Genomic DNA, 57,671 nt, shown 5'->3' with positions numbered 1-57,671 from the left:
AGGCTAACGGCTTAACGTTTATTTAATTACAATTAACGAAAACAACCTGTAACACTTAAAAAGTTACAGGTTGTTTAAGTTTTGATAGATTGTTTTTTTGTACATTTATGAAAACAGTAATTTAATTTAAAAAACTCAAATAAAAATGTCAGGAATATTAGACTTATTAAACAGTGATATGGGACGTCAATTAATTGGTGGCCTTAGTCAAGAAACAAATCAACCAGCAGATAAAACTGCTTCCGCATTAACAGCAGCTTTACCATTATTAATGGGAGCAATGAAAAGAAATGCAAGTAGTCCTGATGGTGCCGCAGGTTTAATGAGTGCACTTAGCGGTGGAAAACACGATGGAAGTATACTAGACAACCTTGGAGGTCTTTTTGGTGGTGGAGTTAATGAAGAAGTAAAAAGAGACGGCTTAGGTATCTTAGGTCACGTATTAGGTGGATCTCAAGATAATGTGGTTGGTGCAGTTTCTAAAAAATCAGGTATTGATACAAACGGTGTCATGCAAATTTTACAAGTTGCAGCTCCAGTATTACTTGGGTATTTAGGAAAACAGACAAAAGAACAAAACGTAGCTGACCAAAATGGTATTGGAAACTTACTTGGTGGTTTACTTGGTGGTGGAAATGATGCACAACCAAAACAACAAAGCTTAATCGAGTCTATTTTAGATGGTGACAATGACGGAAGCGTTATTGATGATATCGCTGGAATGGTACTTGGTGGCGGAAACAGTAATTCTGGTGGAATTGGTGGTCTTTTAGGAGGTCTTTTCGGAAAATAAAAATTCCAAAAACAATAGCTTAATATCATTAAAGCCATTTCTTAATAGAAGTGGCTTTTTTTTGTTAAAGCACGTTAAAAATGTTAGACTCTTAATTTAATTGTATAATTTTATTTTTTATTTACTATGAAGCTTCTTCCACTCTATCTTGTACTGTGTATTTCACTAATAAATTGTAAACCTAGCAAAGAGATGCCTGGTGGAACTAAAGATGCAAATAATGTCATTACAGACACTATAACAATTGCAAATGAATCTCTTGATTATGAAATAATAATTTTAGAACAAGGATTTGAAAGGTATTTAAGCACACAGCCAAATGAGGAATATTACAGTGAAACTTTTTTAGAAAGTAAAAACTTGTTTTACTCTCAAGAATACAACAGACGAGTAAGAGATATATCACGTTCTCGAGATTTATATCCACAAGAAATAAATTATGACCGAAATGTTCACTACGGAAAAGAAGTAAACTATTTACTCTTTAATTATTTCCAATTTTTTGAGCAAAAATACAATCAACGTCTTAAATGAAACGATTAAAAGAAAAGTGGAATATTACCACTAACTGGCAATTAACAGTCATTTTTATAGTCTTTGCAATTACAGGAAGTACGGCAGCTAAAATAGCTGGGCCAGTAACTGAAGCTGTTGGCATTTCTAACAATCTAGCGTGGTATATATATTGGCCTATTAGAATTTTAATGGTTTTCCCACTCTATCAAGTATTTTTAGTTTTCTTCGGATGGCTTTTTGGTGAGTTTCAATTTTTCTGGAATTTTGAAAAGAAAATGATTCGCAGTATGCGACTTGGATTTCTTCTGAAAGATGACAACTAAAAGATTTTACTTCCTTTTTTTATAATTTCAGAAATTAACATAACTAGTTAAAAACAAAAATGCCCAAGGTTTAAATCTTGGGCATTTCTTATAAAAAGGATATTAATTAATCGTCTATTCTAATTTCAATAGGTTGCATTGTTCTAGAATCTTCTTTTTTCCAAACAAATGTATACAACCACATTAAGGTGAATGTTGGTATAAAATCGGTCATAGGTATAATCTCTTCAATAAAGACAATTACTGAGGCTATTTTACCTTCTCTTCCTTTATACATTTCACTCATTTGTTTAGCGGCATATGGTGCCCAAATAATGTCTAAAAATGGTCCTATTACTGGGATGGCCATAGTAACCATACCTATCGCATCAAAGAGCAAACTCTTTCTTAGCAATGATGTTTTTATATTTTGCATGTTGTGTTTTATTTATTAGTCTATTTGACCCGTAATTTATTACAACATACAAAGCAACTTCTATACCAAAAAAATACTACGATAGACTACTACTAATAAGTTTCAGAAATTCATTACGAGTTTCAATTTTTTCAAACTGACCACGAAACCCTGAAGTAGTAGTCACGCTGTTTTGTTTTTGAACACCGCGCATCATCATACACATATGACTAGCCTCAATAACAACAGCAACTCCTTTAGGTTTTAATGTATCATTAATACACTCAAGTATATCATGAGTTAATCGCTCTTGCACTTGCAATCTACGAGCAAATACATCAACAACTCTTGGTATTTTACTTAATCCTACAATATGCCCGTTAGGTATATAAGCAACGTGTGCTTTACCAAAAAAAGGGAGAATATGGTGCTCGCACAAACTGTACAATTCAATATCTTTAATAATAACCATATCATTATAGTCCTCAGCAAACATTGCTCCTTTTAAAATTTCGGCAGGATCTTGATCATAACCCTGTGTTAAAAACTGCATCGCTTTTGAAGCTCTTTCTGGGGTTTTTACTATTCCTTCACGAGTAATATCTTCACCTAAACCTGATATTATATTAGAATAATTATTTTTTAGTTCTTCTGTTGTTTCTTCATTGTACTCGTCAAAAAAGCGATAGTTGCTCATAGTAGCTTATTTATACAATCAATTAATATTTATAATAAATGATTTTATTTTAGTTATTCATTGTTTTAAAATGTGAGTAAAATAATTCTTTTACTCAATATTTCAGTGTTTTAGTCAATTTCCATTCTAACGAAATTAAGTATTCTTTTTAAGAGTGTTAATTTATGTACTACTAATTTAACTTTTTATTAATAGAAAGGAATGTTGACTCTTATAGATTTGTAAAAAATGCATTCGAACGTCTCTAGAATTTAATATGAATCTACGCCGAAATTTTCTTTCAATCCTTTTCTTCATTAGCGCAATTACAATATCATTTTCTCAAGTTTCAAAGAGAAGTGTTGAAGCATCTAGAATTACAAATAGCCCAAAAATTGATGGAACTTTAGACGATGTCATTTGGAATTCCTTACCAAAGTATGGTAATTTTAACATGTTAGATCCAGGAACTGAAGGTGATATTTCGAAAGGATATGAAACTGAGTTCCAACTTGCATACGATGATAAAGCGGTTTATGTAGCTGTATATTTAAATGATCTAGATCCTGATGCTATTGCAAGTCAATTTTCGCAACGTGATGACATCAATGTACAAGCAGATTACATAGCTATTGCACTTAACACTTACAATGATGGCATTAACGAAACACGCTTTGGGATAACAAGTGCTGGGACAATTTTTGATTCTAAAATTTCAATAAACAACGAGGATTTAGGCTATAATGTTGTTTTTGAAGGAAGAATGAGTAAAGATGCAAAAGGATGGTATGCCGAATTTAAAATACCATATCGAGCATTAAGATTTCCTGAAATAGAAGTCCAAGACTGGAGTATTAATTTATATCGTAAAATGATTCATATTAATGAAACACACAGTTTTGCTCCTATAGATAATACAAAAGGAAAAAGAACACAATACAATGCAAGTATTTCTGGTATAAGAAACATAAATCCCCCTACTCGATTAACACTATTCCCATTTGCGCAAGGAGTTGTATCTAATTTTGAAGGAGAAACCGAAACTTCAATTAGTGCAGGTATGGATATCAAATATGGGTTGAGCGATAGTTTTACACTCGATGCTACATTAATTCCAGATTTTGGTCAAGCAGCATTTGACAACGTTACATTAAACCTTGGTCCATTTGAACAGACTTTCTCTGAACAAAGACAATTTTTTAAAGAAGGAACGGAACTATTCAATAAAGGAAGAATCTTCTTTTCTAGACGTGTAGGAAATCGCCCTTCTGGACCATTAGAAGAATTAGGAGAGCACGAAGTAATTGACGAATTTCCAAAAAGAGTCCAATTACTTAATGCTATTAAAGTTTCAGGAAGAACACAAGAAAATTTAGGAATAGGAATTTTTAATGCAATCACTGAACGTACTTTTACAGCTGTAAGGGATTCAATTACTGGAACCATACGCGAAGTTGAGGTTGAACCACTAACAAACTATAACATTGTTGTATTAGATCAACAATTTAATGATAACTCTTCCATATCCTTAATCAATACAAATGTTGTGAGAGATGGACATTTTAGAGATGCAAATGTAACTGCAGTCGTATTTGATGTTTCAGATAAAGAAAACACCTATAATACTAGCGGTCGTGCAATAGTTAGTAATGTAAATTTGGCAACAGGAAACCAATCTGGACTTAGAACAGAACTAGATATTGCTAGCACTCAAGGTAAATTTAGATATCGTGTAGGTCACGATTTTGCAAACACAACCTTTGATATTAATGATTTAGGTTTAAACCGAACAAACAACTACAACAACTTTGTAGCAGGACTTTCGTACGAAATTTTTAATCCAACGAAAACATTCAATAAATATCGTTTTCAGTTAACAGCTCGACACTCACGCCTTTATAAGCCAAGTGTACAAACTCAAAATTATATTAATTTTAACAGCTTTTTTGTACTCCCTACTCGGTTTGCTTTTGGTGGAAATGTTTCTTGGGACTCTAAAAGAGATGACTATTTTGAAGCAAGAGTTGCTGGACGTTTTGTTTCTTTTCCTGAAAGTGTAGGAGGTCGTGTTTGGATTTCTTCAGACTTTAGAAAGAAATTTGCTTTAGATTCAGGTCTAGGATGCAGAGTCGCTTTTGATGATCCGCAAAGACAATATTACATTGATTTTTCTCCTAGATATAGATTCTCTGATAAGTTTAATATGATACTTCGCTCAGATTTTTCATTAAGAAATAAAAATTTTGGTTACGTAAACATTATTGATGACGAGGTCATTTTAGGACAACGAAACATTACTAGTTTAGAAAACGCTATTACTGCAAGCTATAATTTTGATCCGTACAAAGCAATCAACTTTCGTTTTAGAAATTTTTGGACAACAGTGGATTATACTGAAAACATATTTTTTGAACTTAATGAAGATGGAACACGTCAATTAGCTAGTTATGATACTACTGATGAAGATCCTAACGCTAACTTTAATATTTGGAACCTCGATTTAAGTTACACCTGGAGGTTTGCCCCAGGTAGTGAAGCGACACTGTTATACAGAAATCAAATTTTCAATAACGATAATGAATCAACAGTAAATTATACTGAAAGTTTAGGTTCGTTATTTGATCAAGAAATTCAAAACACCGTATCTTTAAGAGTTACCTATTTTATTGACTATAACAATTTAAAAACGTTCTTAAAGAAAGATTCATAATCTGAACATTTATTAATTTTAGTTGACAGTAAGACTTCTCTAAATAATTTCTATTTTTAGAGCACGGGAATTCCCCCTTAAAATTTCGGTTTTTATTTATGATTTTAGCATCAAATATTCACAAATACTACGATGATTTACACGTTTTAAAAGGAGTAAACCTTCATATTAAAAAAGGTGAAATAGTTTCTATTGTTGGTGCATCTGGTGCTGGAAAAACAACACTTCTGCAAATTTTAGGAACACTTGATACTTTTGATAAAGGCGAGCTTACTATTGACAACGTTGATCTTTCAGGTTTAAATAGTAAAGAACTTGCTAAATTTAGAAATGACTCTCTGGGTTTTATTTTTCAATTTCATCAATTAATGCCAGAATTTACAGCACTTGAGAATGTTTGCATTCCTGGTTTTATCAAGAAAACACCAAAGGAACAAGTTGAAAAACGTGCTTTAGAATTATTAAGCTTTTTAGGTTTAGAACATCGTGCTAGCCATAAGCCAAATGAATTATCTGGTGGTGAACAACAACGTGTTGCTGTTGCTAGGTCATTAATTAATAATCCAGGAATAATTTTAGCCGACGAGCCAAGCGGTAATCTTGATACTGAAAGTGCTGAGAATTTACATAATTTGTTTTTTAAACTTCGGGATGAATTTGGGCAAACATTTGTAATAGTTACTCACAATGAAGAACTTGCAGCTATGGCTGATAGAAAATTAACAATGGTTGATGGGCTTATTGAACTTTAGAAAATACGCGCCTTCCCATAGTATTTGTTACGGTTCCAATATTATAAGTTACTATTAATGAGTTTTCATTCAATAACTCAATGGTTTCTAAAGAACTTTGTCCATTAACAATGAGATTGTACCCAACATTAGGGACTACTTCGTAATTATATAAAACTATATCATTAGCTGTTTGACCTTCACATAAGTTTTGATTAATATAAATATTTAGATTCCCATTAGACGTAAATTGCCATAAATCATCATTAAAACAAAATAAGCTATCAGAAACCCACTCATCATTTTCTGTCTCCCTATGTTGAAAATCTACAACAGCCCAAGTACCATTATCAATAGTTAGTAAATTAGCTATGTCTAGATCTGAATTAGAATCGTCATCTGAGTTACAGGATATCATACTTAGAATTACAAATGCCGAAATAATAATTTTATTTATCATATTTATTTAATAAGTTGAATCACAAATAAACTTTATTATGAAGTTATTTTCAATACCCTTTAATGGCTATTTTTATATGAATTTATTTTTATGAAAAAACTATCTCAAAGTGAATTAAAAGAATTTTTAGATGAAAAAGCTGCGCTTTACAATAGCACTTCTTTTATTGAAACAGATCCTATTCAAATACCACATAACTATACATTAAAAGAAGATATTGAAATTTCAGGTTTTTTAATAGCAACAATAGCTTGGGGTAATCGTAAAAGCATTATTAATAATGGAGGGAAATTACTCGATATTATGGGAAATTCACCATTAGATTTTGTCATGGAGTATCGTGACAACAATAGGTCTTTAGTCAATGGTTTTGTACATAGAACTTTTAATGAAAATGATTTAGATTATTTTTTTAAATCGTTACAGAATCTTTACACTAATCATAAAGGAATGGAAGCTATTTTTAGAAATAATGCTACCTCTAAGAGCTTACAACCTGCTATTTCAGAATTTAAAAAAATTTTTTTTGAACTCCCTCATGAGTCACGTACTCAAAAACATGTAAGTGATCCATTAAAAAATAGTGCTGCTAAACGGATTAACATGTTTCTTAGATGGATGATTAGAAACGATGCAAACGGAGTTGATTTTGGAATCTGGAAAAGTATCTCCCCCTCTATTTTATCTTGTCCTCTTGATGTACATAGTGGCGGTATAGCTAGAAAACTTGGGATTTTAAAAAGGAAACAAAACGATGGAAAAGCCTTAGCAGAATTAGACACTCAACTTCGAAAATTTGATCCAATTGACCCTGTTAAATATGATTTTGCGCTATTTGGTCTTGGTGCATTTGAGAATTTTTAATTTGTGAATATAAATTTAACTCTTTCAAATGTTAAATTTTTTAACATTATTAACAACACATAGACCAATAGGTTACCTTTACTTAATTCCCCCAATAGTTTTTTAATAAATTATTATTGTTATGCCTAGAGATCCTATTATCAAAGAAAATGATGTTGCACGCGTTGCAGCATTGCAAAAATATAATGTGCTTTATACTGATAAGGAAGAGGAATATGACCAAATTACACAGTTAGCTTCTCAAATTACAGATATGCCTATTTCACTCATCTCATTTGTAGATGAAGATGATGTATGGTATAAATCGACCAAAGGAATGAATCTTTGTGCGGTAGATCGTGAGTTGTCATTTTGCAGCTATGCAATTGAAGCAAATACAAATGTTTTTATATTAGAGGACATTAAGAACAATCCTCAATTTAAAAATCATCCATTTGTTATTTTAGAAGAAAACCCAGTACAATTTTACGCTGGTGTTTGTTTAATAGATAAGGAAGGTCATAAACTTGGAACCTTATGTGTTATTGATAATAAACCCAATACCATTTCAGATTCACAAATAAAATCGTTGCAAACATTAGCAAAACAAGTGGTAAAGCTAATAGAATTACATCAAGCAAATGATGTTTTAAATAAAACTAAAAAAAGTTTACAACATAAAAATACTGAATTGAAGAGTTTTGCCGGAGTAGTTTCTCACGATATGAAAATGCCCTTAGCTAACATTATCATCACTACTGATATATTAAAAGCTAAATACTCTAAAGTTTTAGACTCAAATGCTAAAGAACATTTGAAAAGCTTAAAAAGATCCTCATTTTCTCTAAGTGACTATATAACAGGACTTTTAGAACATTACGAAAGTGACCAACATTGTGATAATCAAGTTCATGAATTTGATATTCACGAACTTCTTGAAGAAATTATAGATAGTTTAAATATTGATTTTGAATGTGATATCAACTTCCCTGAGAAGAATATTGAACTTAATTGTAATAAAGAAGCGTTAAAACAAATACTGTTCAACCTTATAGCAAATAGTTTAAAATATAATGATAAAAGCACCGTTGTTATTGATATAGATTGTCAAGAAAAGTCTTTACATTATTATTTTAAAATTACTGATAATGGTACAGGAATTCCTAAGGATAAACAAAAAGATATTTTCACCCTGTTTTCAACATTAGGTAAAAAAGACCGAAAAGGAAATACTGGAAATGGAATAGGTCTATCTACAGTAAAAAAGATTGTTGAACGTTTTGGAGGAGAAATCTTATTAACTTCAGATGAAGATAAAGGGACTAAAATCGAATTCACAATCGCTAAAGAGATCATTAATTAAATTATCAATTTCTATTATTTCAAATTATTAGTTATAATTATTACATTTTTAAACCTACATGCTCGCCCCTAAAAAACCGTCTAACGAAATAGCACGACTTAAAGCCTTAAAATCTTACGGCTTACTAGACACGCAACCTGAGGAAGATTATGATAATCTTACTGCAATGGTTGCAGATTACTGTGAAGCACCTATCTCATTAGTAACACTCCTTGATGAAGAACGAAATTTTCTAAAATCGCAACACGGAGTGCCTTTTAATGAATCTCCAAGAGATATATCTTTTTGCGGCCACGCTATACTTGATAATAATGCAATTTTTATTATTCCAGATGCCCGAAAAGATGAGCGATTTAAAGACAACCCAATTGTTACAGAACAAGGTGCCGTTTTTTATGCTGGCGTACCGTTAATTGACCCTGAAGGATTTGCTTTAGGTACTTTATGTGTTTTTGATGTAAAACCTAGAGAACTTAATGATAAGCAAAAACAAATGCTAATTACTTTAGGTAAACAAATAGTAAAACTGTTCATTTTACATAAAAACAATAACCAACTTAAAATAAATCAAGAATCTTTAAAAATTAGCAATAAGCGACTTAAACAATTTGCTGGTGTTGTAACACATGATTTAAAATCACCCTTGGCTAATATTACATCATTGTCGAGAATGCTTAAAGACGAGTATAAAAGTAATTTTGATTTTCAAGGATTGGAATACTTAGATTATATTGAAGAATCTTCAGAGAAGCTTGCTGCTTATATTGAAGGTATGCTCAAATACTACAAATCAGATGAACTTACTATAGTTGACAAACAAAAAGTGGATATTCAAGACATATTTAATGAGCTTGAAGGTATGCTATTTATTAATGAGGAAGAGTTTGAATATCCACAAGAATCATTAATAATCAATATCAATAAACCTGCTGTAGAACAAGTTTTGATGAATCTAATTGGAAATTCATTAAAATATAACAACAATAAAACACCCTTTGTAGAAGTAACTTTCAAGCAACGAAAACAATTTTATGAATTTTCGGTTACTGATAACGGAATCGGAATTGATATCGAAAAACAAAAAATAATATTCGAATTATTTAAAACCGCAACTGACAAAGATAAATACGGTAAAAAAGGCTCGGGTATTGGTCTTGCAACAGTTAAAAAAATTGTCGAGGAACTTGGCGGAAGTATTAATGTAGTATCTGAAATAGGCAAAGGAACTACTTTTACCTTTACTGTAGCTAAATAGGTTTTTTAGCATCCATTTTTTTATATTTGCTTAATAAATCTAAGAATGCAGTTTAAACATCCAGAACTTCTCTACGCGCTATTACTACTGCTCATTCCTATTATTATTCATTTATTCCAGTTGCGTCGATTTCAAAAAGTAGCGTTTACAAATGTTGCTTTTCTAAAAAAAGTATCTGTTCAAACTAGAAAAAGTTCTCAAATCAAAAAATGGCTGACCCTATTTATGAGACTTGGAGCATTTGCCGCAATTATTCTTGCCTTTGCCCAGCCTTTTTCTGCTTCTAAAACAGCCTTAAATACCACTAAAGAAACCGTAATATATTTAGACAACTCATTTAGTGCAGATGCTAAAGGAGCAAATGGCCCTTTACTTGAAAGAGCAAAACAAGACCTTTATGGTCAACTTATAAATGGCGAAAAAATAAGTTGGTTCACAAACAACACTACCCGTAAAAATATAGCTGTAAAAAACGCTAAAGAAGAAATTTTAAAAACGTCATTAACTAGCAAGCAATTAACACCTAACGAAGTGGTGCTTAAAGCTGAAAAAATGTTTTCTGAAAACAAAAATTCAGACAAACGATTAATTTATATATCAGACTTTCAGCAAAAAGAAGCCTTCCCTTCTCTAGGAGAAAATTTCAGAATTGATGCTGTACAATTGAAGCCTATTTCAGAAAATAATATTTCTATCGATTCAATAAGTGCAACATCTAAAAACGGAAATAACATTTCGGTTAAAGTAAACGTATCTTCAGGGAAAGTTATAGAAAATACTGTAGCTATTGCCATTTATAATGGTTCAGAACTTATTGCTAAAACAGCAATGGACTTTTCAGAAAACACCAGCCAGCAGGCTATTTTTGATATTGATAATACAATTGGCTTTAATGGAAAAGTTCAGATAACAGATTCGGGTTTAAACTATGATAACACTTTGTTTTTCAGCTTAAACAAACCTACTCAGCTAAAAGTGCTTTCTGTTAACAATAGCAGCTCTAACTTTCTACAAAGGTTATTTAATAGTGAGGAGTTTAGTTACACACAACAAGACAATCGAAATCTTGATTTTAGTAAAATTTCTGAACAGGATTGTATTATACTTAATGAATTAGATAACATCCCTACACCGCTAACAGAGGCTCTAAAATCATTTGTTTCAAATGGTGGTAGCTTAACTATAATCCCTTCGGCTAACGTTGACATAAATTCATACAACAATCTAATATCACCACTTGGATTAGGAAAGATCACGGAGCTAAATAAACAAGAAAAAAAGATAACTCAAATAGTTTTTGATCACCCTATCTATAACGATGTATTTGAAACTCGAGTTGTAAACTTTCAATTTCCTAAAGTAAATACCTACTATAATAGTATAACGAGAGCTACTCCTATTCTTAAATTTGAAGACGGGAAGCCATTTATTATCACTAGTGGAAATACGTATTTAGTAACTGCACCTATAAACACGGCAAATTCTAATTTTACAAGTTCACCACTAATAGTACCTACTTTTTACAATATTGCTAGACAAAGTTTGCAGTTATCTAAGTTATACTTTAACCTAAATAAAACAAATAAATTTGCAGTACCAATTACTATTAGCCAAGATGAAATACTTTCAATTAAAGACAGTATTTCTAGTTATATACCATTACAACAAGCTAAGTCTAACAAGGTATTAATTACCACTACAGATACCCCTGAAATAGCTGGTAATTATCAAATTACAAAAAATACAATAGCTTTAGAAAATGTAAGCTATAATTATCCACGAGACGAAAGTGTTTTAACCTATTTAGATGCTTCAACTTGGGAAAATGTAACAACTCACACAAGTATCAATGAGCTTTTTACAAGCATTGAAGCAGAAAACAATATTTCAGAATTTTGGAAATGGTTTGTCATATTAGGACTCCTATTTTTAGTAGCTGAAATGTTACTTCTGAAATTTTATAAACGTTAACCCTGTTCTAAAACCATCAACCAAAATGGAATATTTAATTAAGAACGCAATTATCGTAGACGCCAAGAGCGATCACCATTTACAAAAAAGAGACATTCTTATTGAAAATGGTATAATAACTAACATAGATTCCACCATTAAAGTTTCGGATAAATCAAAAGTTATCGAACTAGTTAATCTTCACGTATCTGCTGGATGGTTTGATAGCAGCATAAGTTTTGGAGAACCAGGCTTTGAAGAGCGCGAAACTATCGCTAACGGTTTAAAAACTGCTGCTTATAGTGGTTTTACAGATATTATCTTAAACACAAATACTAATCCTGTCCCAGATAATAAAGGTGCAATTAGGTTTATTAAATCTAATGGAGATAAAGCTGCAACAAGTATTCATCCAGCGGGAACATTTACGCAAAGTGCCGATGGTGAACATTTAGCTGAGCTTTTTGATATGTCTCAAGATGGCGCTGTTAGCTTTTTTGATTATAAAAAACCTATTAAAAACCCCAACTTACTTAAAATAGGATTACAATATACGCAGCGATTTGATGCAATTGTGCAATCCTTTCCACTTGAAGCTTCAATTTCACCTAAAGGAATTGTAAATGAGCATATTAACAGCACACAACTAGGTCTAAAAGGTGTTCCTTCACTTTCTGAAACACTACAAATATCTAGAGATTTAGCAATTTTAGAATACTCTGGGGGAAGATTACACATTCCAACGATTTCAACATCAAAATCTGTAGCACTTATTAGAGATGCTAAAAAGAATGGATTGAATGTAACATGTAGTGTTGCTGCACACAATTTATACTTAACAGACGATGAGCTACATAGCTTTGACACCTCATACAAACTAACACCACCTTTAAGAACAAAAGAGGATATTAAAGCATTAATAAAAGGTGTTAAAGATGGAACAATAGATATGGTTACAAGTGACCACAACCCTATTGATGTTGAAAATAAAAATTTAGAATTTGATCACGCATCATATGGAAGTATCGGACTAGAGAGTTGTTTTGGTACAATACTTTCTAAATTAGATTTAGAAACTGCTATTAACGCACTTACAAAACAATCTCAATTTAACTTAAAATCTTCAGGGGTAGAAAAAGGTTCAATAGCTTCTTTAACATTATTTAATCCAAGTATTGAATGGACGTTTAGCACTAGTGATATTTTATCTACATCACATAATGCAGCTATGTTAGGAAAAAAACTTACAGGTCGAGCTTATGGAATTTTTAATAACAAAAAGTTAGCACTTCATAAACTATAATTGATGGAAAACACAACACCCGTTTCTGCAAAGAAAAAAGCAGTTATTGGATATATAACTATAATAGGTTTATTTATTGCTATGTCCATGAACAGTGATAACAAAGACGGTTTTACAACTAGACATTTACAAAATATGTTTGGATTTACAGTATTATGGATTTGCTCTCAAGTCGCCATTTTTTATATTAATACAACCTTAGGTGATATTTTATGGCTAATGAGCTTAGTACTAATTATTTCACAAGCAATTAGAGCTTATCAAGCTAAAGAACCTAACATTCCATTTTTGAGTAGGAAATTTCAGCAATGGTTTACGTTTTTAGCGTAGGAATTGTATCTTTAAAGAAACCTAAACAATTTAAATAATGGAAAAAGAAACTACAACTAACAACTCAATGGCTATTGTGGCTTATCTAACTCTTATAGGTTGGATTATTGCTATTGTGGTTAATAATGATAAAAAAGACCCTTTTGTATCTTTTCACATACGCCAAATGCTTGGGATTATGCTTTTAGCCTTTGCAATTTCATTAGTAATACAATTAACTGGGGTGGGTATATTAAGTATACTCCACTTAGGAACATTTGTACTATGGATTTTAGGAATAATGAGTGCATTTAAAGGAACTACAGATCCAGTACCTTTAGTAGGAGTACAATTTCAAGATTGGTTTAAAGCAATATCTTAAAAAGTATTTTTTTATTCTGAAATTTTAAATAATTATCATTCAAAGATGCCATTTCAATAATGGCATCTTTTATTTTTGTAAAATGACAAAGCAACAACTCTCTTTAGAACATAATTATAAAGCCCCAACTGAAAAAACTTCAGAAAAGGCACCGGCTATTATTTTATTACACGGATACGGTAGTAATGAAGATGATTTATTCTCATTTGCGCCAGAGCTTCCTGAAACACATCATATAATTGCCCTTAAGGCACCATTACCTTTACAACCTTACGGTAACGCTTGGTATAATATCCATTTTGATGCTAATGACGGAAAATTTAATGATGTACCACAAGCTATTGCTTCAAGAGATTTAATTGTAGGGTGCATTGATGAAATAATCGAAAAATACCAAGTAGATGCAAACAACATAACATTAATAGGTTTCAGCCAAGGAACTATATTAAGTTTTGCCATTGCATTAAGTTATCCTGAAAAAGTTAAAAACCTAGTAGGATTAAGCGGTTATATTAGTGAGGACATGCTTAAAGAAGGTTACCAAAATAATGATTTTTCTAAACTCAATGTTTACAGCTCTCACGGTACAGTGGATCAAGTAATTCCTGTTACTTGGGCTCAAAAAACAAAACCCTTTTTAAAGAATTTAGGAATTGAATGTACCTACTCCGAATTTCCTGTTGGACACGGAGTAGCTCCTCAAAATTTCTTTGAGTTTAAAGAATGGTTGGCTGACAAATAATCAATTACCGCTATAAAGCAACGAACTAACCGGAGTCAATTCTAGCTTATTATTTTCATCAAAGAAATATTCTATAATCATTTCTCCCCAATTAGTACCATCCGAAAAATCTGCTAGAATCCAACGGTGATTGATAAACTTAACTTTGTTTATTTTAAAATCACCATTGACACCCTTTAAAGGAATAATTGGGTTCCCTCCTGCTTTTCCATTAGTATCGTAAATTTTATTGGTAATCATTTCCTCTACATCATCTGCCTCTAAGCCTAAACGTTCAATATATTCTATAGCATTTTCATTACCCTGTAATGTAAAATATGCAGCATCTTCAACTGATACAGCCACACTTTTTAGTGAATCCTCTGCAACTTGTAACTGCTCAGACAATGCATTAATTTGCTTTTCTTGAGATCCAAAAATTGATTTCTCATTTGCATATTGAAATATGATAAACAATACCGCAAAAAAGAATAAATACATAAACATACTCTTTCTCATAATTCTATCTTTTTCTATTTAAACAAGTTTTATCCTACTAATAAACTATAACTTTTACAATTCTATTTTTAAACCATCGTATGCTAAATGAACATTTTCAGGCAATTGATTTTCTACTTCTTTATGAAACCCTAAAACGTGACTAATATGTGTAAAGTAAGCCTTCTTCGGGTTCACTCTTTTTACAAACTGTAAAGCTTCATCTAGATTAAAGTGAGATTGATGTGGTTCAATACGAAGAGCATTTACAACCAAAACATCACAGTTTTCAATTTTTAAAATTTCGGCTTCCGAAATAGTTTTAACATCTGTTAAATAAACAAAACCATCAATTTTATAACCTAAAACGGGTAATGTTGCATGCATTGCTTCAACAGGAATAACTGTTTTATTATTTAGCTGAAATGTCATGTCCTTTGAAACTATATTCTGTGTAATCGTAGGAGCTCCTGGATATTTGTTTACAGTTTCAAAAATATAAGCAAAACGCAGTTGTAATGATTCAAATACGCGGGAGGAAGCATAAAATGGTATATCGCCTTGCTTAAAATAAAACGGGCGTATATCATCAATTCCTGCTGTATGATCACTATGTTCGTGCGTTAGCAATACACCATTAAGTTGCGTTACCTCTTCACGTAACATTTGTTGCCTAAAATCCGGACCACAATCAATTACGTAGTTTTTTTCTCCCCATTCTAATAGCACTGAAACCCTCAATCGTTTATCACGAGAGTCGCTACTTAAACACACTGGATGCTTGCTGCCTATTACTGGAATTCCTTGTGAAGTTCCAGTCCCTAAAAAAGTGATCGAAATACCTGTTTTCATTACTACAAAAATAGCGGTTATTTTTTTGTTTAGATATCCTATTTACTACCTTTGTTATAAAGAAAACCCCCATTGTGCTATGCCAGATATGATAAAAGGTGACAGAGAATTTGAAGCAATTCCGTCAATTAGAAACAAGGCTTTACGTATTAATTTAAATGAAAATATCTACGGAACCTTTGCTGAGATAGGCGCTGGGCAGGAAACTGTACGTAACTTTTTTAGAGCTGGTGGTGCTTCTGGCACTATTGCAAAAACAATTTCGGCATACGATAAAGACTTTAGTGATGCCATTTATGGAATTGAAGAAGATGGCCGTTATGTAACTGAAGCTCGATTAAAGAAAATGCTTTCGCACGAGATGGAATTACTCGAGGAACGTATTCTTCGAGAAAAACATCCAAACAAGATGTATTTTGCCTTTGCTAACACCGTTGCAACAATAGATTTTGCTAAAAAATATAAAGGCCACGGCTGGGTTGGAATTAGATACCAAACAGATCCTGAAGAAGAATATAGCGAGATTATTATGCATATTCGTTTTCACGAAAATGAAGCCTTATTACAACAACACACTCTAGGTATTTTAGGTGTTAACCTAGTGTATGGAGCTTATTATAAGCATGATACACCTAAAAAATTACTTAGATATTTATACGATCATATTGATAAAGATAAGATTGAAATCGATACCATAAACTTTTCAGGACCGAAGTTTCAAAACGTTGACAACCGTTTAATGAGTTTACAGCTTATTAAAAACGGAATGACTGATGCGGTAATGTTTGGACCTGATGGAAATAATGTATTACCAGCTAGAATATTATACAAAAAGAATGTTTTAGCACTTCGAGGAAGCTTTAGACCTGTAACTAAAGTAAACATTGACATGTATGAGAGATCACATGAAATGTTTGTGGCTGAATCTAAAGTTGATCCTGAGAAAACTGTTACTATTTTTGAGATTACGCTATCTAATTTAAGAGCTGAAGGTGAAATTGACGAAAGAGACTTTATGGACAGAGCTAAATTGCTATGCTCTTTAGGACATACGGTTATGATTTCTAATTTCCAAGAATATTATAAGCTAGTTGAATACTTCTCTAAATTTACTAAAAACAGATTAGGCCTTGCAATGGGTGTTAATAATCTTGTTGATGTATTTGACGAAAAATACTATCGCCATTTAAGTGGTGGTATTCTTGAAGCTTTTGGAAAGTTATTTTTTAAAGATTTAAAAGTATACCTCTACCCTATGCATAACCCTGAAACTGGAGAATATACTACAAGTGAAAACTTGAAAGTACATCCACGAATGAAGGAATTGTATAAATTCTTCAAATACAATGGAAAAGTTGTAGATATTGAAAATTTCAATCCTGAAATTATGGACATCTTTTCAAGAGAAGTTTTATATAAAATTGAAAACAATGAACCAGGTTGGGAAAAAATGTTACCCGCTGGTATTGCAAGCTTAATAAAAGAAAAAAATCTTTTTAGCTGTAATATAGATCAAGAAGTTATAGATGTAGACTTTGATATGGAAGTTTAAGTTACTCATATCTGAAATTCAATAAATAAAAAAGCTCCCAAACTTAGTTTGGGAGCTTTTTATATTTAATAATACACGGTGTTATTCTAAAATCTGAGCTGCGTGATCTTTTGTTTTTACCTTATCAATAACTCGTTCTACAATCCCTTCTTCATCTATTAGAAAAGTTTTACGGTGAATTCCATCGTATTCCTTTCCCATAAATTTTTTGTATCCCCAAACCCCAAAGGCATTGATCACTTCCTTTTCTGTATCCGCTAGCAATGGAAATGGAAATTCGTATTTGTCTTTAAAATTAGATTGTCTCTTTTCGCTATCTGCACTTACTCCTAAAATTTGATATCCTTTAGATTGTAGCTCTTCATAGTTATCTCGTAAATTACAAGCCTCCGCAGTACAACCTGGCGTGCTCGCTTTAGGATAGAAAAAAACTACCAATTTTTTACCTTTAAAATCAGAAAGTTTAATAACATTCCCATCTTGGTCATTTACTTCAAAATATGGCACTTTATCGCCTGCTTGTAATGTGTTCATTTTAAAAAAATAATTAAATATTAATTTTTAATCAAACTAAAATTTCGGTTTAAATCTAAATTATAGTTAGATGTTTTATTTTTACTAAAAATACGAATTATGAACAAACAGGAAAAGGTAGACTTCGTTATTAATACGTTAAAAAAACTCTATCCCGAAATACCAATTCCTTTAGATCACAAGGATCCTTATACACTTTTAATAGCTGTATTAATGTCTGCTCAAAGTACTGATGTGAGAGTAAACAAAATTACTCCAATACTTTTTGAAATTGCAGATAATCCATACGACATGATAAAATTAACTGTCGAAGAAATTAGAGAAATAATAAAGCCTGTAGGGCTTTCGCCTATGAAAGCAAAGGGAATTCACGGTCTATCGCACATTTTAATTGACAAACATAACGGTCAAGTACCTAATGATTTAGAAGCATTAGAAGAGTTACCAGCTGTGGGACATAAAACAGCGAGTGTAGTTATATCTCAAGCATTTGGAGTACCGGCTTTTCCTGTTGACACACACATACATAGATTAATGTATCGTTGGGGTTTTACTAATGGTAAAAATGTGGTACAAACTGAGAAAGATGCTAAACGTTTATTTCCTGAACACGTTTGGAACGATTTACATTTACAAATTATCTGGTATGGTCGTCAATATTCTCCAGCAAGAGGTTGGGATTTAGAAAAAGATATAATTACAAATACTATTGGACGTAAAACTGTAATAGCAGATTATTACAAGAAAAAGAGAACGTAATTTTTTTTTATAATATTTCAGAACTAAGAGACTAATACTATAAAATGCAAAAACCCCCGAAATTTTCATTTCGGGGGTTTTTCAAAGTTTAGTTTAGAAGTGCTTCAAACTTCAATTTTTGGTAATCTATAACACTTAAAGCCTTAGAATAATCCAGCAAAAACCTAATAGTCTCTGCTTTTGGAACAATGTTTTCATCCACGTGTCCCGAACGTGAAGTTCTTGAGTACATTTTTTGCATATTTGTCAATTTGAGATTATTGTTATCAAGATAACGACAATTATTATGCAATATTGTACTAGTTTGTTAACACAATGTTATGTTTATCAATTACTTTGCGCAAATTTATTAATGCATAACGCATTCTACCCAATGCGGTATTAATACTTACTCCAGTTTGTTCACTTATTTCTTTGAAGCTCATATCCTTGTAAATACGCATCATTAGCACTTCTTTTTGATCTTCAGGAAGTTCTTCAATCAATCTTCTTACATCATTTTCGACCTGTCCTTTTATTATAGTATTTTCAGCGTTTAATGAGCTGTCTGAAAGCACAGAAAAAATATTAAAATCGCTATTATTTTCAAACTTAGGCATACGATTATTTTTTCTAAAATGGTCAATAACCAAATTATGTGCAATACGCATTACCCAAGGTAAAAATTTACCTTCCTCGTTATATTTTCCCCTTTTAAGGGAATTAATAACTTTAATAAAAGTGTCTTGAAAAACATCTTCAGCGACATCTCTATCAAAAACTTTTGAATAGATAAAGCTGTAAATTCTTTGTTTGTGACGTGTAATTAGGATAGACAACGCAGATTCTTCTCCTTGTATATAGGATGTTACTAAAACTGCATCAGTAGATGTGTTAGGCTTCATATCAATACTCTTTTTATTAATGAACAACTAGCAATTTTGGCTGCTAGTTTGTTATAATCTTAAAATTTAAAAAGTAGTAATATGCTATAGGCAATAATTTTAGTAAATATCGTTGTAAGGCTCAAATATAACATTATAATTTTCACAATACCAAAATATATGCTCTTTTTTCTTAAAATTATAATAAAAAAACACTTTTTTAAAAGGACAAAAACAAGTGTTATCTTTGTATATCACTTCACTAATTAAGGGGCATCGCGCATTGAAAACAGCAACAGAAGACACTAAGAAAAATATTATCATTAAAGGAGCACGACTCCACAACTTAAAGAACATAGATGTAACTATACCTAGAAATAAACTAGTGGTTATTACTGGTTTATCTGGTAGTGGTAAATCTAGTTTAGCTTTTGACACGCTATATGCAGAAGGTCAAAGACGCTATGTTGAAAGTCTTTCATCTTACGCGCGTCAATTTTTAGGAAGACTCAATAAACCTAAAGTAGATAGTATAAAAGGAATTGCTCCTGCTATTGCTATTGAACAAAAAGTAAATGCTACAAATCCAAGATCTACCGTAGGTACTTCTACTGAAATTTATGACTATCTAAAGCTCTTATACACTAGAATAGGCAGAACAATCTCACCTATTAGTGGCGAAGAAGTTAAAAAGGACACTGTTACAGATGTAATAAAATATATAAAAACACTTCCTCAAGGACAAAAAATGCTTCTGCTCACTCCTATCTTTTTAGAAGAAGGTAGAACAATGGAAAACAAAATACAAGCATTAGCTCAGCAAGGTTTTGCTAGAGTTAAAATTGAAGGGAAAGTTATTCGCATCGATGAATTATCTAAGTCATTACCAAAAGATATTCAATTAGTTGTCGATCGTATTATTACAAAGGATGATGAAGATTTTTACAATAGATTAGCTGATGCTGTACAAATGGCCTTTTACGAAGGTAAAGGTCAATTAATTCTAGAATCGCTAGATGACAATAGTATTAAAGATTTCAATAATAAATACGAACGTGACGGAATTACCTTTATGGAACCAAATATTCATTTATTTAGTTTCAACAATCCCTTTGGAGCCTGTCCTGTTTGTGAAGGATATGGCGATGTTATAGGTATTGATGAAGATTTAGTTATACCCAATACAGCTCTATCTATTTATGATAATGCCATATTTCCTTGGCGTGGAGACAGTATGGGGTGGTATCGTGACCAACTGGCAAATGCTGCATATAAATTTGACTTCCCTATTCATAAGCCTTGGTTTGAACTTACAGCAGCTCAACAACAATTAGTTTGGGAAGGAAATAACCATTTTGAAGGACTTAATTCTTTCTTTAAATTCCTTGAATCTAAAAGCTATAAAATTCAAAATAGAGTGATGTTATCACGCTATCGCGGAAAAACCAAGTGCAGTACTTGTAAAGGAAAAAGACTACGCCCTGAAGCTGGTTATGTAAAAATAGCTGGAGCTTCAATTCAAGAATTAGTAGAACTCCCTCTCAACGAAGTCGCAACGTTTTTTAAAAACTTAAAACTAAATGAATACGACTCGACAGTTGCTAAGCGATTGCTTTTAGAAATTAATAACCGACTCTCATTTTTAATGGATGTTGGACTAAGTTATTTAACATTAAACAGAAAAAGTAATACACTTTCAGGTGGAGAATCGCAACGAATTAATCTAGCTACTTCTTTAGGTAGTAGCCTTGTTGGGTCAATGTATATTTTAGATGAACCCAGCATAGGCCTACACCCAAAAGATACAGAACGACTAATCACTGTATTAAAATCATTGCGCGATCTTGGAAACACAGTTATTGTTGTAGAACACGACGAGGACATAATGAAAGCTGCAGACGAAATTATAGATATCGGACCTGAAGCAGGAACATTTGGTGGAGAAGTTGTAGCTCACGGCACCTATACCGAAATTTTAAAAAGCGATTCACTTACTGCTGGATATTTAAATGAAACGCTAAAAATTGAAGTGCCAGAAAAACGCCGAACTTCAACGAAAAATATCGAAATAATTGGAGCTCGCGAAAACAACTTAAAAAATATTGATGCAAAATTCCCTTTAGGCTGTCTAACAGTCGTAACTGGAGTTTCAGGTAGTGGTAAAAGTACCTTAGTTAAAAAAGTGCTCTACCCTGCCCTAATGAGAGATATTGCTGGCTACGGAGAAAAACCAGGACAGTTCTCTGAAATAAAAGGTGACTATAAAGCTATCAAAAACGTTGAGTTTATAGATCAAAACCCTATTGGTAGATCAAGTAGATCAAACCCTGTTACATATATTAAAGCCTATGACGATATCAGAAATTTATATGCAAAAGATAAGCTTTCATTAATTAGAGATTATAAAGCGAAGCACTTTAGTTTTAATGTCGATGGAGGTAGATGCGAAACTTGCAAAGGTGAAGGAGAAGTTACTATCGAAATGCAATTCATGGCTGACGTTCACTTAGAATGTGAAACATGCAACGGAAAACGTTTCAAAAAAGAAGTATTAGAGGTTAAAATTGCAAATAAGAATATTGATGATATTTTGAGATTAACCGTTGACGATGCAATAGTATTCTTCAAAAGTATTGATCTGAAAAAAATTGTCAATAAACTACAGCCACTTCAAGATGTTGGTTTAGGTTATGTCCAACTAGGACAAAGCTCTTCAACGTTATCTGGAGGTGAAGCACAACGTATTAAATTAGCTTCATTTCTAGTAAAGGGAATTACTAAAGATAAAACACTATTTATCTTTGATGAACCTACAACAGGATTACATTTCCACGATATTAAAAAATTATTGGCTTCATTTTATGCCCTACTAGATAAAGGACATACATTAATAGTAGTAGAACATAATTTAGATTTAATTAAATGTGCAGATTATATAATTGATTTGGGTTTAGATGGAGGTATTACCGGTGGACAAATTATGGTTTCAGGAACTCCAGAAGAAGTTGCTAAAAACAAAAAATCATACACCGCTAGCTATTTAAAAGAAAAGCTATAATCACATAAACATCTGTTAATTAATGTGTTGTATTTATGGCACGCGCTTTGGTTTCTTGTAAACAAATAGCGCTTGTCTCTACGCTTTTATAGAGGCATAACCCAAAAATCAATACATATGAAAAAAGTGATTTTACTAGCAGGTTTGTTCCTAATTGGAATTTCTGCGCAGGCAATTACAAACCACCAAGAAAATGTAGCGTCAACTCCGGGAAAACACAAACGCTATAACAATGCTCAGAATATCTCATTTGTAGAGAATGATATCATTTTTACGGTATCAACAAACGGTCAATTTAATTTTAATGTCTTAAATCAAAAACAACATAGAAATTATCGTACCAGAAATAACAATCATATCGGTAACTATCCACAAGCAAGAAGCTCTGGTCGTTATATTTCAAATTATCAAAGGGAATACATTAAACGTGATTTCTACGGAAATATCACACAAATAAACCGTACTCCTATTAATTATAAGAAAAATGGAAAAGTACGATCTATAGGGAATGTAAAGTTGAGATATCACAAAGGGCGTCTAATAAAAGTTGGCGGATTAGATATTACATATAATAGGTTTGGAGATATCCGTGATACTTTTGGATTTATTAATACATATAATAATTTTTGGCACGATGGTTGTGATTTAAATAATGTTAATCATCGGAAACAACACAACGGAAAAGCAGATGATAGAAACAATAGACTTAAAGGTCGTAGAGATAAAATAAAGAATAAAAGAAGTTAATAATTTTTTGGTTGGTTAGTTTTTAGAACCCGTTAATATCACTTGATATCAACGGGTTTTATCTTTTAATAAATTTCGAATATTTCCGAAGTCATACACTTCACTCCAACATTAATAAATCCACAAAACCCCTTGTAAATAGGGGTTTTAAGTTTTTGGCACGGTCTATGCAAATCATTAAACGTACAACGCTCATTCAAGTCATTTAGCAAGTACATCTAAACTTTATGTTATGAAAAACTTCAAAACAATGCTGTTCTTTTTCCTTGCAATAGGAATTTCAGCTAACGCAAAAACAACTAACACACCAGAAAATAATTCTTATAATAATTATGATGGTAAAGCTTACATATTTGTAGAAGGAAGTGTTGAATTTTCAGTTTTCCCAGACGGACAATTTGATTTTGTTTATGTTGGACCTCAAAACGGAACTGAAGTTATTATCTCAACTCCTAATGTAAATTTAAGTTTCAATGGTGGTCACGATTATGAAGCATATGTTCAATATGACGACTATGGCGCAATTATTCAAGTTGAAGATGTAGAAGTTTATTACGATGAATATGGTCGTATCTCACAAGCTGGAAATGTGGATATTTCATATAGAAATAGACGTATAGTTCGTGTAGGCGGATTACATATTAACTATAATAGTTATGGGTATTATGATTATACAACTGGATACATTAATCCTTACAACAGAATTTATGTATTCCGTCCTTGGCATTCATTTTATATTCGCCCTATATACAGTAACTGTATAGTTTGGGATGTACCTTACCGTCGTTATTATACACCACTTAGATATAGCTATTACCATCACGTAGGCTACTATAACAATAGAAACGTAACACCATATCATAATTCACGAAGAGATTTTTATCGTCCAGGAAGTAGAGTTCATTATCAAAATGGACGTACGGCAGTAAACAGAAATTATAGAGAAGGAAGAACAAACACAATGGTTAATAGTCACGGTCGTAGAACTAATACTGCTGTTGCAAATACAAATAGTAGAAACAACGCAAGAGCTACAACATCAAGAAACAGTTCAAGAAGTGTAAATCGTCAAGAAAACACTACTCGTGTAAACTCTCGTGGTACTGTAGCAAGAAACATTCGTGCTACTACTACACGTCCATCGACAATTAGAAGTGATAGAGGTACTACTACCCGTCCTTCAACTAATAAAGTTGATAGAAGTAGAAATAATACACAGCGTACTGTTGCATCAAATAATACACCTAGAGTAGCAAAACAACGTACAACTAGTACTTCTAGACCTAAAACTACTACACCTAAACGTTCTACAAGAACTACAAGTAGTTCAAATAGAAATTCTAGTACAGCAAGGTCTACTCGTTCAACTTCAACAAGTAGAAGTAATAGTAAAACGGCTACACCTAGAAGAGGTAGAAGTCTATAATATTTTTTTGGTTGGTTTTTAAACCCCTTTCAAGCATTTATGTTTGATGGGGGTTTCTATTTTAAAGTTACATCGTTAATCAACTTAGCCAAATTTTCGGTTAAAGTTTCACGAGTATAAGCCGAAATATTAGTGTTATTTAAAACAAGATTATCTGCTTTATAAGCTTTGTAATGTTTGGTAATTATAGCTTTAATATTTTCTTCTTCATTACTTGAGATAAAAACTCCAGTATTTGTAGTTTTTAATATATTATTTATATCACTTCCCTTTGGTCCTAATGCTACAATAGGTCTATTCGCTTGTAAGTATTCGAATAACTTTCCTGGTATAATAGCTTTCGTTTCTGGGCTATCAATTTCTAACAATAATAAAACTTGCGATGTTCTCTGAAATATTTTCGCTTCAGTGTGTGACACATAGCCTTTATACACCGCTCTAGTACTTAAGCCGTATTCCTTTATAGAATTTACAACTTCTTCACTTATAGCACCTGCAAAAATAAGTTGAAGATCGGTTGCAAAACATTTATCCTCTTGGCACATTTCAGCTAAAACCCTCCATAAATTAATAGGATTTCGCTCTGTAAGTAATGAACCAATATGAGCTAATGTAAATTTAGAACTTAAGATTTGTTGCTTAATATTATCTGGCTCAAAACCATTTGTAATGACACTTATAGGTTTAGTTGTTATTTGTTTAAACTCCCTCTTAGTTGTAGGACTAGTTACTATAATATGATCTGCGGAATTCAATACCTCTCGCTCTAAACGTTTGTGTTTATTAGCCGAAATTTTCAACAATTGAAGTGATTTATGATAATGAATTGTTGTCCAAGGATCTCTAAAATCTGCTATCCATTTAACGCCAATAGTTTTTTGTAATTTTTGTCCAATTAAATGTAAACTATGTGGTGGTCCAGTTGTGATAATTGCATCCTGAGGGTTATCTTTTAGATAATTTTCTAAATATGTAACTGAAGGTTTAACCCAAGCAACTCTAGCATCTGGAATAAAAAAATTCCCTCTCACAAAAAGTAATAATGAGTTTATAATACTTTTATTTTTTGCATCAATAATACCTTTACTTATTGTTTTAGTTTTCTTCTTTGATATAAATTTTGCTGCGCTGTAAGGTTCTTTAATAGGAAATTTTAAAACTGTAATATCTTTTGGAACTTCATTCACTAAATCCTCATCAATAATAGGATAGTTAGGGTTTTCTGGAATATACACAGTAGGTTCGATTCCAAACTTATTAAGATACGTAACAAACTTTAACCATCGCTGTACCCCTGGCCCTCCTGCAGGTGGCCAATAATAACAAATGATGAGTACCTTTTTCATACGATTAGGCCTCTCCTTTTTTCTTCATTCTAAAACCAATTACACCAAGAACTAATAGTAATAACACTATGCTACTTCCCAAAGCTATTGCACTTCCTGTTTTGATAACTAAAGGCTCAAACTTGAATTCAATTTTAGAAAATCCTTCTGGAACTGTCATAGCTCTCAGTAAGTAATCTGCTCTAATATAAGTAGCTTTCTCTCCGTCAATATATGCGTTCCATCCTTTTGGATAATACACTTCAGAAAAGACTGCTAATTGAGGTGATTTTGTAGCAGCTTCATATACTAAATGATTAGGAGTATTTTTTACTAATTCAATAGTAGCTGTGCTATCTCGTTGAATATTATCTAGTGGTAATTCATCTGTAAAACTCGCATTTATTACCACTGTCTTTTTAGTATCAAGACTGTCTAGTTGCAGTATTTCTTGATTTGCATCTTGAGCAATAATTACATTTTCTACAAACCAAGCATTTCCATTTGCATATGGATTGCGTTGTGCTACAATCCCTCCGTTTTTACCACGTAAGGTAATGTACCTCACATTCATCATATTCAAAACTCCTATGTCACCTTGATTGATATAAAAATCAGCTAAATCTTGCATTCTGCCAGGCTTAGCAGCGTGATACCCACCTAATGAACTATGGTAATAACTTGTTTGCGCACTATTAAATGCATTATTAGCTGCGTCATAAACTCTATAGCGACCTTTATCTTTTAAAATTTGATCATCTGAAGGATTTCTTGGGAACGGTTGCTCCATAACGCGTTTGTTTACAAAATCGTCATTAGTAACATAACGTTTGTCAACACCTACTAAATCAAATAAAATAATCACAATTAAAACACCAACAGCTGGAAGCATTTTTATTTTTTTAATACTATAAACCCATAATGCTCCTGCAGTTAATAATACAAGTATTAAACTTCTAATGCTATCACTTTGCATTACAGCCATTCGATCTTCTCTAACTGCATCAATAAAAGGAGCTCCCATTGCTTCAATAATATCTCCATCATAAGGACTAACAAAATCAAACAAAGTACTTTTAAATAGTATTACAAGTACACAAAAACCACCAACAATTCCTGTAGCATACATCAATGCTTTCTTTCTTTTTTCTTCTGAAACAAATTCATTAAAAAATTGCTGTAGTCCTACAATAGCTAGAATAGGAAGCACTAATTCAATAATAACTTGAATTGAAGAGACCGCTCTAAACTTATTATATAACGGAACATAATCGATGAAAATTTCAGTTAAAAATTCGAGGTTTCTACCCCAAGAAAGAAACAGGCTTAATAAGAAAGCCGAAAGTACCCACCATTTTAATCTTCCTCTAACTAAAAATAATGCTAATACTGCTAAAAATATTATTACAGCACCTATATAAGCAGGGGCAGCAACAATAGGTTGATCTCCCCAATATAAAGGAATTTGACCTAAAGTTTCAACCGCTTGCTGTGGGGTTGCCCCCATTTGTAATAAAACATTTTCAGTAGCAGAATCTTCAGGAAACTCTTCACTTGACCCACCTCCTAAAAAACGAGGAATAAACAAGTTTAAAGTTTCTAGTTGACCGTAACTATATGTCGTTATATAATCATAATCTAATCCCTCAGTTTTCACTTTTGGAGTTCCATCTGGGTTTATCGTCAATTCACTTTCGCCTCTCGTTGAAGTATCGGCATATTCTTTAGTAGCCATTAAGTTAGTAGCATTCAAACCTAAAGCAATTAATACGGCAATCACCATTACTCCTATTGCTTTAAAATAATGAGGAAGCAAATTCTTTTTAAAGGCATCAACTAAATAGGCAATCCCTACACATACAACAAGCAATAAAAGATAGTAAGTCATCTGAAAATGGTTTGCAGATAATTCGAGTCCCATCGCAATGGCGGTAAGAACCATTCCCCATAAAAACTTACCTCTAAATGTTAGAATTATTCCGCTTAAAACTAGTGGCATATATGCAATAGCGTGTGCTTTAGCATTGTGACCTACTCCCAGTATGATAATTAGATAGGTAGAAAAACCAAAAGCCAAAGCACCTAAAAACGCGAGTTTGTAGTCAAGTTTCAGAACAAGAAACAGAATATACATTCCTATAAAATATAGAAAAAGATAATCGGCTGGACGTGGTAAAAACCGAAGTGTTGCGTCTAATTTTTTAATATAATTATGCGGATATTGTGCACCTAATTGATAAGTTGGCATTCCTCCAAAAGCACTATCAGTCCAGTAAGTTTCTTCACCTGTAGCTGCTCTAAAATCACGAAGTTCTTTCGCCATTCCATTATGCTGAGCGATATCACTTTGAAAAATAGTTTTACCACTAAGTACTGGGCTAAAATATGCTAAAGAAACTATTACAAATAATAGCATACAAATAAGATGCGGCACAAACGCGCCTAAATATTTTTTCATAAGAAAAATCAAAAGATTATTTATCGTTGAAAATTATAAAAAATATAAGAGACCACGTGGTTGTTTAGAATAATAAGTGATTTACTAGTCTATTTCTTCAAAATCGACATACTCACCAACTGGTTTTGAACCTGATTTCTGTTTAGGTATTTTATCTATTGTTATTTCACCTTCTTTTTTTTGCTGAGGTTGTGCCCCTTGCATGTGGCTAAACATATCTTCAAACTTTTGTCCTGCTTTCTTTTGAATGTAGCGCATTATATAAGGTGAGGCAAGTTTCAGAAGAAATTTTAAGCCAAAATATATAAGGAGTATGATTAAAATCGTTTTGATAAATGCCATGGTATTGAATATAAGTTTTCAAAAATACAAAGTAGCTTGTAAAAACCGTGAAACCTGTTATTAAATAAATGATAAATCTTATATCTTTGAATTAAACCGTTTTTTATGAAAACTAACAACCTTCTATCTCTATTATTACTTTTGTGCACCGCTATTGCTACTGCACAATACACCGAAACTATCAACAATAATAGACCTGGAGGATCGCAAGGTGCTTTTTCGGTAGGTACAAATGTTTTACAATTTGAAGGTGGTTTTGGCTTAGGTAGTGAAGAACATCGCTTACTTGAAACTGAAACTTCTGCCTTTGCAATTGATTATGCTGTGAGATATGGTTTTTGGCGTGAGGAACTAGAGGTTAGTTTGATTGGTGAATATCAAAGTAATAGTGTTACTGATAATCGTGGAGCAATACCCATAGATTATAAAGAAAGTAATTTTAGAAGTAATACGCTAGGTGCTAAATACCTTGTTTATGACCCATATAGAAAAAGAGATTTACAAGGTCCAAATTTGTATAGCTGGAAAGCGAACAATAGTTTTCAATGGAGAGATTTGATACCTGCTGTTTCAATATATGCTGGAGCAAATTTTGATTTTGATGACAACCCATTCACTCCAGAGGACGAACTTACAATTAGCCCTAAAATTGTGCTTGCAACCCAAAACAACTTTAAAGGTGGTTTTGTATTTGTAACGAATATTATAGCAGACCGTGTGTCAACACCTACTCCCACTTACGGTTACATACTAACATTAACTCATACACTAACAGACTGGTTTTCTATTTTTGTTGAAAACCAAGGATTTAAAAGTGATTTTTACGCAGATCAGTTACTACGAGGTGGGGTTGCTGCTTTAGTATCTAAAGATTTTCAAGTAGATGTTTCTGGACTTTATAGTTTAAAAGATACGCCAAGTAGAGCATACGTACGTGTAGGTGTTTCATATAGATTAGATTTTCACGGAGAAGATGAATTTTTAGAAGAAAAAGGAAAAGCCGGAAGAGAAATACGTCGCGCTGAAAAAAATAAAAAGAAAGGAAAGAAAGACGAAGTAAAAGAAAAGAAGAAAAAAGAGAAAAGACGTAAAGATGGTTTTGAAGGAGAAGATGATGATGACGGTGGTAAAAAATAATAAAACTGAAGTTTGAAAGTACTATATGATTACAGTAAAAGAAATTACATCAAAAAGTGAGTTAAAGCAATTTGTAAAGTTCCCTTTTAAACTTTACAAAAACTGCCCATATTGGGTAGCCCCATTAACTAACGAAGAGTTAGAAACACTTGACAAGGATATAAACCCTGTGTTTAAAAATGCTGATGCTTGGTATTATCTTGCGTATAAAGACGGCGAAATTGTAGGCCGTATTGCGGTTATTGTAAACCATTTAGAGGTAAATAATATTGGCAAGAAAAAGGTACGTTTTGGTTGGTTAGACATGATAGATGACCTTGACGTAACTCAAGCATTATTAGCCAAAGCGTATGAGATAGGAAATGCTCAAAATCTTGAATATGTTGAAGGTCCTGTTGGTTTTAGTAACATGGAAAAAGCTGGTATACTTACAAAAGGTTTTGAAGAATTGAATACTATGATAACTTGGTATCAATATCCCTACTATGCAGAGCATTTTGAAAAACTTGGTTTCGAAAAACAAGCTACCTGGGTTGAATATAAACTAAGCATTCCTCCTACTATAAAAGAAAAAGTAGCGAAATTTTCAGGAATTGTAAAGAAACGGTATGGCTTATCAGTTATTCCATTTAACAATAAGAAAGAAATTATCCCCTATGTGGATACAATGTTCGAATTATTGAATAAGACCTATAACACTTTACAAACATTTGTACCAATACAACAATATCAAATAGATTACTATAAAGAAAAGTATTTCAAATTTATACATCCAGATTATATTACTTGTATTCAAGATAAGGATAATAATTTGATAGCTTTTTCAATTGTTATGCCTTCATTTAGCGAAGCATTAAAAAAAGCGAAAGGAAGTATGTTCCCTTTTGGTTGGTACCATTTATGGCAAGCACAACGAAAAAATGATCGTGCAGCATTTTATTTAATTGGTATTGACCCAGAATATCAAGGAAAAGGAGTCACAGCAATTATCTTTGAAGAAATGCAATACCTTTTTAATAGTAAAGGGATTGATAAAGTAGAAACTAATCCAGAACTACAAGAGAACACAGCGGTACAGTTACTTTGGAAGGATTACGAACCAAAACAACATAAAGAAAGATCTACCTTTAGAAAAGATTTGTAAACATAAAAAAGCCCTCAAATGAGGGCTTTTTTATGTAATATTTAAAACGTAGAAATTTATTCACCAAAAGCCGCAGCTACTGAAGCTGATAGTCTTTTATAAGTACCATTTTCTAAACGTTCTCTAATACCTGAGAATGCTTCTAATGTAGTATTAATATCTTCCATAGTATGAGTTGCTGTTGGAATCATACGTAATAAAATTAAACCTTTAGGAATTACTGGATAAACTACAATAGAAGTAAACACCCCATAGTTTTCACGTAAATCTTTAACTAAAGCCATAGCCTCAGGTACAGATCCTTTTAAGTATACTGGAGTCACACAACTTTGTGTCGTTCCTAAATCAAAGCCACGCTCTCTTAAACCGCCTTGTAAAGCTCGTACATTTTCCCAAAGTTTATCTTTAAACTCAGTACTTGAACGCATCATATCTAAACGTTTTAATGCTCCTACAACAAGTTGCATCTGTAATGATTTAGCAAACATTTGAGATCTAAGATTATACTTTAAGTAATTCATAATCTCCTCATCACCTGCTATAAAAGCTCCTGTGCTTGCCATAGACTTAGCAAACGTTGCAAAGTACACATCTATATCATCCTGCACTCCTTGCTCCTCACCTGCACCAGCACCAGTTTTACCTAAAGTACCAAAACCGTGTGCATCATCAACAAATAACCTAAAATTAAATTTTTTCTTAAGAGCAACAATTTCTTTTAACCTTCCTTGTTCACCACGCATTCCAAAAACACCTTCCGAAATCAATAAGATTCCTCCACCTGTTTTCTCTGCCATTTTAGTTGCACGAGTAAGGTTTTTTTCGATACTTTCCATATCGTTATGCTTGTATGTAAAACGTTGCCCCATGTGCAACCTAACACCATCTATAATACAAGCGTGAGCGTCAACATCATAAACAATTACATCATCTTTTGACACCAATGCATCAATAGTAGATACCATACCTTGGTACCCAAAGTTCAATAAATATGCTGCTTCTTTATTTACAAAGGCTGCTAATTCGTTTTGTAATTGTTCGTGAAGATCTGTGTGACCACTCATCATTCTTGCTCCCATCGGGTAAGCAGATCCGTATGCTGCTGCTGCTTCTGCATCAACTTTACGAACTTCAGGATTATTCGCAAGCCCTAAGTAATCATTTACACTCCAAGTGATTACCTCTTTACCATTGAATTTCATACGATTAGAGATAGGACCTTCAAGCTTAGGAAACACAAAATATCCTTCAGCTACTTCCGCCCATTTTCCTAATGGTCCCTTATCTTTATAAATCTTATCAAATAAATCTTTCATCTATTAAGTTTTGTTTCAGAGTAAGCCGCAAAATTAGCGAATTTTCTCCTTATTGCATAGTTTTTAATGATTTGTAAACATTCATTTACAAACAGGTAATAAACAGAAAATTTCCGAAGCGTTTAACTTCGGAAATTTTAAGCATTTGTCAATTGTTCTTTTTATTTTATATATGAAATAGCGTTGCTTTCTTGATTCACAGAATCAAAGAAACCTTGTTGACTCATCCACTCATCACTATATATTTTACTCATATATCGTGAACCGTGATCTGGAAAAATTACAACTACTATACTATCTTTGTCAAAAACACCTTCTTCGCTCATCTGCTTAATACCTTGCATTGCAGCTCCACTAGTGTACCCTACAAAAAGTCCTTCTGTTTTAGCTATTTCTCTTGCAGTGTGTGCACTATTTTCATCAGTAACTTTCGTAAAACTATCAATTACATCAAAATCAGTCGCTGATGGGATCAAGTTTTTTCCTAGACCTTCTATCCTGTAAGGGTAAATTTCATCTTTATCAAATTCCTTAGTTTCGTGAAATTTCTGAAGAACTGATCCATAGGCATCAATTCCTAAAATTTTCACTTCTGGATTTTGCTCTTTCAAATATCTTCCTATTCCAGAAATTGTTCCACCAGTACCACTACAAGCAACTAAATGTGTAATCTGCCCATTTGTTTGTTCCCAAATTTCTTTTCCAGTAGTATGATAATGTGCTTCTATATTAAGCTCATTAAAATATTGGTTAATATAAACAGACCCTTTAGTTTCTTGATGTAATCTTTTAGCTACTTCATAATATGACCTTGAATCATCTGCTGGTACGTGAGCAGGACAAACATACACTTCTGCTCCCATTGTTCGCAGCATATCTATTTTGTCTTTTGAAGATTTTGAACTTACAGCTAAAATACATTTATACCCTTTAATGATACTAACCATAGCTATACTGAATCCAGTATTTCCACTTGTAGTTTCAATAATTGTATCGCCGGGCTTAAGGATTCCTTTTTTTTCTGCTTGTTCTAATATATAAAGTGCAATCCTATCTTTAGAGGAGTGTCCTGGGTTAAAAGCTTCTACTTTAGCGTAGAATGAACCTTTCATTCCCTTAGTTATTTTTTGTAACTCAATTAAAGGAGTATTTCCTATTAATTCAAGTACTGAGCTATGTGCTTGTATGTTTTTCTTCATAGAGGAGTGTTAGGTAAAAATCGAAAAAATGATTTTTAAAACGGTGCAAAGATAATCAATTTTAATTTTATTTTGTAATACCCTCTAAATCAAATATAAATGCATAATTTTTAGCAACTTCTTTCAATGCCTCAAATCTCCCAGATGCACCTCCGTGGCCAGCTTCCATATTTGTATCCATAAATAATACATTATTATCTGTCTTCATTTCGCGTAATTTAGCAACCCATTTTGCAGGTTCCCAGTATTGTACTTGACTATCGTGAAGTCCAGTGGTAACAAACATATTTGGGTATGCCTTAGCTTCTACATTATCGTAGGGCGAATATGATTTCATATAGTTATAATAATCAGGATCATTAGGATTACCCCACTCATCATACTCTCCAGTTGTTAAAGGGATAGTATCATCTAGCATAGTTGTGACAACATCTACAAAAGGCACTGCAGCAATAACTCCATTATATAATTCTGGAGCTAAATTTACAACCGCTCCCATTAATAAACCACCTGCAGATCCACCCTGAGCATATAAATGCTTGTTAGAAGTATATCCTTCTGAAATCATAAACTTCGAAGCATCTACAAAATCAGTAAAAGTATTTTTCTTATTGAGTAATTTTCCATCTTCGTACCAATCTCTACCTAAATATTGACCTCCACGAATATGTGCTATTGCATATATAAAACCACGATCCAATAAACTTAATCTTACACTCGAGAAATATGGATCTATAGTAGCACCGTATGAACCATACGCATAAAGTAATAATGGATTTTCTCCATTATTCTTCATACCTTTTTTATAAACCATAGAAACTGGAATTTTAGTCCCATCCTCTGCAGTTGCCCAAACGCGCTTAGATTCATAATTTGATTTGTCAAATTTTCCACCTAGAACTTCTGTTTCTTTCAAGACAGTTTTTTCTTTAGTTCTCATATTGAAATCGATAGTTGAAGATGGTGTTGTTAATGATGAATAACCATAACGCAATACTTCGCTATCAAAATCGGGATTTGTACTAGCTCCTGCTGTGTAGGTTTCGTTATCAAAAGGCAAATAGTAATCTGCAGTATTATCCCAACGCTTTATATTAATTTTATTTAGACCATTTGAACGTTCACTAACAACTAAGTAATCTTTAAAAATTTCTATATCTTCTAGAAAAACATCTTTTCTGTGCGGTATTACATCTTTCCAATTCTCCATACCTGTTTTATTATCAGGTGTTTTCATTAATTTGAAATTCGTTGCCTTGTCTTTATTAGTAACGATATAGAAATCATCACCATAATGAGCAATATCATATTCTAAACCTCTGGTTCGAGGTTGAAATACTTTAAATTCTCCTTTTGGAGTATCAGCAGATAAAATTTGATATTCTGATGTTAGAGTACTGTATGAACCAATTACGATAAATTTTTTAGATTTTGTTTTATAGACATAAGTCCCAAATGTTTCATCTTCTTCTGTAAATATTTTCACATCACTATCAGGATTTTCCCCTAATGTATGTCTGTAAATTTCATTTGAACGAAGTGTTTGCTCATCTTTACGAGTGTAAAATATAGTTTTATTATCACTCGCCCAAGTAGCACCACCAGTTGTAAGAGGGATCTTTTCCTTTAAAATTTCACCAGTAATTAAGTTTTTAATGTAGATAGTATATTTACGTCTACTTACAGTATCAATCCCAAAAGTTGCCAAGGTATTATCCGGACTAACACTAATGGAATTTAAATTGAAATAAGAATGACCTTCAGCAAGTTCATTTGCATCAAACATAATTTCTTCTTCAGCTTCTAAACTATCTTTTTTACGGGTATAAATTGGATAATCTTTTCCAGTTTCAAAACGCGTTATATAATAATAGCCATTAAGCTTATAAGGAACAGATTCGTCATCTTCTTTTATCCTACTTTTCATTTCTTCAAACAAATCATCTTGAAATCCTTTTGTATGGGCAGTCATTTTTTCGTAGTAATCGTTTTCACGTTCTAGGTAATCAATAACTTCAGGGTTTTCTCGATCATTTAACCAATAGTAACTATCATCGCGAACATCATCGTGCATTTCAAGGTTCTTTGCTATCTTTTCTACTTTAGGAGGCATTATATCCATGGAAGGGGTTTTCTTTTGTTTAGTTTCACAAGCGGTTGCAAAAATAAGTGATGCAAGTCCTAAGGAGTGTAAATAGTTCATAAAAATTGATTAAAAATGACAATACAAAGTACTAAATTTGTAATGAATTAAAAACTATAAATTATGTTTGGAGATATTATGGGTATGATGGGTAAAATCAAAGAGACCCAAGAAAAAGTTGAAGCTACTAAGATTCGTTTAGACACTGTTTTAGTTGACGAAAAAAGTGCTGATGGATTATTATCAGTAACACTTACAGCCAACAGAAATATTAAGTCTATTTCACTAGATGACAGTTTATTAGAAGACAAAGAAATGCTTGAAGATTATTTAATACTAACTTTAAATAAAGCTATTGCAAAAGCAACTGAGATTAATGATACTGAACTTGCAGCTGTCGCTAAAGAAGGAATGCCTAATATACCTGGAATGGACGGAATGTTTAAATAGTAAATGCAGTTTATTAAATAATTTTATTAAAAAAAGCCTGAAGTGTATCTTCAGGCTTTTTTTAATAAAATTATAATAGTATTCTATAAATACTTATTTATAAATTTTTCATGATGTGAGATATCTTTATATGAATTAAAAGAACTATATCCTGATATTTTCCCTAATTCTCTTCCACCTTTACTCACCATAACAACTTTTGGAAAAGATTTACTTTTATTATATTTATCAATTATAGTTCGGTTGTATTTCATTTGTTCTGGAGAAATGATATCCTTTCTTCTAGGATAATCTATTAAAAGCAATACGAACTTATCAGCATTATCTTCAAATGCTGGAGTATTAAAATAATCGTCTTTAAGTGCAATACAAGGTGCGCACCAATCACTTCCAGTAAAAAATAATATTATATTCTTATTCTCTTTATTAGCTTGTTTTTTTGCTTCTTCTAAATTAGTTAACCAATGTAATTTAGAAACAGACACAGTTTCTTCAGTACTTGAAGTTTCTTCCATGTCGTCAACCTGCTCATTAAAATTAACTTGTTGTGCAGAAATACTCATTGCACTGACCATCATAAAAAATAAAAAGATCTTTTTCATTGTTACATTTTTATAAAGAAGATTTTACATAATCTATGCCAAAGTTGGCAAAAAAAAAAAGAATTCCCAAATAAATGGGAATTCTCTTTTATTATGAACTATCAATTAAGATAGTAGAATATGTACTTAAATCTTAGTTGTTAATCAATCTAAACTCAGTACGACGGTTTGCAGAGTGCTCACGCTCAGTACAAGAAACACCATCTTTACATCTGTTAGTTAATTTACGCTCACCAAAACCATTAGCAACTAATAAGCTACTGTTGATTCCTTTTGTCTCTAAGTATTTAGCTACTGCTTGTGCTCTTCTTTCAGAAAGATCTTGGTTAGAAGAAGCTCCACCTCTAGAATCTGTATGAGAAGCAATCTCTAATTTAACTCCTGGGTTGTTAGCTAATACAGGCATTAAACGAGTGTCAATGATGTTTTTAGCTTGAGGAGTTAATGTTGCAGAACCTAAGTTCCAGTTGATAGGTAACGCTTGGTACTCAACTAAAGCACATTCAACTTCTTTCCAAGTTGTAAGTCCACCTTTTGATTGTAATACTTCTTTAGTAACAGTTCTTGTAGTTCCTTGGATATCAGTTTCTGTTACAGAAGCATCAGATACTAATTTAGTAACTTTTAAAGTTTTAGACTGACTTGGGATAGCAACAGCTCTTGTTGTAGGAGGAGTTGACATAACTCTCTTAGAGAAAGTTTTAGAAACTGGAGCGATATCTTCAACTCTAGTAGTTTCGTTAGTGTACATCGTTTTCTTAACTGTAGAAGTTACAGCAGGAATTTCAATACGCTCAGTTGTAGGAGGTGTAACCATAACTCTTTTAGTCATAGTCTTAGTTACAGCTGGTACATCGATAACTCTTGTTGTTGGAGGAGTTACCATAACAGTAGTTTGTACAGTTGTAGTTTCACCAGGAATATCAATTACTCTTGTTGAAGCTGGGCGAACTAATACAGTTCTTGTATAAGTACCCATACCACAAGGCTCACCACCATTGTTGTTAGGATCACAATCTGGAGTCTTTACAAATGAAGCAGGAGATGAAATACGTTGTACTGGAATAGTAGTGTATTCAGCTGGAATTCCTTTGTAACACTAGTAACGACAATCGTTAGGGTCACTAGACTGACAGTCTGCAGCAGGTGTATCACTCATTTCCCAACGAGCAGTTGCAGGCTTAACCTCTACAGTTTCGTAGTCTGTTGTGAATGTTGCTGGACTTGTGCTAATAGAAGATCCAAATTCTCTTTTCTTATAAGAAGCTGTTTCAGTTCCAAACTCAGCAGGAATAACTTCTAAACGTTGAGAAGGCTCTTTAACTGTGATGGTAACATCTCTTGTTTCGTATACAGCAGGAACAGTTTCGATTTTCTGGTAAGCTGGCTGAGTTACGATCTCAAAAGTTTGATTTTCGTAAACTGCAGGTACAACTCTTAAGCTGTAACTTGCATCTTCAGTAACAACTGTTTCAGTTGATGTGCTACGCTCAGAAGGAACAACGATTAAACGTTGAGAAGGTTCTTTAGTAACAATAGTAAAAGACTCGTTAGTGTATTCCGCTGGAACAACTTCTAAGTTTTCAGCAGCAGATCTTGATTCTACAGTGATAGTTTCAGTTGTATATGTAGCTGGAGTTACACTTAACTTTTTGTATGCTGGAGCAGTTTGTACTGTTACTTCTTGGTTAACCCATACATCAGGTGTCACACAACGTACATAACATTTCCCAGGTTCTGGGTTAGTTGGAAGATCTTGAGCAAAAGTCACTGAAGCGACCATAAGTGCAAAACCTAATAAAATAGTTTTTTTCATGTTTGTTTAATTAATGGTTATTAAATTACGATACAAAAGTATATATTTAGAATGTTAAAGCCACTAGATTTGGCCTTAAATAAAGTTCATTTCTAAGTTTTTCGACTATTTTACGCAAAATGCAGATAAAGTGTAGGTATATCTGATAAACAACTCGTGTTGAGTAATTTAATTTTTATTTTTATAGTCAAAATCGCTAAATACATCGAAAAAAAACAACCAAAAAGATGATTCTCATTGAGAAAATAGAATTCTTAACGTTTTGTTAAAGGCAGTAATTTTTAAGGAATGATAATAACATATTATGCATCTCCTGAGTATAGTCTAAATGAGTAACTATTCTTAACTTTCCATGTCCCATATTACTTATTCTTATTTGCTCTTTTTCTAAGTCTCTTATAAAACTATCTTCTGAAATGCTATCATTTAAATAGAAAATCACAATATTAGTCTCTGTTGGTTCTACTTTAGTGATATAATTACTAGATTCTAACACTTCTGAAATTTCTTTAGCTCTTTTATGATCTTCAGCTAGTCTTTCTACATTGTTATCTAGTGCATATATTGCAGCTGCAGCCATAAAACCAACTTGTCGCATACCTCCTCCTAAAACTTTTCTAACACGTATCGCATTTTTCATTAATCGCTCCTGCCCTACTAAAACAGTCCCTAGTGGTGTTCCAAGTCCCTTACTTAAACAAATTGAAACTGTGTCAAACGTAGTTCCATAAAACGAAGGGTCTTCTTTATTCTCTACAATGGCATTCATTAACCTAGCCCCATCTAAATGAAGTCCAAGGTTATGTTCATCGCACACTTTTCTAATTTTTAATATTTCAGAATGACTATAGCAAGCTCCTCCCCCTTTATTAGTAGTGTTTTCCAAACAAACTAAACTAGATAATGGGCTATGGTAAAAATCTGGTGGATTTATATTATCAACTACTTGCGCTGCAGTAATCAACCCTCTTTCCCCATCAATTAACTTACATGAAACACCACTATTAAAAGAAACTCCCCCTCCTTCGTAATTATAAACGTGTGCCCATTTATCACATATTAATTGCTCTCCTGGCTGAGTGTGTAATTTAATAGCTGCTTGATTCGCCATACTACCTGTAGGAAAAAATAAGGCCGACTCTGCACCAAACATTTCCGCCATCCTTCTTTCTAATTCATTTACTGTTGGGTCTTCTTTATATACATCATCTCCTGTTTTAGCCGAAATTATCGCCTCTAACATACTTTTTGATGGTTTAGTTACTGTGTCACTTCTTAAATCTATTGTCATATCTATATACCGTAAGGATTTATAATACTTTTAATTAGTTTTTAATTTTCAAAAAATCCGCAATTAAAACTACCTATCGGACTTCCATCTGGAATTTTAGGTGATTTTAATTGTTTAAAATTTTCAGGGTGTTTTATGAAATTTTCAATTTCTTGAATTATAAATATTGAAAACTCATCTTTATTTCTTTTCAATGATTTTTGTATTTTTTTTAATGAACTAAAAGCAAGGGCTTTGGTTTGCGAAATACTCTGTGAGTTAATTGACAAATTAAACAACTGCTGTATTACTTGAAACTGTACTGTTCTATTTATTTCACCTATATATGTATCACTTCCTTTTGTTGATTTATAAATTCGATCTACTAAGTGGTCTAAAACTTCTTGTAAACCTAATTGCTCCGTATTCATAGCTTTTTGCTGTACTAATCTATTGGCTCTTTGCGGGTTTACCAATAAGGTCAATGTCATTTCACTTGCTGTAGCTGCAGCACCTATTGCATCAAAAGCAACACCAATATTGCTTTTAAAACTTTCTCTCCCCCTTCTATAACCATAAGCACGTGGCGGAAAAAGAGCCAAAACATTTTCTGGAATACGTAACGCTTTTGCCTGTAATGTATTCACAACTGCATTTAATGCTTCTATTTGTTCTGAAACTGGAAGTGCAGTAGTAACTAATTGATTGTCTCCCTTTACAGCGTAATTATAATCCATCCCACCAATTAATTTAACAGCAGCTTCGGTCTGGAAACGATGATAAAAATATAGTGGTACAAACACATCTTCAAGTACTGAATATGCTTCACCTGTTCTAATATTATCTACAGAAAATTGTTTAATTGCTGTCTCTCTAAGGGTCAATACATTTTCGAGTTCTGTTGCCGCGTTAGCACCATTATCCCACAAATGAGCTGTTGCATGCGCTCCATTAACTGCTCTTGCATCACTATCACTAATAAATCGGAGTCCTTTAGAGCGAGATTGCTCTAACACTGAGGCTAAAAATTCCTTCTCAGTTGTTCCCGCTGGCGCATTTCCGTAGGTATATTTAACCGTTTGCTCATCCCAAATACCAATTCCAGTTGCATACGCATTACTAAAATCTACTTTGCCGTTGATACGTTTTAAAGTAGGATGGGGATAATCCATAACACTTGATCGCTCAATTGCACTAGCTGCAAAATTGTGTGCAAAGCCAAGTGTATGGCCTATTTCGTGAGCAGAAAGCTGTCTAATTCTAGCCAAAGCCATTTGTAACATTTGGTTGTGATTATCATCTCGTTGTGCAAAGGGTTTATCCATTAAAGCCTGAGCAATTAAAAAGTCCTGACGAATCCTTAAGCTACCTAAACTTACATGTCCTTTCAAAATTTCTCCAGTACGAGGGTCTAAAATACTACCTCCATAACTCCATCCACGTGTGCTTCTATGTACCCATTGAATAACATTGTATCTCACATCCATAGGGTCTGCATTTTCAGGTAACATTTGTACTTGGAATGCATTTTTATACCCTGCTGCAGTAAAGGCTTGATTCCACCAGCTTGCTCCTTCTAATAATGCCGAACGAATAGGCTCTGGGGTACCTGGATCGAGGTAATAAATTATTGGCTCAACTGCTTCCGAAACTGATGCTAAAGGATTTTTTTTCTCTAAGCGATGTTTTGTAATAAATCGCTTTTTTATTGGTTCCCAAATAGGAGTACTATAATCTAAAAAATCAATGCTGAAACTTCCGCTTTGTGGATGAAATTCTCTTGGCTTAAAGTTGGTGTCTGGTAATTCAATAAAGCTGTGATGTTGTATCACAGAAATTGACGTTGCATCTGGTGCAATACTTCTAATATTATGTCCTGAAGGAGTACCTTTAAAAGTAAGTAATGCCTCAAATTCTACATTTTTAGGAAATGCTTTGGTACGTTCCATCCAAACAGAGCTGCGTGACGCATCAACTTTATAACTCCCTTCTTTTTTACTTTTTAAACGAGTTGCGATTCCGTGTGCATCTTCCATAATAAATGCCGAAATATCAATAATATAACTACTGTTATTCGTTTCATTGATATTTGCACCATAAATAACCGATGTTGCAAATGCTTCTTTTATAGATTTTTGTTCTAAAACATTATCAGTAATAGCTCTATATTTTAAATTAGGTTGCATTAACAAAAGCTGGTTTCCGCTTTTAACAAACTTAACTACAGCTTGGTCTCCTAATTGCCCTCTATCTAAACCTATGTCATTACTACCCAACCCTGTACGAAGGGAATGTGCATATAAAAATTCGATTTCTATTTTGTTCTTAGGAACTTCTAAATAAATTTTTCCTTCCATTTCAGAATAATGAAAATTGAAAAATCCCGAAAAGTGTTGTAAATCCTTTTTTGATTCTAAAAATTGTGCTGATACTGTCATATTTCCGAAGAAAAACAACAGTATAATAACCATTGAACGTTGTAACATTTTGTGAGTTTTGATAGATTTTAAAAATACAGAAAACTGTTGATACCTTAGTAAATATCAAAGTACAAACTACTAATCATTTTATTACCTCACTAATTACTAAAATAATTACCCATTAACCTCAATCTCTAAAAGCATAACTACGAGGTTATCAAATTAAGAAGTATTTTTACAGTAAAATTGTTAATAACCAAGTCACGATAAGATGACTTTTAAAAGTAACCGCTTCTGCGGAATACAAATATGATTACAAACGATCAACTCCAAGACCTTCGCTCCCGCCTGGACGCGTTAAGGCAATATCTTTGACATTGAACGCAAAGAAATAGAAATACAAAACGACGAAGAAAAAACTTTCGATCCTAATTTCTGGAATAATGCACGAGAAGCTGAAGCTTTTATGAAGGTGTTACGAACTAAGAAAAAATGGGTTACAGATTATGAAAAAGCTATTGCGCTAACTGATGATGCTGAAATTATTTATGAGTTTTTTAAAGAAGGTGAAGGCCTTGCAAAAAATGTAGAAAATAGATATAACGAAGCTTCTGAAGCTATTGAAGCGCTTGAGTTTAGAAATATGTTAAGCGAAGAAGGTGACGCAATGAGTGCCGTACTTCAAATCACTGCTGGTGCTGGTGGTACTGAAAGTTGTGATTGGGCCAATATGCTTATGCGTATGTATTTAATGTGGGCAGAGAAAAATGGTTATAAAGTAAAAGAACTCAACTTTCAAGCAGGAGATGTTACCGGTATTAAAACGGTGACCTTAGAAATTGATGGAGAGTTTGGTTTTGGATGGCTAAAAGGTGAAAATGGCGTTCATAGATTGGTACGCATTTCCCCTTTTGACAGTAACGCTAAAAGGCACACTAGTTTTGCAAGTGTTTACGTATATCCTCTTGCTGATGATACTATTGAAATTGATATAAACCCAGCAGATATTTCTTGGGATTTTGCACGCAGTTCTGGTGCAGGTGGTCAAAATGTAAATAAAGTTGAAACTAAAGCCATATTAACACATAAACCTTCCGGGATAATTATTCATAATTCTGAAACGCGCTCACAATTAGAAAATAGGGAAAAAGCGATGCAAATGCTTAAATCTCAATTATACGAAATTGAATTGCGCAAACAACAAGCCCAACGTGCAGAAATTGAAGGAAATAAAATGGCCATTGAATGGGGCTCACAAATACGTAACTATGTATTGCAACCTTATAAATTAGTTAAGGATGTGCGTACAAATCACGAAAGCACCAATCCTGATGCTATACTTGATGGTAATATTGACGAGTTTTTAAAAGCCTATTTAATGATGATGGGACAACAAGGGACGCCAGACAATAAATTATAACGCATTTTATAATTCAATGAATGATCTCTTACAGCTTATAGAATCAAAAATTTATAAGCCTTTAAAATTAGAAATATCTAACTTTACCTTTGAAAATGAAGGCCAAGATTATAATGCTTGTAATTTTAGAATAAACAAGCGTACCGTAATTTGCAGAAATGGTAAGATTACACCTAAAAAAATTGGGCAATTTGTTACGTTTTGGAAAAGAAATAACGACAAAATCACTGTTCCTTTTAATGAAAATGATGACTTTGACTTTTATGTAATTAACGTTAAGTATTCAAAAAATAAAGGACAATTTGTTTTTCCGAAGGCTGCATTAATTAAACACGGGATAATCTCAACTTTAAAAAAAGATGGGAAAAGAGGTTTTAGAATTTATCCTAGTTGGGATAACCCAACAAGCAAGCAAGCTCTTAGAAGTCAAAAATGGCAACTCGAATATTTTTATATTTTGAATGACACATTAGACTTTAAAAGAATAAGAAGTCTTTATAAAATATAAGCACTACATCACTATGAGAAATACACTACTCTTATTAATACTATCTATACTTTTTATGCACAATGTAAAAAGCCAAGATTTTGAACTAAACGATTTCTATACTTATAATCCTGAAATCGAACATCGTGTTGATCAAATTTTTCAATCATTGAGCGAAGAAGCAAAAGTTGCGCAAATGATTGTTACATCGGCAGGAGAATTAGGGAAACCAGAAAAAACAGTTTTAAAATTAGCCCAAGAAAATAAAATAGGAGGCGTTGTTTTTCTAAAAGGAACTATTGAAAATCACAAACGTATAATCGATAGCCTTAATGCTATTAATAAATCATTAAACCAATTACCTCTACTCTATTCTATTGATGCTGAACCTAGTTTGTATAATGGAAGATTAAAAGGTACTGCACCATTAATGAATACTATTGACATTAAAACTAATGTACAGGCTGATTCAATTGCTCGCATTATCAACAAAACATTGTTAGAAATAGGATTTAGACAAAATTTCGCTCCAGTGGTAGATATAAGTCCGCAAAATGAAGCCATTAAAAACCGAAGCTTTGGCGATGATAAACTGAAAGTAATTTCACTTAGCAAACAGTTCATTAATACTACGCAAGATCAAGGTATTATTGCTACGGCAAAGCATTTTCCTGGTCACGGTCTTGTTAAAGGAGATACCCATAAAAATTCGGTTTATATTGATGGAGCTTTACAAGAGTTAGATGTTTATCCACCATTAATTGAAGCTGGGGTTTTATCTATAATGATGGCACATATTACAATTAATAATAACGAGATGTACAACACAAATGGACTACCATCAAGTTGTTCTAGAAATATTGTAACTGGACTGCTTAAAGAAAAATTAGGCTTTAAAGGACTTGTAATCACAGACGCATTAAATATCATGAAAGCAGTAACCATAATAGATAACGCTCCCTTAGTGGCATCAAAAGCCGGTAATGACATGTTGTTAATGCCTCAAGATGAAACCCACACAATTAATTCTATTTTAGCCGAAATGCTAAAGGATGATAATTATAAACAACAGATTTATCAATCGGTTAAAAAAATTATTAGATTGAAATTAGCTTTAGGATTATTACAAGCAAATAACTAATAAAAATGACTACACTATATCACAACCCAAGATGTTCAAAATCTCGACAAACATTACAAGTACTAAAAGATGCTAATGAAGAGGTTACAATTGTTGAATACTTAAAAGAAGTTCCAACTATTGACGAATTAAAAAAGATTTTAAAAATGCTAGACATTCCTGCACGTAAATTAGTGCGAACAAATGAAGCTGTTTGGAAAGAAAACTATAAAGGAAAAGATCTAACAGAAGAGCAACTCATTGAAGCTATGATTAACAACCCAAAATTAATAGAGCGCCCTATTGCGATTAAAAACGGGAAAGCTGTTATAGGAAGACCTCCTGAAAATGTATTAAACTTATAAAGTGTAATTATTTTATAAAAAAAGGAAACCAATTTGGTTTCCTTTTTTTATATATCGAACTAAGTGTTAATTAGTTATTTTCATTCTTTTTAGCTTCACGCTTCAACTTCATATTTTCAATCAATTGTCCACCTATCCAATAAGGGATAATTGATACTAGGAAAATCATTAACCAAAATCCAATAGTTAATATCGTTAAAAATGCGAGAAATCCTAGGTATTGATCAAAATCGAACATAATAGTAGTTTAAGTTTTAGCAAAGATAAAATGATTTTTTTAATCTGAAATGAGAAAGTAAAAAAAATAACCACTTTTATTAACTAATTTTTTATGCGAAGTATCAGCCTACATGAAGAACATTGTAAACGAGCAAATACTGTTAATCAATCGTATAAAAAAGTTAATAACCAAGCCCTCTACTCTTTTCTACTTGTATGACAAACTAGTATTTTTGCAGCCTAAATAAACAACTATGGAAAATTTCAGAATTGAAAAAGATACAATGGGCGAAGTAAAGGTGCCTGCTCACGTTTTATGGGGAGCACAAACCGAGCGTTCAAGAAATAATTTCAAAATAGGAAGTGCAGCTTCAATGCCACTAGAAATAGTATACGGCTTTGCTTATTTAAAGAAAGCTGCTGCTTATTCTAATTGTGAACTTGGAGCATTAAGTGAAGAGAAGCGTGATTTAATTGCACAAGTGTGTGATGAAATTCTTGCTGGAAAACACGATGACCAATTTCCTTTAGTTATTTGGCAGACAGGTAGTGGAACACAATCTAATATGAATGTGAACGAGGTAATTGCTAATAGAGCACACCAACTAGCTGGTAAAACTATAGGCGAAGGTGAAAAAACACTTCAACCTAATGATGATGTGAATAAGTCACAATCGTCTAATGATACGTTTCCTACAGGAATGCATATTGCTGCTTACACTAAACTTATAGAAAATACAATACCAGGAGTAACTGCTCTATATGAAACTTTAAAAGCCAAGTCAGCTGAGTTTAGTTCTGTAGTAAAAATAGGACGTACACACTTAATGGATGCAACTCCTTTAACTTTAGGACAAGAATTTAGTGGTTATGCATCTCAATTAGAACATGGCTTAAAAGCACTTAAAAATACATTACCGCATTTAGCTGAATTAGCTTTAGGAGGCACCGCTGTGGGAACAGGAATTAATACCCCTAAAGGTTACGCATTAAATGTAGCAGGCTATATAGCTCAGTTTACAAAACTACCTTTCATTACTGCTGAGAACAAATTTGAAGCACTCGCTGCTCACGATGCTATCGTAGAGAGTCACGGAGCTTTAAAACAACTAGCTGTTTCACTTAATAAAATTGCAAACGACATTAGAATGCTTGCAAGTGGACCTCGTAGTGGAATTGGTGAAATTAGTATTCCTGCTAATGAGCCAGGATCTTCTATTATGCCAGGTAAAGTAAATCCTACACAGTGTGAAGCTCTAACTATGGTTTGCGCTCAAGTAATTGGTAACGATATGGCTATAGCTGTTGGCGGAATGCAAGGACATTATGAGTTAAATGTTTTCAAACCAGTAATGGCTGCTAACTTTTTACAAAGTGCTCAATTAATAGGTGATGCTTGTGTATCGTTCAATGAACACTGTGCTGCAGGAATTGAAGCTAATACTGAGGTGATTAAAACTCAATTAAATAACTCATTAATGTTAGTTACAGCATTAAATACAAAAATAGGTTACTACAAAGCAGCCGAAATTGCAAATACTGCTCATAAAAATGGAACTACTTTAAAGGTTGAAGCTGTAAGATTAGGATATCTTACTGAGGATGAGTTTGATGCTTGGGTTAAGCCAGAAAATATGGTTGGACACTAAAAAAAAATAAAATATCATACTTTAAAATAGCCGTATTTATCGATACGGCTATTTTATTTGTGTATTTCATCGATTAAATGCATTTTAACTAGATAAAGTGCGATTATTTCGTATCTTGCCGGTCCCAAATTGATTTTAACCTATACAATATGAGACTATACCTACGTTCGCCCCTATTGTGTGTACTCGCTTTAATATTAAGCTTTAACACATTTGCAAAGACTGCTAAATCTATTAACCCACCAATTACTTGTGTGATTGAAAATACCCTTAATCAGGGATTTGACGCAAATCAATCAATAACCATTAGTACATCTACAAGTAATTTTGCTGCAGCCACCTCGCTTTTAAATGAAGCTTCAATACCTGTCGCTTCAGCTTTAAATATATCATTATTTAATCAAGGTTTTTTCTATGGTTTTTTGATGATGGTAATATTAATTAACTCATTGTGTTACTTCTTATTTAATGATAAAGTATTTGGCTATTTCAGCTTTGCTTTAATCGCTTTTGCAATGCTTTTTTTCAATGCAGATAGTTTACTTTCATTGTTAGTTGTTGATATTTCATCTAATTATACGCCAATAACAACAACATTAATCTGCTTTACTATGGGAATGATGGCATTATTTTCTGCCTCGTTTCTATCTACCGAAGATAGCTTCCCAAAGTTAAAAGCCTACACTAAACCATTATTTGCAATCGCGGCAACCACTGCTTTATGTACGTGGTATTCTGATATTTCATTTTTTGTAATAGTATCTAATGTGTTATCGTTTGTTTTAATAGGAATTTACTTTTGTGTGGGTGTTGCACTTTTCAATAAAAAAAATTACGCCAAACTATATGTTATAACTAGTAGTATCCCACTACTATTTGCTGTTGACTATTTTCTATTACACGGTTTAGGTATAGAGTTTTTAAATACACAAACTATACATATTAAAACTGCATTTTTTATCGAAATGCTAATAATGACGTATGCAATAGTTTATAGAATGAACGTAATTAAAGAAGAAATTGTAATTCGTAAATCTGAAATGCAATTGTTTTTAAAACGTCAGGAAACTTTAAGTAGAGACTCTTTAGCTAAAATGATGGAGGATGTTTACTTAGAAAACTTAATTATGCAATATGATCTTGATGGTCTTGAAATTAAGCTATTACAATATATTAGCGAAGGAAAAAAGAATGCTAAAATTGCGAAAAAACTAAACACAACAGAAGAAGACATTGAGCTAATAACAAAGGACTTATATCAAAAACTAGAAATTAGTGAAGCTATAGAAGAAGACTACAGATTGTTAGAATCACAACCAGACTACCTTTATAATTAATTTTCATAATTATTTTTATTAGATTGTTAAAAACGCCAAGCAGTAGAAATTGCTTGGCGTTTTTTTATACTCTAATATTATACTGAAATATTATTTAGATTTTAAATAGTGCTTTCTATAAGCTAATAATGACACTACAGATAGCACCATAAATATAGCTACTATATAGAATACAAATGTAGGAGTAATAGGTTGATCTCCACTCGCGTATGAATGTAATCCAGTTAAGTAGAAATTTACTCCAAAGTACGTCATCATTATTGACGCATACATTAATATAGCAAGAAAATTGAAAGTCCATCTCCCTCTTAATCCTGGAATAAGTCTAACGTGTATAACAAATGCATAAAGCATAATACTAATTAAAGCCCAAGTTTCCTTTGGATCCCATCCCCAGTAACGACCCCAACTTTCATTAGCCCATTGTCCACCAAGAAAATTTCCGATAGTTAACATAACTAAACCTACAGTTAAAGCCATCTCTGTAATAGTTGTTATTTCCTTGATGTTAAGCTCCATTTTCTTTTTATTGTTACTATTGGTAAAAATCATTAATATCAAAGCTGTAACTCCTAGAATCATCCCCAAAGTAAATGGTCCATAACTTGCTACAATTACAGCAACATGAATCATTAACCAATAACTATCTAAAACAGGAACTAAAGTCGAAATTGAAGGATCTAACCAATTTCTGTGTGCTACCCATAAAATAATAGCAGCTACAAAAGCCGTAGAAGCAATAGTTAAATCACTTTTTCTTCCAAAGGCAAGACCAAAAAATACGGTTGCCCAAGCAACGTAAATAATTGACTCATATGCATCAGTCCAAGGCGCGTGACCACTAATATACCAACGCGCAATTAAACCCAAAGTCATCGCTACAAAGAATGCCCAAATTATATACTTACAAGTTTTGACAAATCCATTTACAACTTTTCCTTCTCTAAAAATTTGAACGATAATTCCAATGAACATTAATATCCCTATAACGGTAAAATATTCATACAATCTATTGAATATATCTACCTTGTTATATGTAATTTCAGTAGTTATCTTTTCATCAGAAGGAACCACTTCTTTCCCATATTTATCTTGAAAAGTTCTAATCAACTCTAAAATTTCGTCTGGCTTAGAATAATCTTTACTGTCTTTAGCGTTTCGTAAACTTTCAAAATATAATGGAAGAACGTTTCTAGTAAATAATGAATCTTGCCCTTTCATATTAGTTTCACCTAATTCAGAAAAAGCAACCCATTTATTTCCTTCATCGTTAGGAATCGGGAATATTTTTAGGATCGATCCACTTAAAGCTTGGTTATAGATATAATAACTTTCATATGCTTTAATAAAATCTTTCTGAAATTGATTTGGTGTATTAGTACTAGTTGCTGCTTCTAAGTAAGGCTCTAGTTTTAATCTAACATTGTCATCAAATAAATCTAATAGAGACACGTGCTTAGTATCTTTAGGAACTTCAAGAATTTCACGAATACTATCATTACCTCGTTTTAAAGCGATAATAGGAACTTGAGACCATAAACGTGGATACTGTGTCATTGACATAAATACTTGATCTGCATTAAGACCTTCGTACGTATTGCTTCCACTTACTTTACGTAACAATTCACTAGCAAAAGTACTTACTGGTTTCATTCTACCATTATCTTGTATCACAAGACGAGCAAAATTAGCAGCATGATCTTTATCTACCGCGTTCGCTAGTATAATAGAGTCTAGCTGTACCTTTTCAGTTGCAAGATGCGCGTGGTTTTGAGTAGATTGATCCTGAGCAAAACCAAAACTAGATATACATAAAATGGCGATTAATGAAAGTGCTGCTTTTTTCTTTTTAATTTTATCTAAGTACTTTTCTAAAAATCCGAAACGCGAATTAGGATCAAATAATATAGCCATCATTCCAAAATAAAGTAAGAAATAACCTAAGTAAGTAATCCAAGTACCCCAATTATCGTGATTAACTGAAAGCTTAGTTCCTAACTCATCTGGATCAAAACCAGATTGGAAAAAACGATACCCTTCTTTATCTAGTACATTATTCATATAGATTTCTTTATCCTCTTTAGTTCCATCAGCATTATTAATAGTTACTTTACTTTTAAATGATTTATAACTCTTTTCCGTTCCAGGATATTTATCAGCTATAAAATCATTTAGCGTAATACTAAAAGGTAATTCTTTTTCTTCTGCTCCATAGGACATATATACATCCATACCATTAACAGTTACATTTTTATGGGCTGGATGTCTAAACTGACCTCCTAATAACTCAAGTGTTTTTGTATCGTTACCTGAACTAACTTCAACAATTAAAGCATCCTGTCCAGTAGGTATTGATTTGTCTTCTTTTATCACTCCTTCTCTACCATATAAAACTGGCTCTGGAATTACAAAAGCCATACCTGCTAACTGATAAAGAGATCTTAACACTAAGGGCTGTACACTATCTTTTACAACATTACCTCTTAATTGATCAGCCATTCGCATATAGTCTCCTCCAAAAGCTGACTCTAAACTATAAGTATCCTCCGCTTTATCGTACTTAATATTAATTGCGCCAGGAGTTGGCTTATTTACAGCAAATAAAACGTTATGAATGTTTGACACTGTACCTAACTCTACCCAATGATCATGACGATTTCCATCACCAGCTTCTACAATTTTCAAATACCCCTTTCCATTTTCATCTTCAATGATTCCAGACTTAGCATTTTTTATAAAATCTTTATATCTAATTGTTACTGGAATATCTTTATAATCAGTGTTTATAGTAAAACTATTATCTAATCTATCAGAAAAATCTACGTGTTTTAGAGGTAGTTTTCTTCGCTGTTGTTGTCCATCAACAACATAATTACCATCAATAAACGTATCTAAATAAGTTTTTTGAGTTAAGAGTACATTAGATGTTTCTCCCTCTCTAATTTCAACAATTCCCTCGTAGCCTATGTATCTAGTTATACCGGCCCCAATTAATATAAATATAAAAGCTAAATGTAGAATAAGCGTTGTTGCTTTCTCTTTACTCCACATTTTATATCGAACAATATTTCCTAAAAAATTAATAACGAAAATGATCATTATTGCCTCAAACCACCAAGCATTATAAATTAAAGCCCTTGAGTAAGGAGTTGGCGAAGTTTCAGATGAAGCATCTAAAAAAGTTCCCACAGCCATTGCAAGAGCAAATGTGATAAATAAAACTGCGGTTAAACGTGTGGAGAACAAGATGGAAGCCAGTTTCTTTTGCATGCGAAAAATTTTTGTGCAAAAATACTACAAAATGAGATTAAAAGAGAAGAAACAAGCTAGAAGAAAGCTTCTAAATACCCATTTTAACGTTTCTAAAAATGGAAGAGCTATTTAGGTATATTTCTCAAACAAATTTCACGTATTTTTGACCCTATGATTGATGTAGTTCTCATAGGTCACGGAAACGTAGGCAGCCACCTCGCTCGAGTATTTACAAGTACTAAAGGCATTAACTTAATTCAAGTTTTCTCTACTCGGAAATTTGATAACGTTAACCCTTTGGAATCTATAAGAATAGTGGATCTAGCGGAATTAAATAAAACTGCCGAAGTATACATAGTAGCTGTTCCAGACGATGCAATTTCTAAAGTATCTAATACATTATCATTAGAAAATAAGCTAGTTGTTCATACTTCAGGTAGCGTTTCTATGAATGAAATTAGCTCTAAACACCGTAGAGGTGTTTTTTATCCATTACAAACTTTTTCAAAAGGGACTACCGTAGATTTTAGTGAAATACCCGTTTGTTTAGAAGCTGAAAACAAACAAGATTTAAACTTGCTTAAAAAATTAGGTCACTTAGTTTCTAAAAATGTTAGTGAAATTTCATCTAAAGAACGAAGCGAAATGCACGTAGCTGCTGTATTTGTAAATAACTTCGTAAATGAACTATATCATATTTCCGAAGATATTATGAAAGAGCATAACTTAGATTTTAAGTTATTTAAACCTTTAATTAAAGAAACTGCAAATAAAGTTCAGAGCCTTTCACCTGCCTCAGCACAAACTGGACCAGCTAAACGTAATGACAAGAAAACTATTGAAAGGCATTTAGGACAATTAAAAAATAAAGATCATAAAGAAATCTACGAACTTTTAACTAAGAGCATTATTAATAGACGTAATAATGATTAGTGAAACCAAGTTGAAGGATTCGAATAATTTATTCATAACAATATAAATCTACTCATAAAACACATAAATAAATGAGCTATAAATTAAAACTTAACAATATCACGACATTCGTTTTTGACGTTGATGGTGTTTTAACTGACGGAAGTATCAACATAACAACTAATGGTGAGATGTACCGTACAATGAATGTTAAAGATGGTTTTGCTTTAAAAGAAGCAATGAATAAAGGATTTAAAATGTGTATTATTTCTGGTGGAAGCAATGAAGGTGTACGCAAAAGATTAGAAGGTTTAGGTATTAAAGATGTTCATTTAGGTACTCACGATAAAGTTAAAACAATCAATGAGTTTGTAGCTAAAAACAATATTGACCTAAAAAACGTTTTATATATGGGTGATGATATTCCTGATTATCACGTTATGCAATTAGTAGGTTTACCTGTTTGCCCGCAGGATGCTGTGCCTGAAATTAAAGCAATGAGCCAATATGTCTCTCACAAAAATGGTGGAAAAGGCTGTGTTCGCGATATAATAGAACAAGTACTTAAAGTACAGCACAAATGGGATTTTAAAATGAACATAAGCGCTAAATACGATTAAAAAGAGGTAATAGCCCCTCAAAAAATAACGTTGCAAAACCAACTAGTTTGGTTATAATTTTATAATTAAAAGCTTCTCTTTTTTTAGTACGTTTACGTGCCCAATATTAAAGCGTGGCTATATAATATTTTATGGAAAGTATTTCTGTTTTTGATATGTTAAGTATTGGCGTAGGCCCTTCAAGTTCTCACACTTTGGGTCCATGGCGTGCAGCACAAATGTGGATTAAAAAACTACAACTACGTGAAAATTTCACAGGAGTTGCTAGTGTTCAAGTTAACTTGTATGGGTCACTATCGCTAACCGGTAAAGGCCATGCGACTGACATTGCTGTTATAATGGGGTTAATGGGTACAGATCCCGTTACAGTTGAAATTGATTCAATTCAACCAGCAATTGATCAATTAAAACTAAACAATATTTTAAAACTAAATAACGAGAAAGAAATTGAATTTAACATTTCAGAAAACATCAAATTTAATCGTAGTTTTTTAGAGTTTCACCCTAACGGAATTAAGTTTGAAGCAACGTTACGCAACGGAAAAAAAACTAGAGATACCTATTATTCCATTGGAGGTGGATTTGTAATACAAAAAGAACGTGCAAGAAAAAAAAGACAGATTGAGAAATTCAACAACTTCCCTTTCCCTATTGAAAAAGCAACTGAAATACTAGAGTATTGTACTGCTGAAAATATCACAATCAGCGAATTAGTTCTTAAAAATGAACTTTCCTTAAGAGATCCTGATAGAATTGACACAAAACTCAAAGCTATTTGGGATGTAATGTTAGATTCGATGTACATTGGTTGCCACACTGAAGGAGTTCTTCCTGGTGGATTAAACGTGAGAAGAAGAGCTTACGATACACACGAAACATTAAAGGGTGCAAAGTCATATTCTAACAAATACGAATGGATAACATCTATTCGAAATACTGAAGTGAAATTCAGACAAATATTAAAATGGGTTACTTGTTTTGCACTAGCAGTTAACGAAGTAAATGCCTCATTAGGTCGTGTAGTTACTGCTCCTACTAACGGAAGCGCTGGTGTTATACCATCAGTTTTAATGTATTATTTAGTTATTGAAAACCACAAAGCAGATTTCGAACATATTAAAAAGTTTCTATTAGTTTCAGGAGAAATTGGTAGTTTATTTAAAAAGAATGCCACTATTAGTGCTGCAATGGGAGGTTGTCAAGCTGAAATAGGTGTAAGTTCTGCAATGGCTGCTGGTGCATTAACCGAACTAATGGGAGGAACTCCTGCTCAAGTATTAATCGCTGCTGAAATTGCAATGGAACATCATCTAGGTTTAACTTGTGACCCTATCGCTGGTTTAGTTCAAATTCCTTGCATTGAGCGCAATGCTATGGGAGCTATAAAAGCTATTAATGCTTGCGAAATGGCACTAGATAGAGATCCCAATGACGTTAAAATACCTTTAGACAAAGTAATCGCTACAATGTGGGAAACCGCTAAAGATATGACCTCAAAATATAAAGAAACTAGCGAAGGAGGACTTGCCGTTCAAGTAAACATTAGTGATTGTTGATTTTCTAAATAATTTCTCACACTACAATATAAAGCCGTAAGTTTTGTTATTTAAATAATATATTAACAATTTTTATGCTATAAAGCTACTTTTCTACTAACAAGAATCATTATTATCAATTTATTGATTCATAAAGTTATGTGTTTATGAGAAGAGCTTTGCTACTACTATTAATTATTTTTTCAGTTTTAAACTCAAGTGCCCAAGAGGTCTCTATTGATGGTAGATTAAAGCCATTATTAGATAACTTTTTTGAACTCTGTGATAGTTACGGTATAGAATATCACGAAAAATTATTCGCTCTTAAAAAAATAGCTATTGTTGAAGATCTTAAAACATCTCCAGATGGTTCTGTTTTAGGAATGGTGCAACGAGATGAAGCAGGCAACATACACACCATTGCTATAAACTGGATAGCAATGCTTGATACCGAAATATTAAAGGTGGTAGCTTTTCACGAGTTTGGACACTATTTCTTAGATTATTCAGAACACGTATGTAATGATTGCGATATTATTATGGCACGAGTGAACTCTAGTTATTTTAAAATCTCTAACGATTGGGAAAACCAACTTGAAATTTTATTTAAGCAATCCCCTACTTACAAAAAGAATCAAAGTATAATAACTGCTACTACTTTTTAAACTCACTACAGTCTTCACGTCTTCTTGAATCAATTAAGTGAATGATTTTCCAACTACCGTTTATATTAGCGATTGTAAATGAATTTGCACCACAATGACTAAAAACACCATTTAAATAAAATTCATAAGGAGTCCAAACGTGTACCAAGTTTCCATCAATAGAAACTATATAGTCCAATATTTTTTCATTCCAAACTTGGTGTGATGGTTTAGATGCTATTGAATTTATAAAATTTCCGAAGTTAGTTTCTTCTACAACATCCACTCCCTTTCTATTTTTAAATGCACTTTGTAAAATAGCACCGTCCATAACTACCGATTTCATTATCAATGTATCAGCTTTATGAAAACCATTAAAAAACGTATCAATCACAAAAATTGCATCGTCTTTAGAAAAAGATTTTTGTGCCGAAATATGAACACTAAATAATAACAGAAATATAAACATTAGAAACTTCATAAAAGAAAAATTAGGTTACCCCTCAAATTTAGTATTTTTACATTCTTATAACTAATATATGTCTGTAGCAAAAAAAGAGTACAAAAGAATCACGGTTAAGTCCTTGGTTGATATGAAAAAACGTGGAGAAAAAATCTCTATGTTAACCGCATATGATTTTACAATGGCTAAAATTGTAGACGGCGCAGGTATTGACGTGATACTCGTGGGTGATTCTGCATCAAATGTGATGGCAGGTCACGAAACTACATTACCAATTACATTAGACCAAATGATATACCACGCAGCTTCAGTAGTTCGTGCTATAGAGCGAAGTCTAGTAGTAGTAGATATTCCATTTGGAAGCTACCAAAGTGACCCTAAAGAAGCGCTTCGCTCTGCCATTAGAATTATGAAAGAAAGTGGTGGACATGCTGTAAAGGTTGAAGGTGGTAAAGAGATTAAAGAATCTGTAAAGCGTATTCTAAACGCAGGTATCCCAGTAATGGGGCATTTAGGACTAACACCTCAAAGTATTTATAAGTTTGGAACCTATACCGTTCGTGCCAAAGAAGAAGAAGAAGCTGAAAAGTTAAAGGAAGATGCACTTCTATTAGAAAGAGCTGGATGTTTTGCTATTGTTTTAGAAAAAGTCCCAGCCAAACTTGCTAAAGAAGTTGCTGATAGCTTAACAATACCTGTTATAGGTATTGGTGCTGGTAATGGTGTTGATGGACAAGTACTTGTAACACACGATATGATAGGAATGACACACGAATTCAATCCTCGGTTTTTACGTCGTTATTTAGATCTTTATAACGAAATGACGGGAGCCTTTCAAAATTATATTGAAGATGTAAAAAGTGGTGATTTTCCAAGTGAAAAAGAACAATATTAATTTTTTAAAAAAAATTATAAAATGAGTGTTTAGAAAGCCTACAAAGCTTTTTAAACACTCATTTGACGTTTATTAAACATCTTTTAGATATCTTAACCCTTTAAATTAGCAAC

At 32.6% G+C, this 57,671-nt stretch carries 54 protein-coding genes and 1 pseudogene (1 of these 55 cut by a window edge); 33 read left to right on the top strand and 22 right to left on the bottom strand.

The window, feature by feature from the left end:
- The 4 genes from GBH57_RS06825 to GBH57_RS06810 all read left to right on the top strand — a co-directional run.
- A protein-coding gene (locus GBH57_RS06825) for a D-2-hydroxyacid dehydrogenase (protein ID WP_151673374.1) crosses the window boundary here: on the top strand, window positions 1–7 show its 3' end. It extends 944 nt beyond the left edge of the window; 7 of the gene's 951 nt are visible here — the last part of the coding sequence; the start codon falls outside the window, past its left edge; it ends in the stop codon at window positions 5–7.
- 138 nt (window positions 8–145) lie between these two features.
- The gene (locus GBH57_RS06820) at window positions 146–793 is read left to right on the top strand and encodes a DUF937 domain-containing protein (RefSeq protein WP_151673372.1); all 648 of its coding nucleotides are present in this window, start codon (window positions 146–148) and stop codon (window positions 791–793) included.
- A 126-nt stretch (window positions 794–919) separates the two neighbouring features.
- Window positions 920–1,327 carry a DUF6146 family protein gene (locus GBH57_RS06815; RefSeq protein ID WP_151673370.1) on the top strand — a complete coding sequence of 136 codons (408 nt, stop codon included), beginning with the start codon at window positions 920–922 and terminating at the stop codon, window positions 1,325–1,327.
- Window positions 1,324–1,632, top strand: coding sequence for a DUF6787 family protein (locus tag GBH57_RS06810; protein ID WP_151673368.1), 309 nt, complete (start codon window positions 1,324–1,326; stop codon window positions 1,630–1,632). The genes GBH57_RS06815 and GBH57_RS06810 overlap by 4 nt, the downstream gene beginning before the upstream one ends.
- A 106-nt stretch (window positions 1,633–1,738) precedes the next feature.
- On the opposite strand, the gene GBH57_RS06805 is transcribed toward GBH57_RS06810, so the two are convergent.
- Both GBH57_RS06805 and folE read right to left on the bottom strand, forming a co-directional pair.
- Complete coding sequence (locus tag GBH57_RS06805) at window positions 1,739–2,047, bottom strand: hypothetical protein (protein WP_151673366.1); 309 nt, start codon at window positions 2,045–2,047, stop codon at window positions 1,739–1,741.
- A gap of 76 nt (window positions 2,048–2,123) precedes the next feature.
- Window positions 2,124–2,723, bottom strand: a complete 600-nt coding sequence (gene folE, locus GBH57_RS06800; protein ID WP_151673364.1) for a GTP cyclohydrolase I FolE — start codon at window positions 2,721–2,723, stop codon at window positions 2,124–2,126.
- 256 nt (window positions 2,724–2,979) lie between these two features.
- Here folE and GBH57_RS06795 point away from each other — a divergent pair, with 256 nt between their 5' ends.
- Complete coding sequence (locus GBH57_RS06795) at window positions 2,980–5,412, top strand: DUF5916 domain-containing protein (RefSeq protein ID WP_151673363.1); 2,433 nt, start codon at window positions 2,980–2,982, stop codon at window positions 5,410–5,412.
- Window positions 5,413–5,510: 98 nt separating this feature from the next.
- Window positions 5,511–6,164 (top strand): ABC transporter ATP-binding protein, encoded by a 654-nt coding sequence (locus GBH57_RS06790; protein WP_151673361.1) that lies wholly within the window; start codon window positions 5,511–5,513, stop codon window positions 6,162–6,164.
- Here GBH57_RS06790 and GBH57_RS06785 read toward each other — a convergent pair.
- Window positions 6,151–6,603, bottom strand: coding sequence for a hypothetical protein (locus GBH57_RS06785; RefSeq protein ID WP_151673359.1), 453 nt, complete (start codon window positions 6,601–6,603; stop codon window positions 6,151–6,153). The two genes, GBH57_RS06790 and GBH57_RS06785, sit on opposite strands and share 14 nt — an antisense overlap.
- Window positions 6,604–6,693: 90 nt before the next feature.
- Between GBH57_RS06785 and GBH57_RS06780 the strand changes: the two genes are divergently transcribed.
- The 8 genes from GBH57_RS06780 to GBH57_RS06745 all read left to right on the top strand — a co-directional run bounded on the left by GBH57_RS06780 (window position 6,694) and on the right by GBH57_RS06745 (window position 14,750).
- On the top strand, window positions 6,694–7,467 hold the full coding sequence (locus GBH57_RS06780) for a TIGR02757 family protein (protein WP_151673357.1): 774 nt from the start codon (window positions 6,694–6,696) through the stop codon (window positions 7,465–7,467).
- Window positions 7,468–7,588: 121 nt separating this feature from the next.
- On the top strand, window positions 7,589–8,809 hold the full coding sequence (locus GBH57_RS06775; protein WP_151673355.1) for a sensor histidine kinase: 1,221 nt from the start codon (window positions 7,589–7,591) through the stop codon (window positions 8,807–8,809).
- Window positions 8,810–8,867: 58 nt separating this feature from the next.
- Entirely contained in the window at window positions 8,868–10,064 is a 1,197-nt protein-coding gene (locus tag GBH57_RS06770; RefSeq protein WP_151673353.1) for a sensor histidine kinase, read from the top strand.
- Window positions 10,065–10,109: 45 nt separating this feature from the next.
- A complete protein-coding gene (locus tag GBH57_RS06765; protein ID WP_151673351.1) occupies window positions 10,110–12,035 on the top strand; it encodes a BatA domain-containing protein in 1,926 nt (641 codons plus the stop codon).
- A gap of 25 nt (window positions 12,036–12,060) precedes the next feature.
- Entirely contained in the window at window positions 12,061–13,317 is a 1,257-nt protein-coding gene (locus tag GBH57_RS06760) for a dihydroorotase (RefSeq protein ID WP_151673349.1), read from the top strand.
- A 3-nt stretch (window positions 13,318–13,320) separates the two neighbouring features.
- Window positions 13,321–13,647, top strand: coding sequence for a hypothetical protein (locus GBH57_RS06755; protein ID WP_151673347.1), 327 nt, complete (start codon window positions 13,321–13,323; stop codon window positions 13,645–13,647).
- 37 nt (window positions 13,648–13,684) lie between these two features.
- The gene (locus tag GBH57_RS06750) at window positions 13,685–14,008 is read left to right on the top strand and encodes a DUF4870 domain-containing protein (RefSeq protein WP_208997616.1); all 324 of its coding nucleotides are present in this window, start codon (window positions 13,685–13,687) and stop codon (window positions 14,006–14,008) included.
- 82 nt (window positions 14,009–14,090) lie between these two features.
- The gene (locus GBH57_RS06745; RefSeq protein WP_151673345.1) at window positions 14,091–14,750 is read left to right on the top strand and encodes an alpha/beta hydrolase; all 660 of its coding nucleotides are present in this window, start codon (window positions 14,091–14,093) and stop codon (window positions 14,748–14,750) included.
- Here the strand turns inward: GBH57_RS06745 and GBH57_RS06740 are convergent, their stop codons facing one another.
- Both GBH57_RS06740 and GBH57_RS06735 read right to left on the bottom strand, forming a co-directional pair.
- Complete coding sequence (locus GBH57_RS06740) at window positions 14,751–15,248, bottom strand: hydrolase (RefSeq protein WP_151673343.1); 498 nt, start codon at window positions 15,246–15,248, stop codon at window positions 14,751–14,753. It lies immediately after the preceding gene.
- 54 nt (window positions 15,249–15,302) lie between these two features.
- The gene (locus GBH57_RS06735) at window positions 15,303–16,079 is read right to left on the bottom strand and encodes an MBL fold metallo-hydrolase (protein WP_235904661.1); all 777 of its coding nucleotides are present in this window, start codon (window positions 16,077–16,079) and stop codon (window positions 15,303–15,305) included.
- Window positions 16,080–16,158: 79 nt separating this feature from the next.
- Between GBH57_RS06735 and GBH57_RS06730 the strand changes: the two genes are divergently transcribed.
- Complete coding sequence (locus tag GBH57_RS06730) at window positions 16,159–17,631, top strand: TonB-dependent receptor (protein ID WP_151673341.1); 1,473 nt, start codon at window positions 16,159–16,161, stop codon at window positions 17,629–17,631.
- A gap of 81 nt (window positions 17,632–17,712) precedes the next feature.
- Here GBH57_RS06730 and bcp read toward each other — a convergent pair whose 3' ends face one another.
- The gene (gene bcp / locus GBH57_RS06725; protein WP_151673339.1) at window positions 17,713–18,165 is read right to left on the bottom strand and encodes a thioredoxin-dependent thiol peroxidase; all 453 of its coding nucleotides are present in this window, start codon (window positions 18,163–18,165) and stop codon (window positions 17,713–17,715) included.
- Between the two features lie 99 nt (window positions 18,166–18,264).
- Between bcp and GBH57_RS06720 the strand changes: the two genes are divergently transcribed.
- On the top strand, window positions 18,265–18,924 hold the full coding sequence (locus GBH57_RS06720; protein ID WP_151673338.1) for an endonuclease III domain-containing protein: 660 nt from the start codon (window positions 18,265–18,267) through the stop codon (window positions 18,922–18,924).
- An 88-nt stretch (window positions 18,925–19,012) separates the two neighbouring features.
- Here GBH57_RS06720 and GBH57_RS16095 read toward each other — a convergent pair whose 3' ends face one another.
- On the bottom strand, window positions 19,013–19,165 hold the full coding sequence (locus GBH57_RS16095) for a hypothetical protein (RefSeq protein WP_162851986.1): 153 nt from the start codon (window positions 19,163–19,165) through the stop codon (window positions 19,013–19,015).
- A 58-nt stretch (window positions 19,166–19,223) separates the two neighbouring features.
- Window positions 19,224–19,808, bottom strand: a complete 585-nt coding sequence (locus GBH57_RS06715; RefSeq protein WP_151673336.1) for an RNA polymerase sigma factor — start codon at window positions 19,806–19,808, stop codon at window positions 19,224–19,226.
- 262 nt (window positions 19,809–20,070) lie between these two features.
- Between GBH57_RS06715 and uvrA the strand changes: the two genes are divergently transcribed.
- The 3 genes from uvrA (at window position 20,071) to GBH57_RS06700 (ending at window position 25,018) form a co-directional block, all read left to right on the top strand.
- Window positions 20,071–22,845: an excinuclease ABC subunit UvrA gene (uvrA, locus tag GBH57_RS06710; protein ID WP_151673464.1), complete on the top strand. Its 2,775-nt coding sequence runs from the start codon at window positions 20,071–20,073 to the stop codon at window positions 22,843–22,845.
- 117 nt (window positions 22,846–22,962) lie between these two features.
- Entirely contained in the window at window positions 22,963–23,592 is a 630-nt protein-coding gene (locus GBH57_RS06705) for a hypothetical protein (protein WP_151673334.1), read from the top strand.
- 232 nt (window positions 23,593–23,824) lie between these two features.
- The gene (locus GBH57_RS06700; protein ID WP_151673332.1) at window positions 23,825–25,018 is read left to right on the top strand and encodes a hypothetical protein; all 1,194 of its coding nucleotides are present in this window, start codon (window positions 23,825–23,827) and stop codon (window positions 25,016–25,018) included.
- Between the two features lie 56 nt (window positions 25,019–25,074).
- Here the strand turns inward: GBH57_RS06700 and GBH57_RS06695 are convergent, their stop codons facing one another.
- From GBH57_RS06695 to GBH57_RS06685, 3 genes are all read right to left on the bottom strand, one after another.
- On the bottom strand, window positions 25,075–26,364 hold the full coding sequence (locus tag GBH57_RS06695) for a glycosyltransferase family 4 protein (RefSeq protein WP_151673331.1): 1,290 nt from the start codon (window positions 26,362–26,364) through the stop codon (window positions 25,075–25,077).
- A 4-nt stretch (window positions 26,365–26,368) separates the two neighbouring features.
- Complete coding sequence (locus GBH57_RS06690) at window positions 26,369–28,801, bottom strand: hypothetical protein (protein WP_151673329.1); 2,433 nt, start codon at window positions 28,799–28,801, stop codon at window positions 26,369–26,371.
- Between the two features lie 84 nt (window positions 28,802–28,885).
- Window positions 28,886–29,143, bottom strand: coding sequence for a DUF4834 family protein (locus GBH57_RS06685; protein ID WP_151673327.1), 258 nt, complete (start codon window positions 29,141–29,143; stop codon window positions 28,886–28,888).
- A gap of 105 nt (window positions 29,144–29,248) precedes the next feature.
- Between GBH57_RS06685 and GBH57_RS06680 the strand changes: the two genes are divergently transcribed.
- A complete protein-coding gene (locus GBH57_RS06680; protein ID WP_151673325.1) occupies window positions 29,249–30,280 on the top strand; it encodes a transporter in 1,032 nt (343 codons plus the stop codon).
- Between the two features lie 25 nt (window positions 30,281–30,305).
- Window positions 30,306–31,424: a GTP cyclohydrolase gene (locus GBH57_RS06675; RefSeq protein WP_151673323.1), complete on the top strand. Its 1,119-nt coding sequence runs from the start codon at window positions 30,306–30,308 to the stop codon at window positions 31,422–31,424.
- Between the two features lie 56 nt (window positions 31,425–31,480).
- Here the strand turns inward: GBH57_RS06675 and capB are convergent, their stop codons facing one another.
- The 3 genes from capB to GBH57_RS06660 form a co-directional block, all read right to left on the bottom strand.
- Entirely contained in the window at window positions 31,481–32,740 is a 1,260-nt protein-coding gene (capB, locus tag GBH57_RS06670) for a cysteate-C-fatty acyltransferase (RefSeq protein ID WP_151673321.1), read from the bottom strand.
- Between the two features lie 161 nt (window positions 32,741–32,901).
- Window positions 32,902–33,939, bottom strand: a complete 1,038-nt coding sequence (gene capA / locus GBH57_RS06665; RefSeq protein WP_151673319.1) for a cysteate synthase — start codon at window positions 33,937–33,939, stop codon at window positions 32,902–32,904.
- Between the two features lie 67 nt (window positions 33,940–34,006).
- On the bottom strand, window positions 34,007–36,142 hold the full coding sequence (locus GBH57_RS06660; protein ID WP_151673317.1) for a S9 family peptidase: 2,136 nt from the start codon (window positions 36,140–36,142) through the stop codon (window positions 34,007–34,009).
- A gap of 63 nt (window positions 36,143–36,205) precedes the next feature.
- On the opposite strand from GBH57_RS06660, the gene GBH57_RS06655 reads away from it, so the two are divergent.
- The gene (locus GBH57_RS06655; RefSeq protein ID WP_151673315.1) at window positions 36,206–36,532 is read left to right on the top strand and encodes a YbaB/EbfC family nucleoid-associated protein; all 327 of its coding nucleotides are present in this window, start codon (window positions 36,206–36,208) and stop codon (window positions 36,530–36,532) included.
- Between the two features lie 83 nt (window positions 36,533–36,615).
- On the opposite strand, the gene GBH57_RS06650 is transcribed toward GBH57_RS06655, so the two are convergent.
- The 5 genes and pseudogenes from GBH57_RS06650 to GBH57_RS06635 all read right to left on the bottom strand — a co-directional run bounded on the left by GBH57_RS06650 (window position 36,616) and on the right by GBH57_RS06635 (window position 42,706).
- Window positions 36,616–37,134 carry a thioredoxin family protein gene (locus tag GBH57_RS06650; protein WP_235904660.1) on the bottom strand — a complete coding sequence of 173 codons (519 nt, stop codon included), beginning with the start codon at window positions 37,132–37,134 and terminating at the stop codon, window positions 36,616–36,618.
- A 133-nt stretch (window positions 37,135–37,267) separates the two neighbouring features.
- A pseudogene (locus GBH57_RS16360) lies at window positions 37,268–37,747 on the bottom strand (OmpA family protein); the annotation flags it as partial.
- A gap of 486 nt (window positions 37,748–38,233) precedes the next feature.
- Window positions 38,234–38,950 carry a hypothetical protein gene (locus GBH57_RS16210; protein ID WP_235904658.1) on the bottom strand — a complete coding sequence of 239 codons (717 nt, stop codon included), beginning with the start codon at window positions 38,948–38,950 and terminating at the stop codon, window positions 38,234–38,236.
- A gap of 265 nt (window positions 38,951–39,215) precedes the next feature.
- On the bottom strand, window positions 39,216–40,241 hold the full coding sequence (locus tag GBH57_RS06640; RefSeq protein WP_151673313.1) for a threonine aldolase family protein: 1,026 nt from the start codon (window positions 40,239–40,241) through the stop codon (window positions 39,216–39,218).
- Between the two features lie 41 nt (window positions 40,242–40,282).
- A complete protein-coding gene (locus tag GBH57_RS06635; RefSeq protein WP_235904657.1) occupies window positions 40,283–42,706 on the bottom strand; it encodes a zinc-dependent metalloprotease in 2,424 nt (807 codons plus the stop codon).
- 243 nt (window positions 42,707–42,949) lie between these two features.
- Between GBH57_RS06635 and prfB the strand changes: the two genes are divergently transcribed.
- The 4 genes from prfB to arsC all read left to right on the top strand — a co-directional run bounded on the left by prfB (window position 42,950) and on the right by arsC (window position 46,032).
- Window positions 42,950–44,060 (top strand): peptide chain release factor 2 gene (prfB, locus tag GBH57_RS06630; RefSeq protein ID WP_151673311.1). Its coding sequence is split into 2 segments (ribosomal slippage): window positions 42,950–43,012 and window positions 43,014–44,060, totalling 1,110 coding nucleotides; the frame shifts between segments, so codons are not numbered across the junction.
- Window positions 44,061–44,076: 16 nt separating this feature from the next.
- The gene (locus GBH57_RS06625; RefSeq protein ID WP_151673310.1) at window positions 44,077–44,568 is read left to right on the top strand and encodes a MepB family protein; all 492 of its coding nucleotides are present in this window, start codon (window positions 44,077–44,079) and stop codon (window positions 44,566–44,568) included.
- 13 nt (window positions 44,569–44,581) lie between these two features.
- Entirely contained in the window at window positions 44,582–45,688 is a 1,107-nt protein-coding gene (locus tag GBH57_RS06620; RefSeq protein ID WP_151673308.1) for a glycoside hydrolase family 3 N-terminal domain-containing protein, read from the top strand.
- Between the two features lie 5 nt (window positions 45,689–45,693).
- Window positions 45,694–46,032, top strand: coding sequence for an arsenate reductase (glutaredoxin) (gene arsC / locus GBH57_RS06615; protein ID WP_151673306.1), 339 nt, complete (start codon window positions 45,694–45,696; stop codon window positions 46,030–46,032).
- Between the two features lie 70 nt (window positions 46,033–46,102).
- On the opposite strand, the gene GBH57_RS16090 is transcribed toward arsC, so the two are convergent.
- Window positions 46,103–46,270: a hypothetical protein gene (locus tag GBH57_RS16090; RefSeq protein WP_162851985.1), complete on the bottom strand. Its 168-nt coding sequence runs from the start codon at window positions 46,268–46,270 to the stop codon at window positions 46,103–46,105.
- 235 nt (window positions 46,271–46,505) lie between these two features.
- On the opposite strand from GBH57_RS16090, the gene fumC reads away from it, so the two are divergent.
- Together fumC and GBH57_RS06605 are read left to right on the top strand one after the other, a co-directional pair.
- Window positions 46,506–47,900, top strand: coding sequence for a class II fumarate hydratase (gene fumC / locus GBH57_RS06610; RefSeq protein ID WP_151673304.1), 1,395 nt, complete (start codon window positions 46,506–46,508; stop codon window positions 47,898–47,900).
- A 149-nt stretch (window positions 47,901–48,049) separates the two neighbouring features.
- On the top strand, window positions 48,050–49,237 hold the full coding sequence (locus GBH57_RS06605; RefSeq protein WP_151673302.1) for a 7TM diverse intracellular signaling domain-containing protein: 1,188 nt from the start codon (window positions 48,050–48,052) through the stop codon (window positions 49,235–49,237).
- 90 nt (window positions 49,238–49,327) lie between these two features.
- Here GBH57_RS06605 and GBH57_RS06600 read toward each other — a convergent pair whose 3' ends face one another.
- Complete coding sequence (locus tag GBH57_RS06600) at window positions 49,328–52,507, bottom strand: cytochrome c biogenesis protein CcsA (RefSeq protein ID WP_151673300.1); 3,180 nt, start codon at window positions 52,505–52,507, stop codon at window positions 49,328–49,330.
- Window positions 52,508–52,660: 153 nt separating this feature from the next.
- On the opposite strand from GBH57_RS06600, the gene GBH57_RS06595 reads away from it, so the two are divergent.
- From GBH57_RS06595 to GBH57_RS06580, 4 genes are all read left to right on the top strand, one after another.
- Window positions 52,661–53,422 (top strand): Rossmann-like and DUF2520 domain-containing protein, encoded by a 762-nt coding sequence (locus GBH57_RS06595; RefSeq protein WP_151673298.1) that lies wholly within the window; start codon window positions 52,661–52,663, stop codon window positions 53,420–53,422.
- A 71-nt stretch (window positions 53,423–53,493) separates the two neighbouring features.
- The gene (locus GBH57_RS06590; protein WP_151673296.1) at window positions 53,494–54,021 is read left to right on the top strand and encodes a KdsC family phosphatase; all 528 of its coding nucleotides are present in this window, start codon (window positions 53,494–53,496) and stop codon (window positions 54,019–54,021) included.
- A 131-nt stretch (window positions 54,022–54,152) separates the two neighbouring features.
- Window positions 54,153–55,577 (top strand): L-serine ammonia-lyase, encoded by a 1,425-nt coding sequence (locus tag GBH57_RS06585; RefSeq protein WP_151673294.1) that lies wholly within the window; start codon window positions 54,153–54,155, stop codon window positions 55,575–55,577.
- Between the two features lie 146 nt (window positions 55,578–55,723).
- Window positions 55,724–56,221 (top strand): hypothetical protein, encoded by a 498-nt coding sequence (locus tag GBH57_RS06580; RefSeq protein WP_151673292.1) that lies wholly within the window; start codon window positions 55,724–55,726, stop codon window positions 56,219–56,221.
- On the opposite strand, the gene GBH57_RS06575 is transcribed toward GBH57_RS06580, so the two are convergent.
- On the bottom strand, window positions 56,211–56,681 hold the full coding sequence (locus GBH57_RS06575; RefSeq protein ID WP_151673290.1) for a nuclear transport factor 2 family protein: 471 nt from the start codon (window positions 56,679–56,681) through the stop codon (window positions 56,211–56,213). The genes GBH57_RS06580 and GBH57_RS06575 overlap by 11 nt on opposite strands.
- Before the next feature lie 58 nt (window positions 56,682–56,739).
- Here GBH57_RS06575 and panB point away from each other — a divergent pair, with 58 nt between their 5' ends.
- Window positions 56,740–57,558, top strand: coding sequence for a 3-methyl-2-oxobutanoate hydroxymethyltransferase (panB, locus tag GBH57_RS06570; RefSeq protein WP_151673288.1), 819 nt, complete (start codon window positions 56,740–56,742; stop codon window positions 57,556–57,558).
- The last annotated feature ends 113 nt before the right edge of the window (window positions 57,559–57,671 follow it).

It is taken from the genome of Patiriisocius marinus (assembly GCF_008974325.1).
Lineage (GTDB): Bacteria > Bacteroidota > Bacteroidia > Flavobacteriales > Flavobacteriaceae > Patiriisocius > Patiriisocius marinus.
The sequence above is the reverse complement of the archived record's forward strand: the minus strand, read 5'-3'. Positions and strand labels throughout refer to the sequence as shown.

Excerpts from the sequence above, each read along its gene's own strand:
- GBH57_RS06695 (WP_151673331.1), bottom strand. The coding sequence starts at position 26,364 with ATGAAAAAGGTACTCATCATTTGTTATTATTGGCCACCTGCAGGAGGG.
- GBH57_RS06785 (WP_151673359.1), bottom strand. The coding sequence starts at position 6,603 with ATGATAAATAAAATTATTATTTCGGCATTTGTAATTCTAAGTATGATA.
- GBH57_RS06795 (WP_151673363.1), top strand. The coding sequence starts at position 2,980 with ATGAATCTACGCCGAAATTTTCTTTCAATCCTTTTCTTCATTAGCGCA.
- GBH57_RS06740 (WP_151673343.1), bottom strand. The coding sequence starts at position 15,248 with ATGAGAAAGAGTATGTTTATGTATTTATTCTTTTTTGCGGTATTGTTT.
- GBH57_RS06815 (WP_151673370.1), top strand. The coding sequence starts at position 920 with ATGAAGCTTCTTCCACTCTATCTTGTACTGTGTATTTCACTAATAAAT.
- capB (WP_151673321.1), bottom strand. The coding sequence starts at position 32,740 with ATGAAAGATTTATTTGATAAGATTTATAAAGATAAGGGACCATTAGGA.
- GBH57_RS06750 (WP_208997616.1), top strand. The coding sequence starts at position 13,685 with ATGGAAAAAGAAACTACAACTAACAACTCAATGGCTATTGTGGCTTAT.
- GBH57_RS06675 (WP_151673323.1), top strand. The coding sequence starts at position 30,306 with ATGATTACAGTAAAAGAAATTACATCAAAAAGTGAGTTAAAGCAATTT.
- GBH57_RS06730 (WP_151673341.1), top strand. The coding sequence starts at position 16,159 with ATGCCAGATATGATAAAAGGTGACAGAGAATTTGAAGCAATTCCGTCA.
- capA (WP_151673319.1), bottom strand. The coding sequence starts at position 33,939 with ATGAAGAAAAACATACAAGCACATAGCTCAGTACTTGAATTAATAGGA.
- GBH57_RS06595 (WP_151673298.1), top strand. The coding sequence starts at position 52,661 with ATGATTGATGTAGTTCTCATAGGTCACGGAAACGTAGGCAGCCACCTC.
- folE (WP_151673364.1), bottom strand. The coding sequence starts at position 2,723 with ATGAGCAACTATCGCTTTTTTGACGAGTACAATGAAGAAACAACAGAA.
- GBH57_RS06605 (WP_151673302.1), top strand. The coding sequence starts at position 48,050 with ATGAGACTATACCTACGTTCGCCCCTATTGTGTGTACTCGCTTTAATA.
- GBH57_RS06635 (WP_235904657.1), bottom strand. The coding sequence starts at position 42,706 with ATGTTACAACGTTCAATGGTTATTATACTGTTGTTTTTCTTCGGAAAT.
- GBH57_RS06745 (WP_151673345.1), top strand. The coding sequence starts at position 14,091 with ATGACAAAGCAACAACTCTCTTTAGAACATAATTATAAAGCCCCAACT.
- fumC (WP_151673304.1), top strand. The coding sequence starts at position 46,506 with ATGGAAAATTTCAGAATTGAAAAAGATACAATGGGCGAAGTAAAGGTG.
- GBH57_RS06715 (WP_151673336.1), bottom strand. The coding sequence starts at position 19,808 with ATGAAGCCTAACACATCTACTGATGCAGTTTTAGTAACATCCTATATA.
- GBH57_RS16210 (WP_235904658.1), bottom strand. The coding sequence starts at position 38,950 with ATGAAAAAAACTATTTTATTAGGTTTTGCACTTATGGTCGCTTCAGTG.
- GBH57_RS06700 (WP_151673332.1), top strand. The coding sequence starts at position 23,825 with ATGAAAAACTTCAAAACAATGCTGTTCTTTTTCCTTGCAATAGGAATT.
- GBH57_RS06680 (WP_151673325.1), top strand. The coding sequence starts at position 29,249 with ATGAAAACTAACAACCTTCTATCTCTATTATTACTTTTGTGCACCGCT.
- GBH57_RS06820 (WP_151673372.1), top strand. The coding sequence starts at position 146 with ATGTCAGGAATATTAGACTTATTAAACAGTGATATGGGACGTCAATTA.
- panB (WP_151673288.1), top strand. The coding sequence starts at position 56,740 with ATGTCTGTAGCAAAAAAAGAGTACAAAAGAATCACGGTTAAGTCCTTG.
- GBH57_RS06720 (WP_151673338.1), top strand. The coding sequence starts at position 18,265 with ATGAACAAACAGGAAAAGGTAGACTTCGTTATTAATACGTTAAAAAAA.
- GBH57_RS06650 (WP_235904660.1), bottom strand. The coding sequence starts at position 37,134 with ATGAAAAAGATCTTTTTATTTTTTATGATGGTCAGTGCAATGAGTATT.
- GBH57_RS06620 (WP_151673308.1), top strand. The coding sequence starts at position 44,582 with ATGAGAAATACACTACTCTTATTAATACTATCTATACTTTTTATGCAC.
- GBH57_RS06770 (WP_151673353.1), top strand. The coding sequence starts at position 8,868 with ATGCTCGCCCCTAAAAAACCGTCTAACGAAATAGCACGACTTAAAGCC.
- GBH57_RS06775 (WP_151673355.1), top strand. The coding sequence starts at position 7,589 with ATGCCTAGAGATCCTATTATCAAAGAAAATGATGTTGCACGCGTTGCA.
- GBH57_RS16095 (WP_162851986.1), bottom strand. The coding sequence starts at position 19,165 with ATGCAAAAAATGTACTCAAGAACTTCACGTTCGGGACACGTGGATGAA.
- GBH57_RS06805 (WP_151673366.1), bottom strand. The coding sequence starts at position 2,047 with ATGCAAAATATAAAAACATCATTGCTAAGAAAGAGTTTGCTCTTTGAT.
- GBH57_RS06590 (WP_151673296.1), top strand. The coding sequence starts at position 53,494 with ATGAGCTATAAATTAAAACTTAACAATATCACGACATTCGTTTTTGAC.
- GBH57_RS06660 (WP_151673317.1), bottom strand. The coding sequence starts at position 36,142 with ATGAACTATTTACACTCCTTAGGACTTGCATCACTTATTTTTGCAACC.
- GBH57_RS16090 (WP_162851985.1), bottom strand. The coding sequence starts at position 46,270 with ATGTTCGATTTTGATCAATACCTAGGATTTCTCGCATTTTTAACGATA.
- GBH57_RS06580 (WP_151673292.1), top strand. The coding sequence starts at position 55,724 with ATGAGAAGAGCTTTGCTACTACTATTAATTATTTTTTCAGTTTTAAAC.
- GBH57_RS06690 (WP_151673329.1), bottom strand. The coding sequence starts at position 28,801 with ATGAAAAAATATTTAGGCGCGTTTGTGCCGCATCTTATTTGTATGCTA.
- GBH57_RS06685 (WP_151673327.1), bottom strand. The coding sequence starts at position 29,143 with ATGGCATTTATCAAAACGATTTTAATCATACTCCTTATATATTTTGGC.
- GBH57_RS06625 (WP_151673310.1), top strand. The coding sequence starts at position 44,077 with ATGAATGATCTCTTACAGCTTATAGAATCAAAAATTTATAAGCCTTTA.
- GBH57_RS06765 (WP_151673351.1), top strand. The coding sequence starts at position 10,110 with ATGCAGTTTAAACATCCAGAACTTCTCTACGCGCTATTACTACTGCTC.
- bcp (WP_151673339.1), bottom strand. The coding sequence starts at position 18,165 with ATGAACACATTACAAGCAGGCGATAAAGTGCCATATTTTGAAGTAAAT.
- GBH57_RS06705 (WP_151673334.1), top strand. The coding sequence starts at position 22,963 with ATGAAAAAAGTGATTTTACTAGCAGGTTTGTTCCTAATTGGAATTTCT.
- GBH57_RS06640 (WP_151673313.1), bottom strand. The coding sequence starts at position 40,241 with ATGACAATAGATTTAAGAAGTGACACAGTAACTAAACCATCAAAAAGT.
- GBH57_RS06755 (WP_151673347.1), top strand. The coding sequence starts at position 13,321 with ATGGAAAACACAACACCCGTTTCTGCAAAGAAAAAAGCAGTTATTGGA.
- GBH57_RS06760 (WP_151673349.1), top strand. The coding sequence starts at position 12,061 with ATGGAATATTTAATTAAGAACGCAATTATCGTAGACGCCAAGAGCGAT.
- GBH57_RS06790 (WP_151673361.1), top strand. The coding sequence starts at position 5,511 with ATGATTTTAGCATCAAATATTCACAAATACTACGATGATTTACACGTT.
- GBH57_RS06735 (WP_235904661.1), bottom strand. The coding sequence starts at position 16,079 with ATGAAAACAGGTATTTCGATCACTTTTTTAGGGACTGGAACTTCACAA.
- GBH57_RS06780 (WP_151673357.1), top strand. The coding sequence starts at position 6,694 with ATGAAAAAACTATCTCAAAGTGAATTAAAAGAATTTTTAGATGAAAAA.
- arsC (WP_151673306.1), top strand. The coding sequence starts at position 45,694 with ATGACTACACTATATCACAACCCAAGATGTTCAAAATCTCGACAAACA.
- GBH57_RS06600 (WP_151673300.1), bottom strand. The coding sequence starts at position 52,507 with ATGCAAAAGAAACTGGCTTCCATCTTGTTCTCCACACGTTTAACCGCA.
- GBH57_RS06810 (WP_151673368.1), top strand. The coding sequence starts at position 1,324 with ATGAAACGATTAAAAGAAAAGTGGAATATTACCACTAACTGGCAATTA.
- GBH57_RS06585 (WP_151673294.1), top strand. The coding sequence starts at position 54,153 with ATGGAAAGTATTTCTGTTTTTGATATGTTAAGTATTGGCGTAGGCCCT.
- GBH57_RS06655 (WP_151673315.1), top strand. The coding sequence starts at position 36,206 with ATGTTTGGAGATATTATGGGTATGATGGGTAAAATCAAAGAGACCCAA.
- GBH57_RS06575 (WP_151673290.1), bottom strand. The coding sequence starts at position 56,681 with ATGAAGTTTCTAATGTTTATATTTCTGTTATTATTTAGTGTTCATATT.